The sequence below is a fragment of the Desmonostoc vinosum genome (assembly GCF_059505385.1).
Genome location: NZ_JCACKM010000043.1, coordinates 1 through 49,509, shown reverse-complemented (window position 1 = coordinate 49,509; position 49,509 = coordinate 1). Strand labels below are relative to the sequence as shown.

Annotated in this window: 39 protein-coding genes and 1 tRNA gene; 18 read left to right on the top strand and 22 right to left on the bottom strand. The window is 42.0% G+C overall.

Annotated elements, in window-relative coordinates; genetic code table 11:
• Positions 1-99: 99 nt before the first annotated feature.
• A complete protein-coding gene (locus AC5JMF_RS07540; RefSeq protein ID WP_495795085.1) occupies positions 100-3,285 on the bottom strand; it encodes an intein-containing RctB family protein in 3,186 nt (1,061 codons plus the stop codon).
• Between the two features lie 366 nt (positions 3,286-3,651).
• Between AC5JMF_RS07540 and AC5JMF_RS07535 the strand changes: the two genes are divergently transcribed.
• The 4 genes from AC5JMF_RS07535 to AC5JMF_RS07520 all read left to right on the top strand — a co-directional run bounded on the left by AC5JMF_RS07535 (position 3,652) and on the right by AC5JMF_RS07520 (position 5,791).
• A complete protein-coding gene (locus AC5JMF_RS07535) occupies positions 3,652-4,551 on the top strand; it encodes a class I SAM-dependent methyltransferase (protein ID WP_495795084.1) in 900 nt (299 codons plus the stop codon).
• Positions 4,548-5,276: an HAD family hydrolase gene (locus tag AC5JMF_RS07530; protein WP_495795083.1), complete on the top strand. Its 729-nt coding sequence runs from the start codon at positions 4,548-4,550 to the stop codon at positions 5,274-5,276. The genes AC5JMF_RS07535 and AC5JMF_RS07530 overlap by 4 nt, the downstream gene beginning before the upstream one ends.
• Positions 5,277-5,302: 26 nt before the next feature.
• Positions 5,303-5,375: transfer RNA gene (locus tag AC5JMF_RS07525), tRNA-Ala, on the top strand.
• 245 nt (positions 5,376-5,620) lie between these two features.
• Positions 5,621-5,791 (top strand): hypothetical protein, encoded by a 171-nt coding sequence (locus AC5JMF_RS07520; RefSeq protein ID WP_495795082.1) that lies wholly within the window; start codon positions 5,621-5,623, stop codon positions 5,789-5,791.
• A 253-nt stretch (positions 5,792-6,044) separates the two neighbouring features.
• Here the strand turns inward: AC5JMF_RS07520 and AC5JMF_RS07515 are convergent, their stop codons facing one another.
• The gene (locus AC5JMF_RS07515) at positions 6,045-6,314 is read right to left on the bottom strand and encodes a hypothetical protein (protein WP_495795081.1); all 270 of its coding nucleotides are present in this window, start codon (positions 6,312-6,314) and stop codon (positions 6,045-6,047) included.
• 1,267 nt (positions 6,315-7,581) lie between these two features.
• On the opposite strand from AC5JMF_RS07515, the gene AC5JMF_RS07510 reads away from it, so the two are divergent.
• Positions 7,582-7,761: a hypothetical protein gene (locus AC5JMF_RS07510; RefSeq protein WP_495795080.1), complete on the top strand. Its 180-nt coding sequence runs from the start codon at positions 7,582-7,584 to the stop codon at positions 7,759-7,761.
• Positions 7,762-8,165: 404 nt separating this feature from the next.
• Here the strand turns inward: AC5JMF_RS07510 and AC5JMF_RS07505 are convergent, their stop codons facing one another.
• The 6 genes from AC5JMF_RS07505 to AC5JMF_RS07480 form a co-directional block, all read right to left on the bottom strand.
• Complete coding sequence (locus AC5JMF_RS07505) at positions 8,166-8,861, bottom strand: class I SAM-dependent methyltransferase (RefSeq protein WP_495795079.1); 696 nt, start codon at positions 8,859-8,861, stop codon at positions 8,166-8,168.
• A 294-nt stretch (positions 8,862-9,155) separates the two neighbouring features.
• Positions 9,156-9,869 (bottom strand): hypothetical protein, encoded by a 714-nt coding sequence (locus AC5JMF_RS07500; RefSeq protein ID WP_495795078.1) that lies wholly within the window; start codon positions 9,867-9,869, stop codon positions 9,156-9,158.
• Positions 9,870-9,927: 58 nt separating this feature from the next.
• A complete protein-coding gene (locus AC5JMF_RS07495; protein WP_495795077.1) occupies positions 9,928-11,430 on the bottom strand; it encodes a nickel/cobalt transporter in 1,503 nt (500 codons plus the stop codon).
• A complete protein-coding gene (locus AC5JMF_RS07490) occupies positions 11,427-12,824 on the bottom strand; it encodes a tetratricopeptide repeat protein (protein ID WP_495795076.1) in 1,398 nt (465 codons plus the stop codon). The genes AC5JMF_RS07495 and AC5JMF_RS07490 overlap by 4 nt, the downstream gene beginning before the upstream one ends.
• Before the next feature lie 5 nt (positions 12,825-12,829).
• Entirely contained in the window at positions 12,830-14,104 is a 1,275-nt protein-coding gene (locus AC5JMF_RS07485; RefSeq protein ID WP_495795075.1) for a DUF4331 domain-containing protein, read from the bottom strand.
• 254 nt (positions 14,105-14,358) lie between these two features.
• Entirely contained in the window at positions 14,359-14,631 is a 273-nt protein-coding gene (locus AC5JMF_RS07480; protein ID WP_495795074.1) for a TRADD-N-associated membrane domain-containing protein, read from the bottom strand.
• A 162-nt stretch (positions 14,632-14,793) separates the two neighbouring features.
• On the opposite strand from AC5JMF_RS07480, the gene AC5JMF_RS07475 reads away from it, so the two are divergent.
• The 3 genes from AC5JMF_RS07475 (at position 14,794) to AC5JMF_RS07465 (ending at position 20,964) form a co-directional block, all read left to right on the top strand.
• The gene (locus tag AC5JMF_RS07475) at positions 14,794-17,121 is read left to right on the top strand and encodes an NACHT domain-containing protein (protein WP_495795073.1); all 2,328 of its coding nucleotides are present in this window, start codon (positions 14,794-14,796) and stop codon (positions 17,119-17,121) included.
• Between the two features lie 527 nt (positions 17,122-17,648).
• Positions 17,649-20,555: a beta-phosphoglucomutase gene (gene pgmB, locus AC5JMF_RS07470; protein ID WP_495795072.1), complete on the top strand. Its 2,907-nt coding sequence runs from the start codon at positions 17,649-17,651 to the stop codon at positions 20,553-20,555.
• A 229-nt stretch (positions 20,556-20,784) separates the two neighbouring features.
• Positions 20,785-20,964 carry a hypothetical protein gene (locus tag AC5JMF_RS07465; protein WP_495795071.1) on the top strand — a complete coding sequence of 60 codons (180 nt, stop codon included), beginning with the start codon at positions 20,785-20,787 and terminating at the stop codon, positions 20,962-20,964.
• 21 nt (positions 20,965-20,985) lie between these two features.
• Here AC5JMF_RS07465 and AC5JMF_RS07460 read toward each other — a convergent pair whose 3' ends face one another.
• Complete coding sequence (locus tag AC5JMF_RS07460) at positions 20,986-22,830, bottom strand: choice-of-anchor Q domain-containing protein (RefSeq protein ID WP_495795070.1); 1,845 nt, start codon at positions 22,828-22,830, stop codon at positions 20,986-20,988.
• A 501-nt stretch (positions 22,831-23,331) separates the two neighbouring features.
• Here AC5JMF_RS07460 and AC5JMF_RS07455 point away from each other — a divergent pair.
• Positions 23,332-25,830, top strand: a complete 2,499-nt coding sequence (locus AC5JMF_RS07455) for a heavy metal translocating P-type ATPase (RefSeq protein ID WP_495795069.1) — start codon at positions 23,332-23,334, stop codon at positions 25,828-25,830.
• Between the two features lie 220 nt (positions 25,831-26,050).
• Positions 26,051-26,554 (top strand): FHA domain-containing protein, encoded by a 504-nt coding sequence (locus AC5JMF_RS07450; RefSeq protein ID WP_495795068.1) that lies wholly within the window; start codon positions 26,051-26,053, stop codon positions 26,552-26,554.
• Between the two features lie 398 nt (positions 26,555-26,952).
• Here the strand turns inward: AC5JMF_RS07450 and AC5JMF_RS07445 are convergent, their stop codons facing one another.
• On the bottom strand, positions 26,953-27,300 hold the full coding sequence (locus AC5JMF_RS07445; RefSeq protein WP_495795067.1) for a hypothetical protein: 348 nt from the start codon (positions 27,298-27,300) through the stop codon (positions 26,953-26,955).
• A gap of 136 nt (positions 27,301-27,436) precedes the next feature.
• Between AC5JMF_RS07445 and thyD the strand changes: the two genes are divergently transcribed.
• Positions 27,437-28,357: a thylakoid membrane protein ThyD gene (gene thyD / locus AC5JMF_RS07440; RefSeq protein ID WP_495795066.1), complete on the top strand. Its 921-nt coding sequence runs from the start codon at positions 27,437-27,439 to the stop codon at positions 28,355-28,357.
• A 210-nt stretch (positions 28,358-28,567) separates the two neighbouring features.
• Here thyD and AC5JMF_RS07435 read toward each other — a convergent pair whose 3' ends face one another.
• From AC5JMF_RS07435 to AC5JMF_RS07425, 3 genes are all read right to left on the bottom strand, one after another.
• On the bottom strand, positions 28,568-28,810 hold the full coding sequence (locus tag AC5JMF_RS07435; RefSeq protein WP_495795065.1) for a DUF8620 family protein: 243 nt from the start codon (positions 28,808-28,810) through the stop codon (positions 28,568-28,570).
• Positions 28,811-28,930: 120 nt separating this feature from the next.
• Positions 28,931-29,353, bottom strand: a complete 423-nt coding sequence (locus AC5JMF_RS07430; RefSeq protein ID WP_495795064.1) for a tetratricopeptide repeat protein — start codon at positions 29,351-29,353, stop codon at positions 28,931-28,933.
• A gap of 89 nt (positions 29,354-29,442) precedes the next feature.
• Positions 29,443-29,799, bottom strand: coding sequence for an iron-sulfur cluster assembly accessory protein (locus AC5JMF_RS07425; RefSeq protein WP_495795063.1), 357 nt, complete (start codon positions 29,797-29,799; stop codon positions 29,443-29,445).
• Between the two features lie 328 nt (positions 29,800-30,127).
• On the opposite strand from AC5JMF_RS07425, the gene AC5JMF_RS07420 reads away from it, so the two are divergent.
• From AC5JMF_RS07420 to AC5JMF_RS07405, 4 genes are all read left to right on the top strand, one after another.
• Positions 30,128-31,771 (top strand): DUF6930 domain-containing protein, encoded by a 1,644-nt coding sequence (locus AC5JMF_RS07420; RefSeq protein ID WP_495795062.1) that lies wholly within the window; start codon positions 30,128-30,130, stop codon positions 31,769-31,771.
• A gap of 1,578 nt (positions 31,772-33,349) precedes the next feature.
• Positions 33,350-33,514 carry a ribbon-helix-helix protein, CopG family gene (locus tag AC5JMF_RS07415; protein ID WP_495795061.1) on the top strand — a complete coding sequence of 55 codons (165 nt, stop codon included), beginning with the start codon at positions 33,350-33,352 and terminating at the stop codon, positions 33,512-33,514.
• Between the two features lie 280 nt (positions 33,515-33,794).
• Positions 33,795-35,234, top strand: coding sequence for a 9,9'-di-cis-zeta-carotene desaturase (gene zds / locus AC5JMF_RS07410; RefSeq protein ID WP_495795060.1), 1,440 nt, complete (start codon positions 33,795-33,797; stop codon positions 35,232-35,234).
• Between the two features lie 36 nt (positions 35,235-35,270).
• Positions 35,271-35,717, top strand: coding sequence for an SRPBCC family protein (locus AC5JMF_RS07405; RefSeq protein WP_495795059.1), 447 nt, complete (start codon positions 35,271-35,273; stop codon positions 35,715-35,717).
• Positions 35,718-35,828: 111 nt separating this feature from the next.
• Here the strand turns inward: AC5JMF_RS07405 and AC5JMF_RS07400 are convergent, their stop codons facing one another.
• The 3 genes from AC5JMF_RS07400 to AC5JMF_RS07390 all read right to left on the bottom strand — a co-directional run bounded on the left by AC5JMF_RS07400 (position 35,829) and on the right by AC5JMF_RS07390 (position 38,447).
• Positions 35,829-36,068, bottom strand: a complete 240-nt coding sequence (locus AC5JMF_RS07400; RefSeq protein WP_495795058.1) for a 2Fe-2S iron-sulfur cluster-binding protein — start codon at positions 36,066-36,068, stop codon at positions 35,829-35,831.
• Between the two features lie 15 nt (positions 36,069-36,083).
• Positions 36,084-37,559 (bottom strand): cobyric acid synthase CobQ, encoded by a 1,476-nt coding sequence (gene cobQ / locus AC5JMF_RS07395; protein WP_495795057.1) that lies wholly within the window; start codon positions 37,557-37,559, stop codon positions 36,084-36,086.
• Between the two features lie 483 nt (positions 37,560-38,042).
• A complete protein-coding gene (locus tag AC5JMF_RS07390) occupies positions 38,043-38,447 on the bottom strand; it encodes an Npun_F0494 family protein (RefSeq protein ID WP_495795056.1) in 405 nt (134 codons plus the stop codon).
• A 126-nt stretch (positions 38,448-38,573) separates the two neighbouring features.
• Here AC5JMF_RS07390 and AC5JMF_RS07385 point away from each other — a divergent pair, with 126 nt between their 5' ends.
• A complete protein-coding gene (locus tag AC5JMF_RS07385; protein WP_495795055.1) occupies positions 38,574-39,011 on the top strand; it encodes a peroxiredoxin in 438 nt (145 codons plus the stop codon).
• A 158-nt stretch (positions 39,012-39,169) separates the two neighbouring features.
• Here the strand turns inward: AC5JMF_RS07385 and AC5JMF_RS07380 are convergent, their stop codons facing one another.
• The 3 genes from AC5JMF_RS07380 to AC5JMF_RS07370 form a co-directional block, all read right to left on the bottom strand.
• The gene (locus AC5JMF_RS07380; RefSeq protein ID WP_495795054.1) at positions 39,170-39,550 is read right to left on the bottom strand and encodes a hypothetical protein; all 381 of its coding nucleotides are present in this window, start codon (positions 39,548-39,550) and stop codon (positions 39,170-39,172) included.
• Between the two features lie 45 nt (positions 39,551-39,595).
• Positions 39,596-40,483: an ABC transporter permease gene (locus tag AC5JMF_RS07375; RefSeq protein WP_495795053.1), complete on the bottom strand. Its 888-nt coding sequence runs from the start codon at positions 40,481-40,483 to the stop codon at positions 39,596-39,598.
• Positions 40,484-40,615: 132 nt separating this feature from the next.
• Positions 40,616-41,635 carry an ABC transporter ATP-binding protein gene (locus AC5JMF_RS07370; RefSeq protein WP_495795052.1) on the bottom strand — a complete coding sequence of 340 codons (1,020 nt, stop codon included), beginning with the start codon at positions 41,633-41,635 and terminating at the stop codon, positions 40,616-40,618.
• A gap of 516 nt (positions 41,636-42,151) precedes the next feature.
• Between AC5JMF_RS07370 and psbU the strand changes: the two genes are divergently transcribed.
• Together psbU and nadB are read left to right on the top strand one after the other, a co-directional pair.
• Positions 42,152-42,580, top strand: coding sequence for a photosystem II complex extrinsic protein PsbU (gene psbU, locus AC5JMF_RS07365; RefSeq protein ID WP_495795051.1), 429 nt, complete (start codon positions 42,152-42,154; stop codon positions 42,578-42,580).
• Positions 42,581-42,860: 280 nt separating this feature from the next.
• The gene (gene nadB / locus AC5JMF_RS07360; protein ID WP_495795087.1) at positions 42,861-44,540 is read left to right on the top strand and encodes an L-aspartate oxidase; all 1,680 of its coding nucleotides are present in this window, start codon (positions 42,861-42,863) and stop codon (positions 44,538-44,540) included.
• A gap of 52 nt (positions 44,541-44,592) precedes the next feature.
• On the opposite strand, the gene AC5JMF_RS07355 is transcribed toward nadB, so the two are convergent.
• The 3 genes from AC5JMF_RS07355 to AC5JMF_RS07345 all read right to left on the bottom strand — a co-directional run bounded on the left by AC5JMF_RS07355 (position 44,593) and on the right by AC5JMF_RS07345 (position 49,448).
• Positions 44,593-44,829: a hypothetical protein gene (locus AC5JMF_RS07355; RefSeq protein WP_495795050.1), complete on the bottom strand. Its 237-nt coding sequence runs from the start codon at positions 44,827-44,829 to the stop codon at positions 44,593-44,595.
• A 747-nt stretch (positions 44,830-45,576) separates the two neighbouring features.
• Positions 45,577-47,793, bottom strand: a complete 2,217-nt coding sequence (locus AC5JMF_RS07350) for a CHASE2 domain-containing protein (RefSeq protein WP_495795049.1) — start codon at positions 47,791-47,793, stop codon at positions 45,577-45,579.
• 668 nt (positions 47,794-48,461) lie between these two features.
• The gene (locus AC5JMF_RS07345) at positions 48,462-49,448 is read right to left on the bottom strand and encodes a vitamin K epoxide reductase family protein (protein WP_495795086.1); all 987 of its coding nucleotides are present in this window, start codon (positions 49,446-49,448) and stop codon (positions 48,462-48,464) included.
• Positions 49,449-49,509 lie beyond the last annotated feature (61 nt).

The window sequence follows — 49,509 nt, the reverse complement described above, 5'->3', positions numbered from 1 at the left end:
CCTCATCTCCCTCATCTCCCTCATCTCCCTCATCTCCCTCATCTCCCTCATCCCCGGTTGGTGAGCGGAGTCGAACCACATCCCCCTCACCGAAGTCGCTTAACCTTTGACACAAACAACTTGCTTGAGCGTTGCTACAACTTCCACAAGGTCAGATTGGTTGTTCATCACCTCATCTATCGGTTTATAAGCACCTGGAATCTCATCTAGTACACCTTCATCTTTGCGACACTCTACGCCCTTTGTTTGGGCAATTAAATCATCAAGAGTGTAAGTGTTTTTTGCCTTATTTCTAGACAGTAGCCGACCAGCACCATGACTGCAATTATGCACTAGAATTGGCGTGTAATATTCAGTAAAGACAATGTAATTATGATTGTCTTCTACAGTAAAGTTATAAACTGGTAAATATTTTTCACCCGCATCAACTTTAATTACTCGATTCATAGCCAAGCTATCATCAATAAATTGCCCCTGAAATTTGGCAACGTTTACCATTTTTCCTGCTTTGGCTAAAGAAGTGAGATCATCACACTTTAATTTACCTCCAGTCAGAGATTGAGCCAAAAGTAATTTATCAGCATAGAGCCTTTGTGGTGGTTCATCTATGATCAGGCGCTGGCAAATTGTGCGTAACTTATTTAAAGTTTCATTATCCCGGAACTCTACTACATAGTTATTCCGATTGCGGTAAACTTTGTAAGCCACGCCTAAAGACAATAGCGCAGTAATCAAGATGGTAAACATTGGTTTTTTGCTAATACTAATAGATACAGTATTTCTGTTATGTGTGCCATCACCATCTAAATATCCCGCGAGAAAATAAAGTGCCAAATATGGATTAGCTAGCAGAATATTAGATAAATTTGGAATAAGTTCCTTGACTTTTTCCACGAAGGATAAGTCACTCACAGTTATTTCAACTAGTCCCCAGCCAGTGATTGCTTTTCCTCTCAAATTAGCATTTCTGGGTTTTTGGGTTCTGAGCGAAACTTCATGAGTGTATGAATGCAAAAGTTTCTCTAAATATTTGACAAACTCTTGCTTAGATGGTTCTGAAGATTGGTAGATACGTACATAAGCATTTAAGTATTTACCCTCGCGTGGTCTACTATTTATTTCCGGTGCATTTTTTCGCTGTTTGAGATGAATTGTACCGTCTGCTAAAATCACGCCAAGTAAATAGTAGAAGTTTATATCTTGTTCTTCCCATGTTAAGTTAGAGCGAATATTAACATGAGTAGGTACAATTGCGCCCCCGGCGGCTAAAGCTATGTTGTCAATTGGCTCATATGTGAGTTTTCCTTGCTCATAAGTAGCAAAAGGATGATCGGGAGTACAAGTAATTGTGTTGTCTAATCTGCGTCTAGTTTGAGAAAATGAATACGTTTGTACTAAAGCAAGGCGATCGCTTTGCTCTAAGATACTCTTGGCCTCAAATTTTTGCAGTTGTTGGTTGTAGGATATTAACTTAATCGGTTGCGATGAATTAAATACATCTTCAATATTCATCAACCCTAATTCTGTTAATACTTGAGTCCCCGCTGGAAAGCAAGAACAGAAGCTATGGGCATTACCTTTACCTTTAACAATGAAAGATTTTGCCCCCATTGAACCAGGGATAATTCCATAATCTTCAGTCTGTGCGCGTACTGCACCCTTACGAGTAACGTACACATCTTCATCAAAATGCACTTCTTTTTCGGCGTAATTGTGATGACAATTTACCTCTAAAAGGGGTTTGATTGCCTTGCCGCCAGCTAGATGTTTTTCAACAATGCGCTTGAAACGCGCCATCATCACATCGCGGTTGACACGCGCGTAGTCTTGCGCCCACTGCAAATCATTCCAGTATGCACGGAATTCTGGCGTCCCAGCCACAAAGTATGATAAATCAGGGTCAGGTAAGTGATTACCTGCCAGCTTGAGTAATTCTTTGGCTGTGTGAATATGGCATTGAGCTAAGTTATTGCCGATGTTGCGCGAACCAGAATGCAACATTAGCCAAACTTGGTTTTCTGTATCGAGGCACACTTCTAAAAAATGATTTCCACCACCGAGAGAACCCATTTGTCTCATTGCTTTGCCTTGCAAATCTTGCACTCCTGGATGCAAGTCTTTGAAGTCACGCCACCTTTGCCAATTAGTAACAGTTTTTTCTACATCTTTGTTTTCGCTGAACCCAGTAGGAATTGCTGCTTCAATATCCAAGCGGATTTTCTTGAGTTTGCCTTCCAATTTTTCAGCAGTAAATGGTGTTTTGATGGCACTCATCCCGCAATTATGAACAAACACCCCAGCTGTAAGCGCAAAGTTATGGTGTTCCGGTACTGTGAGACAGTAAACATCCTCGGTGTAATTTAGAGAAATTACTGCGGCAACTTTGTGATTGCATTGATGTTCTTTTGTAGGATGGTTATGGAGTCCGATAGGAGTTTTAACTTCCATTGCACAAATTTCGCAAGTATAGTTGCGATTAGCAATTTCCTGAGATTTTGCTCTCCCTTTTTCACTCGTGTTGTATTTAACTAGATATTGCTTACCCCGACGACCATTATCTGTAACTGCATTTTTAAAATGTTCTGGCTGCTGCTGCATATACTGGAGGATGTTTTTAGTTCCTCGCTCTGCATAGGTTCTCTGTCCCTCAAATTTGGTAATCTTGCCAAGCAACCCAGATTTGGCAATAATCCAGTGTGCTTTTTGCCATTTGCTAGAGTACGGCTGAGCAATCAGGGTATAGCCATCTTTGTCAGTTTGGGAGTAAAAGGGCATTAAGGAAGTTCCCGCTTGCAGTGACTGAGCTTCTCTATAAGTTCCATCCCGAAGCATAAATTGATGTTCGGGGGTACAGATAATTTCTTCTGCGTTATCTAAAATCACTTTTACAAGTGGGGCATTCCGTCTAGTTAACTTGGCTGTTGCCTTGGCTGCAACGATTCTTCCTGTTGGTGAACAAGCGTAGACTATAAACTCTTTGCCCCAATCCACTAGGTCTTGAATGCGGTAAGATTGACCATCTACCAGAGGAATTAAAGTATCTCCCACAAAGCAACCAATATCAACACCGACAGCAGCAGGTATAATTGCTTCTTTCGTAGCAATTACTGAACCAACTAAAGCACCTTTACCTAAATGTACATCTGGCATCAAAGCTACATGCTTAAACACAAATGGTAGCGATGCTACATTCTTCACCATCTTGATTTCTTCTGAACCCAAAGGGTGATTCGCCCAAGAAAGGACGGGGGCTGGCGTGGTAATTTCTAACTTTTCGTAGGGCATATTTTTACTTGTTTGAATTTTTTAGGCGAAATTTGAAATTAAAAGCCTAGTCAAGAAATTTCAATGTAGGGTGTGTTGTCGCGTAGCGCCGCACCGTCAACAATTTGAAGGCGTAATACACTCTACGAACTACGGATAATTTATATTTTTTCATATATGTACATTGAATTTTTCTCACTGACTTACTTAATTAAAAGCCTAGTTTTACTCTTTTATATAAGTTAAATTTGGCATGATAGTTTTTCAGCAATATATTTATACTACAACTATATTACACAATAATTCGATTGCCAACCTGCCCGCCATCGGTAGAAAATGACTCTGGTAGAATTTGTAAGGAAAATAACCTAAATTTTAACTACTTCTATGGCTGTGCAACAAGATACCATCTGGGAGCGCTTTTTATCTCCTGTATTCCGTCTTTTGATTGATGAGGATAAATGGCGACGTTACGCTGATAGTATTGACTGGGAGAGAGAAAGCGATCGCTTCCGACAAGCCGATGTAACATTTCCCCAGTACTACAGTAGCCAAAATTTTCACGGTATCAAGGATGGATATCTCAACTATCGAGCTGCGGTTTCCTACGATCCGATTACTGAATATGTTCTACCACCCAACGAAACTTTGGTGCGTCAGGCTTTAATTGATGCCGTCAAGGTACAACCACGACGTATCCTAGATTTAGGCTGCGGTACAGGTTCCACTACGTTGATGTTAAAGCAGGCTTTCCCCCAAGCAGAAGTTATTGGTTTAGATTTATCTCCATATATGCTGGTGAGGGCTGAAGATAAAGCCAAAACCGCAGGTTTAGAAATAGTCTGGCAACATGGCAATGCTGAAAAAACAAGTTTCAGTGACGCTTGTTTCGATTTAGTCACAGCTGCTTTGCTATTCCATGAAACACCAAATGTAGTATGCCGGGAAATTCTGCGAGAAAGCTTTCGGTTACTAGTAGCTGGCGGACAAGTACTAACTTTAGATGGTAATCAAAAAACCCTGCGTCAGTTAGATTGGCTCAATAATATTTTTGAAGAACCATATATTCGTGAGTATGCTGATGGCAATATAGATGCAAGTATGGGGTCAGCAGGATTTGAAGCAGTTAGAACCTATGATGTTTGGTGGATACATCAACTAAGTAGCGGTATTAAACCGACGCCAGTCAATAATGCACAGCAGTATACTCGCACATCAATAGACACCACAATAGATAATAATGATTGGGGGGAGCTTGGCTCTCCAGCGTTTGGCATAATGGCATGAGTTTAAAGGTAGTTTTGTTCGATTTTAATGGTGTCATCATTAACGATGAACCAATCCACCTACAACTAATAGATGAGATCCTGATTGCAGAAAACCTCCAACCCCAAAGAGTTGATGAACGTCAAGCTTCTTTGGGACGAAGCGATCGCGCTTGTTTTGCTGCATTACTAAATAATCGCGGTAGAGTAGTTAATGAAAACTATTTGACTCAGCTGCTGTACCGCAAAGCCCAAGCTTATGTACAAGAACTAGAGAAGATAGAAAAACTACCTTTGTATCCAGGTTTAGAAGACTTAATATTTCAAGTGCGATCGCATCATCTCAAGCTAGGGTTAGTCAGTGGTGCGATTCGCCAAGAAATAGAATTGGTACTCCATCGCGCCAAGCTGGCTGAATATTTTAAAATTATCGTTGCAGGTGATGACATTACCACCAGTAAACCAGACCCTGATGGTTATCTGCTGGCAGTCGAACGCCTGAATAAGGAATATCCAGAGTTAAATCTGCAACCACAACAATGCTTAGCAATTGAAGATACACCAGCTGGTATCCAAGCAGCAAAACAAGCGCAGATGCAGGTAGTTGGTGTAGCAAACACTTACCCATTTCATATGCTTCAGCGCCGCTGTAACTGGACAGTTGATTACTTAAGTGATTTAGAACTAGAACGAGTACAAGAAGTCTATTCACGAACTTTGCCACAGCCATCTGTAAGTGAATGTTAGAATACTCTATGGTGAGAGGGCGTTAAGGGGAATTAGCTCAGCTGGTAGAGTGCTGCGATCGCACCGCAGAGGTCAGGGGTTCAAATCCCCTATTCTCCATTCACCTCAAATCCATATACAGCAACCATCTCATTCATTTTTAACAGAGAAATTAGGCGATCGCGTTTTAAGAATGAAATCATGGCGTTCGTTTATACACTATTCTTGAGAAATCGGGACATCTTGCTTGAGTTTATCGTCTCCAAACTTTAATCGTCTGATCCCTTCCTCAACTTAACTTCTCCCACGCATCTGGGACTTTTGCAAGAGGTCTAATCTCTGCTCTGACTACAGAAGCATCCTTATTGAATTTGGCTCTTTTGGCTCTACTTTACTACTTCATTAGCCGCGACCTACACCAGCGCCAGCAGGCGCAAGAGAAACTACAACAGAGCGAACAGCGTTTTCGCGCTACATTCGAGCAGGCTGCTATGGGTATCACTCATGTTGCCCTAGATGGCAAGTGGTTAAGCTAATCAGCATTTAAGCTGCTACAATGAGCGTGTTTATAACGGTTATTTGCTAACTCTATTAATCCTCAGTCTCGCCCTTCTTTACTTCCGCAATACTAGACCTGAATCCTTACAACTGATAATCCGGACAGACTACCAGTTTTTAGCTCAAAATATGAAAAGCCCTCTCTTATGAGGGCATTTTCATTTTACCGGACTCCAAACCCACTCAAAGCTAATTTGAAAGTATGCTGTTTTCTATAAAATTCTGTGCATTCTACTTCGGCTGAAGTCGCCACGCATACTTACCACCACTGTTGAAGTCATTCACACATACATATAACTTTCCATCATCTTGTGTTACTGTTGAACCAAGAGTGAACTTTCCCTGTTTGTAGTGACACCCTTCAAAGGGTGCTTCTGCTTTTAGCTCTGTGTTTAGTTCTGTCGTTAACTCAGGAGATTTCGCCATAGTTGGAGATGTTAGTCCCCAACTCAATAACGTGATTCCACCCAGAAAAAATGGTAAAAAAGTGCGCTTCAGCATATTAAAAACCTCTAAGTCCTAATTTTTTGCTTTTTTGTTGCTTGTAATCTATTGGTACTTCAACTTGAAGAACCATATGATGTAGTTTGTCTCAACGGAGTACTCGTTTTCCAGTTCAAAAGGTGTTCAGTTTCTGCTTACTTCTACCGATGTCGATTAACAAGATATTTATCGTCGTTAACAAATTGTTTGTCGGGAATAGTAAATTCAGCGATTTGAAGGTGAGTAGTACCGGCTGACTGGATTTAACACAATCAATGACGCAACTTTTTGAGTTGTGGATTAACAAATTGTTTGTCGCAGTAGATGTAAAGGACTCAGTGCTGCTAGGATTACGGTGACGCTGTTTGCGCCCACTTGAGTGCGATAGCTCTTTGAGACTGCGATCGCATTTAACTAGGTATCTTTTCTAGAAAACTGTCAAAAGCAATCTTATCAATTAAACCATTCTCTACAAGTATTCGGCGTAAAGTGACCAAATGCACAGCATAGACATATGCCTTTTTTTCATACCCTGGCAAAATTACTCACGCTCCAGATGATGGATACTGAAAAACATGATGTGAGCCAGCAGTAGGCAAGTTAGTAAAACCTAGCTTTAGTGCTTTTGAACGCGCTCAATACATGTGATCGCTCCAAATCTATCAACCAAAATGGCATCACGTTTATGATACATCTCATTATAAGGACTGTTGGAGCGTAAGGCGATCGCTCTGAATTATCGATCTTTAGTCAACTGCGCGATCGCCTGATAAATTGCTGACGTTTCAATTCCGTTACCAGAATTCATTTAATTTAAAATCTATAATGCTTGTATGCTTTATGCAACAAAGTTCAATTGCTTTGTAGTCACTCTATGATTTAGGAATTGCTGATTTTGTGATGTAATTAACATCATAATAATCAATTCTTAAAATCAGATCAGAAAAAATTTCGAGAGATATAATTGAGGAAGAAATCATCAAGCAGCACGTTAATTACATTACATATAAATAAATATTATTCCTCAGTGATTAACCAAGAGGTTCGTCAAACCTTTATAAACACTATGTTTCAACTTTTAAAGAATTTATATAACTCTACGTCTCTATTACTTTTTCAGTACTTACACTATACAGCTAAGTGATTTCAACTACTTAATTTTTGGGTTTATTTGTATAGGCTCAAATAGTAATAATAATAGTTAATAGAAATTACTTAGTAAGTTTACTGATGTTGATGTAGTGCAGTATGTGCAACAGTGTAATTATCGTTTTTGGAAAAACGTATGCACAGCAAAAATTTCACTGTTAGTATCGCAGTGGCTGCATTGTTGATTTGCGTTGTTATTCCTGATTTACGGGGTAGCTACCATTTGGTTTTACCACCAGTTCTCAATACTTTGGTTGTGTTACAAAGTAGCGAGAAGGATGAGAAGAGTAAAAATAGCAGACGACACCAGGAATAAAAGGTGTCGTCTTAATCAGTCAAATTAGAGTTTGATTTTGGTTCCTGCATAGCAGGAGCCTTTTTTAATGTAATAGCAGGTTTGTCTGATCACAACCGTACAACACTTAAATTGTAACTAGGCATCACAAAACTTAAATTGGCGTAATAATACAGCGTTCAGCTGGACTAATTTGCAAAACTTTTGGACGAAAAAACAAAACGTATAGTGATATTAGTCGGAGAGACAATAGCATTAATTTATCTCAAGCGAATTTTAAGATAATCAGTAGTGTTTTGTGGCTACTACTTCTGTTTTGGTCAAGTAATTTCATTATGCTGCTGACTCTCTCCTGGCCAAGTATTTTGTAGTTTTGCAGCAAGGAACTTAGTTTATATGACAGTTGAGAGTGCGGAATGTAGGTTCTAAGAAAGGACTCTGACGGCAACACGCTCCTTGAGTGGAACACTTTGAGGAAACCAACGTTCACCCATTGATCCGTATTGAGCATCTTTAAGTAGCTCTTTAGTATCTTTAGTTCCATTGATTCCAAGCCATTGAAATTTTTTCTCTGAAGCTAAAGCAAATTCATAAAATGCCTTTAACTCATGTTGCTCAAATCCAGAATATCCGATCAGCTCATCAAAAACGATTATCGAGCCTTTTGTGAGTCTTGCACCGAAATAGTCGAAGACAGTTTTAGTTGATGAATAAAGATCGCAGTCAATATGTAATAAGGATATATACTTCTGGTTTTTAGCAGCGATAAACTGAGGAATAGTATCTTCAAAAATACCTATTATAAGAGTAGCATTGCTTTTAACCTGGGGTAATTTTAGTTGCTTAAAAGCTCCTTTAGGGAATTCAGGACGCCAATCGAATGGTAATCCTTCAAAACTGTCAAACCCGTAAACAGTTCCTTGTAACCGATACTCGCAGATTAGATTGAGAGTGTGTCCACTACCAACACCAAACTCTAACCAAAGACCATCTTGATTAACAAGTTTCTCCCTCAAAACATATTGGAGAGGTGAGATTGGCAACTGCATTCCTGACAGAATGCAACAGCTATCTTCCACAAATTTGTTGAAGTCCTGGTGAAAATTAATAATGTTCTCCATCGTTTCTGATTTTTTAGTAACTTACAGTGTATTGCAGATTTATGACTGCGGAGTGCAAAATGATTTAGTAAGGGAGAATTTCAAAGACTCAAATTCAGCCAAAAAAGTTTTTCAGCCTGTGACAAGCTAAATTCAAAGTAGCCTATTATGCACAAAGCAGTTATTAAGAAGATAAAGACAAAGCGTTTCATATTTTTCTCAAAATAATATTTTCTGACAAATTCAGGTTTTACTAATCTCCTTATGGAAATTTAACACTAACCTCTGAATGAATCACTCAGATTCATTCGGAGGTTAGTTGACAGATTTTAGCTTTTTTAGTTTGCGCTTTAGTATTAAGCTGCCACTGAAAATGGCAAAGACTACTGTACTGGCAATTGAAGAAGGTTCGGGGACAAGTGTAATATTGCCAGGGCCTGTGATGGTATTGGTAAAAGAACCAAAACTTGTATTGCTATTATCAAATCCAGTAGTGACTAAAAAGTATTGATTATTGGCAGTTAAGCTCAAGTCACTAAAACTAGATGTACCTTCATCTGGAAAAGGATCATTTCCGTTCAGTAAATTAACTAAAGGGGCAGTTGGGTTAAAGCTGTTTTGGTACAAGAATTGGATGCCCAGGAAAGCTTGAGAACCTACAATATTATAGGAGCCTGTAGTATCAACAAAAAAAGGCTGGCTGTAATAAGGGACGGCAGTACCATTAGTAGAAAGTGATGTCGGTGGGTTAGTGCCACCTTCAAACCCTTCAGTTTCAGGACGGTTAAAAGTTGGTGCGTTTGTTGTGTCACCCGAATATGAAATAGTGAATGCCCTAGAGGGCAGGGTAACACTAAGAGATAGAGCGATCGCAGCAGAAGCAATTGAGATTGAACGTCCTAGCGATTTTTGCCAAAAATTAAATGAACGCTCACTCAAACTCTTAAGCTTGGCTGTTTGTGAAAACTTGGTAGAGTGATGAGATAGATTGTTTTCTCTGACGATGGATTCATTAAAAGCTTGTAACATAATAGTTGTTCCGGGTTATTTTTACAAAACTGAGTACTTTTGTCTTTTGTACTTTTATCTAGTTCCAGGGATGCGCGAGTAAAGCCTGTGAAGTAATACCTAAGCCAATTATGGTGATACATAAGGCACTTGCCACAGGTAACATTTTTATCCTGGGAACTTGAAATGGTAAATTTTCAAACCGATCCTTGGCGTAAACTAGCATCAACCCAATTCCAGTTAGTACCGCTGCTAGACCTAAGCTAAAGGCAGATACCAACGCTAGCCCAAAACCTACTCGTCCCAACGCGATCGCACTTAGCAACACTACTAAGGCTGAAGGACAAGGTAACAAGCCGCCGGAAATTCCCAATGCTAGTAGGCTAGACCACTTCATGGAACTTATATCGCCGTGAGGCGGTAGATGCGAATGCTCATGGTGTACATGGTTGTGGTGATGGTGAAGCGGTAGCGAGTTATCGAGCGTCTGGTGATGATGCAAGTCATGGTGATGTGAATGAGAGACCTGAGTCCCTTGCAATCGACTGATAAATAAATTCAAACCAATTACAGTTACCAGTAAACCAGAGAGTACGCTTAACCAAGGGTACAATTGCTCTGTCAAGATAAACTGCGATGTGCCAAGAGTGACCAGTCCTAGAGCAAATATACCAGCAGTATGGGTAATCGTCATAATCAGACCCAGGAATAGGGCATGTTGGGCATTACTGCGGGAACCCACCAAATAAGCACCAACTATCGTTTTCCCATGACCGGGGGACAGGGCGTGTAAACCACCCCATAAAAAGGCGATCGCTAGAGCTATTAGAATAGTCAGGAAATTATGATTTTCCTGGGTAATTAGGCTAGTGAAGACATCATTGCTTCTTCCTGTCAAAGCATTATCTAAACGGCTGGATGATTTAACAGACCGTGGAGGCGCTTGTTCACTCGATGTTAAAGACGGATTGAGTTTCAAGGAAATTCGACGCTGATCAAGAGGACTGCTAAGTAACTCAGTAGGGTAATCTCTCAAGCGGTTGGTGATACTCAAAGAGGTGAAATCACCTTGAATAGGAACGCCATTTGCAGCTACAGTCATCTCACGCCAACCCAAGCGCTGTGGATAAAACCGATCTTCAAACTCGATTAACTGATTCGCGCCGACTAACTCCGTTGGCCCTTGAAAATTACAACTCAGCCGCAGTGTAGATAATCCTCCGACACCTGGAGGAAATTCGACTGTTGATTTGCTCAAAGACAGTGCTAAAGGCTGTTTATTAATAAACAGTTCCAGATGTGAATTGACTTCCTGGCATTTTTGGTCAGGGTATTGAACCGTTTCTACAGGTTCAGCTTTGCGATCGCGATTGATATCTAAGTGATTAATTTCCTGAAAAGCAGGAATCTCTGCCATGTCTAGAACATAATCAATTCCCACGCCATCCGGTGCTATCTGCACTTGTGCGTAGTGGTTGATGGTGAAATTGCCTAAAGGATGGGCATCCGCCCTCGGCATCCAAAATAAACAGACTGCGATAATTGCAGTACTCCAAGCCAAGTAATGCAGCAACTTTTTCATAAAGAACTCTCCATAACGTTAGGAGTGGGAACTAAGTGAGCTAAGACTTGACGAGCTTCATCAGCATACTTGTGATGAAATTGAGGATTGAGGCTAAGAGCTTGAGTTAGTCGCTTGATTGCTTCCTCACGCTTACCTAAGTGAAACGCAATCATGCCAGCATGAAATTGCAGCAAAGCATCCTCTGTTCCGAAGCGAGTTGCCCGTTGTGCTGCCCTTTGCGCTTCTTGCCATTGCCCATTAGCCGCAGCTGCCCAAGCCAACGTATCCTCTGCATAAACATCGTCTCGCACTGCTACTTCACCACGGGCAATCTGTAGAGCTTCTGTTAAATTAATTCCGTGTTCAATGTAGTAGACCGCTAAAGCGCGATCGTAGATTCCTTTAACCTTGCTCATATAAGCGACTACCCCGATTAAATCTTCAGTTTCAGCTGCGCCTTTTTGGTCTCCCAGAGCTAGTTGAGCATCAGTCTTATACGAGAGCGTTTCTACCAACGGCATCAGTTCTATACCCTGGTTTGCGATATTTAGAACATCCTGCCAGCGATGCTGTGCCGTATAGAGGCGGGCCAGTCCTGTAAATGCAGCTATATGCCGTGGGAAGAGGTCAAGTGCTTCCCGATATCGCTGCTCAGACAGGGCAAAATCGCCAGCAGCAAAAGCAAGATCCCCAGCCCGCACATGAAACCAAGCACGAGTTTCTGCGCTCGTCGTGTAGAAAGAGTCCATCTCCTGCATAGCCTCATCTAGCAGTTGTCGCGCTGAGGCTAGATTGCCAGTTAACTCTAAGTAACGGGCGACAACTGCGTTATGCCCAGAGTTCGATTCTTCCTGTGCAAGGTTCTGCAAGAGTTGATGAGTTGCTTCATAGTCACCCAACTCCATCTGAATCGATGCCCTCAGCGATACAATATTGGGATTATCAACAGATGAATTATTTAACACATCTAAAGCTTCCCGAAACTGATGCTGAGATAGTAAAGCTGATGCTAAGAGCATGGAAGAAACTTGATTATGACGCGGCTGTAGTGCCAGGGATTTGCGTGCCGCTTGTTCTGCTCGCAACACATCGTCTATGTCTCCAATTTCTCGAAAGCGCCGCAAATACTGATCGGCTAACAAACGTAAAAATATTGAGGAACTGGGAGATTGGGCCACTTTCTCCTCATAGACGCGGATAATATGCGATCGCTGTAAATAATCGGGGAAGACTAAATCTGACTGCTTAACTGGTAATATCTGCCTAGAATTAACACTCAGCAGTTGTACAGCAGAGGAATATGTGCCTAACTTCCCATTGGTGTAGCCTAAACTTAGCGCCTGTGTATCACAGGGTCTAAATAAAACCAGTAGGCTAGTCAGCACTAACACCCATAGTATTCGTAGATGCATAAACCTTACAAAGGATTGCCTAAATAAGGGAAGGTCGGAAGAAAGTTGGCATTATTAGGCCCAACATTATCGCTAGTCAGCCCCGGAATTTTACCTGTGGAAATGCCTGTAACTGCATCACCAAAGACAACAGATGCTGTGACATCGATTACGTCATCTTTTGGTCTTCTACCACCAAAATTTTTGCCTAATTGAGTACCAAAATAACTACCGCTAGGTTTAGAAAGGTCAGCTTGAATCACATCAGGAATCGCCACTGAGATTACTGCATTGGCTATGCCTTCAGGTCTGCCGATCGCTTTTACAAAGGCTTGAATGAATTGGGATTGATGAAGAGCGTCTTTTGTTGGTGTTTGAAGATTACTATTATTATGAGCTTTAAAGTCCATAAAAAGTTCATTCAGGGCTGGAACTGCTAACCGCTCAATCTGAGCAAAATTCCTGTTTCTGAGTCTAGGAGTTTTAACACTAGTTGTCATCCAAGCACCAATCTTGCCATTACCAAGTAGTTTCCTGGGTAGCTCAACAATAATTGAGTGAACATTGAATGGGGCTAGGGTGTCTTGTGCTTCTTTGGGTGGTCTAAAGGAAAGAACTTGGAAGGGAGGACTGGGATTAGGCTGAAAATTATAATTACGATCCGGGATAATTTTGAAGAACTGTTCCAAATCGAAAAAGAACGGGTCTTTGCGTGTGCCAACAAAGAACTTCATGCCGTTATATGCGGAGAATGTTTGATTGAGTTGCCCTGTCCAACTGACTGGCAGCAAAGCTGACTTTGTTCCTACTTTGATTGGACGAGCCGGGCCGCGGACTGTCACAGTTTGCTGATCACCTGTGCCATTTACATTGAATTGGAGTACGACATCTTCAATACTGTCGCCAGTGTTATCAATCTTGAACTGATAAAGAACATTTGGATCGAATGGTCTTTTTTCACCAGAAACGATCAGAGGGTCGAAATCCATGACTAAGACAACATTTTTGGGGTCTGTGGGACTCTCAAACACAAACAAATCTGTGAGATCCGCAGCAGTTAGCTTAGTTGCCAGAAAAGTTGTGTCTTGGTGATCTGAAGCCAAAGCTTTAGGGGTTGCATAAATTAAGACTATGAGCAAAATAGCGACAAATGCCACTATAGAACGAAAAAAACGACTAGCTCCAGTTCCAGATAGCGATCGCTTCAGCGGGAAAAATAACATATTTTGAACTGCTTTATCTATGAGTGACCTGCTTTGGGTTGGGATTAAACAGGTGATACTCAGAGCATTTCTTTTCATAGTTGCCCTCCTTGAGGTGTTTAACCTCTAGTGTTGGTGTGAAAATAGCAAGTTGATTTGTATTTCAAAAAAACTGCGGCTATTACCAAAGCGCTTTACAGCTTATTTGCTCCCACTGCTCACTTTCCAGACCAAAACCTGCTCATTTCTTGCTCACTTTTCTAAATTTCCAGATTTAGGCAGACTTGGACTTAATGAGCGATCGCTTGGTAGACTGTGGATTCTAGCTCAAGGAAGGCGGATACCTCAAAGCCTTATTTAACTTGTAATATCCTGTCAAGCCTATCGTTAGCTTCCTTGGCAAGTTGAGCGCATCGCACACTAGCAGCCATTCCTCCGGCAGCGGTAACCGCACCTTCGTGGACTTTTTCTGTAAGCAGAAGCCCAGCGCCGACTAAGCCAATAACGGTGGACAAAGCAGTAGCAATAAGTGCAAGGTTAAAACTGAGGCGTGCTTGGCGAAGACGTTCTTGGGCAATGTTCATTTCTACTGAGTTGGAGTCGAGAAATTTAGGTGTCCGTTGCATAGTAGTTTCGGGTAACTAAATTTGTTACTTCTAGCATCACGCTAAATTCCGCAACTTTTGACTGCATAGAGGTTTATCTAAAATTATCTTGCGATTGCTTTAAGCTTGGCTTGTGATTGTGCAAATAATATAATCTATAGTTAAATGCTAGGCTAGATAGATATGAGCAAAAAGCGACTAACTATCAAAGCAACTTCTGAAGGTTTATTACTAGCCCAGAAAGCTTTAAAAAGATTGGGTGGCAAACAATTAAAGCTTGAAATGCAATTAAAAGGTTTAGTTGGTCGCAGCACTATCCAAAAATTTTTTCAAGGTCAGGAAATTCAAGTTGATAAATTTCAAGAAATTTGTAAAGCACTGACACTAGAGTCTAAGTGGGAAGCGATCGCGGGTTTGGGAGATTTACCTGAGTCGCTTGATGTGCCAAATAATCAACCACATCAGCTAGCTGATGTAGAGCAGGACAAAAATATTGATATCGATGCTTTAGTGCAAGAGGTACGCGAAAAGATAAAACTTTATCTTGAACAACGCTGCGGTACGATAAGAGTGCTAGATATGACCCAGCCGATTGGCTTAGATTGCATTTATACTAATGTCAATATTTTGAAGGAAATCACTCGCAGCGTGCGGCGGAAAATTGTTGAATTAGTTCAATATTTTAGCACAGAATCAGGTAATTTTGACCGCCTTGGGTTTAGTAAAATAGCTAAAGAACAAGAATCAGGACTCAAAATAGTACAAGAAAATAGCAAGCTAATAGTGTTGGGTAAACCAGGGGCAGGAAAAACCACATTTTTGAAGTATTTAGCTATTCACTGCATTTCTGGGAAGTTTCTAGCCAATAAAATTCCTATTTTTATTACACTGAAGGAGTTGGCTGAAACTCCAAACCAGTCAGATATAAAGGATGTAATTATTCAGCAGTTAAAAGATCACTTCATAACGAATACTCAAATTGATGAACTGTTAAGTTCTGGCAGCTTTTTGATTTTACTTGATGGATTGGATGAAGTTAGGGAAAAAGATAGTAACCGAGTCATCAGCCTGATTAAAAATTTTGCTAATGCACATTCTCCGAATCGGTTTGTCATCACCTGTCGAATTGCTGCACAAGAATATACCTTTGAGCAGTTTACTGAAGTTGAAGTTGCTGACTTTAGGCAAGACCAGATTACTGAATTTATCAATAAATGGTTTAAAGCGAAAAACGATTTGGTAAAAGGCGAGCGACTGATCAAGAAGTTAGAAGAAGAAAAGCCAATTCAGGAATTAGCAAATAACCCTCTGTTATTAACACTGTTATGTTTGGTGTTTGAAGAATCAGGTAAATTTGCATCAAATCGCTCAGAGCTTTATCAAGAAAGCGTAGATATATTACTTAAGAAATGGGATATAAAGCGAAATATTGAACGTGACCAAATATATAAAAACTTATCTTCGGATAAAAAGAAAAGTTTACTCAGCCAAATTGCTTTAGAAACCTTTGAACAAGGTTGCTATTTCTTCAAGCAAAAAGAGGTTGAAAAATACATTACTCAGTATATCGAAAACTTATTAGAGGCAAGCACCAATTATGAAGAATTGCAACTAGAAAGCGAAGTAGTACTTAAGTCAATCGAAGTTCAGCATGGTTTGTTAATAGAAAGAGCAAAAGAAATTTACTCGTTTTCACACCTGGCACTTCACGAGTATTTTACAGCAAGAAAGTTTGTCATAAGTGACGATCCAAACATATTGCAATCCTTAGCTAACCACATTACCGAAATTAGCTGGCGGGAAGTCTTTTTACTAACGGTGGGAATGTTGGATAGTGCAGATAAATTATTGCAGTTAATGAAACAGAAAATTGATGCGCTTCTATCAAAAGATGAAAAGTTACAGGACTATCTTAGTTGGGTTGATTCAAAATCCAGTTCTGTAAAAGCGCCCTATAAACCTGCTGCCGTGCGAGCATTTTACTTCACCCTCAACGAAGACCCGGCTCTCGCCCTGGCTCTCCCCCTCGACTTCGCTCTTGCCCGATCCCTCAAAATCCCCCTAGATCTCAATCTCGACCTCCCCCTCAACCAAGCCTTCAACCTTCCCCTCAACCAAGACCTCGCCCTCGACCTCGCCCTTGACTTCGCCCTCGCTCTCGCCCTCGACCCTAAACTCCTCCCTGCCCTCAACCTCCCCCTTAATCTCGCCCTTGACCAAGCCCACAATCCTGAGTTAAAGCGATCGCTCCAACAACTTAAAGACCAACTTCCTAATCAGGAAAACGCTCAAGCTTGGGTTGATCAACTCACAACCTTAATGATGAAGTATCGCAACATTGGTCATAACTGGAAATTCCACCCCTCCCAAACAAAATTGCTGGAGCAATACTACTACGCAAATCAGCTACTGGTTGATTGCCTAAATAGTGATGGTTACATAAGTCTCAAAGTCCGGCAGGATATTGAGAACACATTACTGTTGCCAGCCAATAAATTGAAAGCAACTTAGGCGACGGTCACGAACAACATCAACAAAATTTTCCAGAAAATCAGCGCACTACAAACGCTGCACTACAGAGCCTTGAGTCTATTTTGTTGCAATTGACCACAAGCAATCAAAGGGGTTTACGATCCCTCAGTAACGGCAATTGCTATATTTTATTAGCTATATTTAAATAAATGTAAAGATTAGTATACTTTTTTGTATTTATGAGTTCTACCTTTAGATATTGATGAAACCTACTATAGAGGGATGAAATAGGGAACGTTCCTGTTACCTGCAACGTCAATGTTCGCTGTTCAAACTGTAGCCAAGTCTCAACAAAGAACGAAAGCGCGAATTTTCTAACAGCGATTTTCAAATGAAGGCAGCAAACTCAATTTAAAAGAGTCAAAAAAAGTGATTTTGAGTCTTGAGTAGCAGTTTGCTGAAGTTTGAAAACCAAAGCACGCTACTAGCTCCTTCTAACTCTTGATTCCTGCAAATAATATTTCATCCTACCCACAGCCAGCCCCAAACTATAGGTTTTATTGCTCATGTTCAGCCTGTCAGTTCACAACTCTCAACAAAACCAGCAACTATCTGACGCTACTGACTGGAACGTTATTGAAACGGAGTTTGACCCCACGCAGCTACACCATAAAGAAACTGTCTTTACCCTTAGCAACGGTTTCTTAGGAACGCGGGGTACTTTTGAAGAAGGGTATCCCCAAGATTTTCCCGCCACACTCATTCATGGTGTTTATGACGATGTCACAATTGCTTACACTGAACTCGTCAACTGTCCTAGCTGGCTGCCATTGGTGATACAAGTGGCTGGGGAACGCTTTAGTATGGATACTGGCGAGATTCTCAACTACGAGCGGCGGCTTGATTTGCGTTTGGGTATAGTTAGCCGTGATGTGCGCTGGCGTTCTCCTGGAGGTCATACCCTCAATTTCCACTTTGAGCGTTTTGCTAGCTTAGCAGATCAACATGTTTTAGCAATCCGCTGTCAAATTACATCTTTAGATTATGAAGGTGATGTTACCGTCGAAGTTGGGTTAGAAGCCGAACCTCATACCCAAGGTGTACAGCATTGGCAAATCCTCAATCAAGGCGGTGCAAACAACACTATTTGGTTACACAGTCAAACTCTCCACTCAGCAATTCAACTTGGCATGGCAGCAAAGTTAGTGGTAGAGGATGATGATGCCTCTGTGGAAGTTGATCATACTTCTGGTTTTCCCAGCTTAGCTACTAGCTTTGAGTTATGCCCAGGAAAAACAGTGACTGTAGAAAAAATCGTCACACTGTTTACATCGCGGCAAACAGAAACTCCTAGCGCCGCCGCACTACAAAGGCTGGTAGACGAACCCCGCTATACCACTTTGCTAGCAGCGCACATCGCCGCATGGGAACAAGAATGGCAAGACAGTGACATTATTATAGAAGGCGATCGCCAAGCTCAGCTGAGTATCCGCTACAATCTCTTTCAATTACTGGCTGCTGCACCGCGTCACGACGAGCTAGTCAGCATCCCTCCCAAAACTCTCTCTGGTTTTGCTTATCGCGGCCATGTCTTTTGGGATACCGAAATTTTTATTCTGCCCTTCCTCACCCTCACTCAACCAGCCCTAGCACGTAACTTACTCACCTACCGCTACCACACCTTACCAGGAGCGCGGCGCAAAGCTCAAGAAGCGGGTTATCAAGGAGCGATGTACGCTTGGGAAAGTGCTTCTACAGGTGATGAAGTCACACCCAGGTGGGTACCAACTCCCAACGGTGAATTAGTGCGGATTTGGTGCGGTGACATTGAAGTGCATATTACTGCTGATGTCGCCTATGCCGTCTGGCACTACTGGCAAACCACCGATGACGATCAGTGGATGCGGGACTATGGCGCAGAAATTATCTTAGATACGGCTATTTTTTGGGAAAGTCGGGTTGAGTGGAACCAAGCACGTCACTGCTACGATATCCTCGATGTCATCGGCCCTGATGAAAATCACGATCGCGTCAATAATAATGCCTTCACCAATCTGATGGTGCAATGGCATTTACAATCAGCCTTGACACTGTGGGACTGGCTCAAACAAGCTTATCCCGAAGTTTCAGCACAATTGGTGCAAAAACTCAACATTACCGTAGAACGTCTGCACCGTTGGCTGGAAATCCAAGAGCGTTTATTTATCAATCAAGACGCGCAAACAGGCTTAATTGAACAATTTGAAGGCTTTTATCAGCTAGAACATGTCAATCTTGCCGATTACGAACCGCGCAGCAAATCTCTCCAAGGACTACTAGGAATCGAAGCCACCAGCCAAAAACAAATACTCAAGCAGCCAGATGTCTTGATGCTGCTTTACCTAATGCGCGATCGCTACGATTACAAAACCCTAGCCACCAACTGGGACTATTATAATCAACGTACTGATCACAGCTATGGCTCCTCACTCGGCCCAGCAATTCACGCCATTTTAGCTTGCGATCTCAATCAAGCACCCCAAGCCTATACACACTTTATACGGGCAGCATTGGTAGACTTGGAAGACGTAAGACGCAACGCTGCCGAAGGAATTCATGCTGCGAGTGCTGGCGGTGTGTGGCAAGCTGTAGTTTTCGGGTTTGGTGGTGTGCGAATGACACAATTTGGCCCAGTTGCCTGTGCCAATCTTCCCCCAAACTGGACGCGTTTAAAATTCCGCTTGCATTGGCGTAATGAGTGGTACGATTTTGACCTACAAGCCGAAAACAACACAACAAAAACACACCCCAAAATTAGTGGTGTCATCTTCGACCTAGATGGAGTATTAACCGATACATCAGAGTTTCATTATTTGGGTTGGCAGCGATTAGCAGATGAAGAAGGTATACCCTTTAGCCGCGAAGCCAACGAAGCGATGCGGGGATTACCTAGACGCGAATCACTATTACAAATTTTAGGCGATCGTCCCGCTACAGAAGCGCAAATTCAAGAAATGATGGAGCGGAAAAACCGTTACTACGTTGAACTAATGCAAACAATCACCAGTGCTGACTTACTACCAGGAGTCGCTAACTTATTACAAGAACTGCGAGCCGCCGGGATTAAAATAGCCTTAGGCTCATCTAGTAAAAACGCTCCCACAGTAATTGAACGCTTAGGCATTGCCGATCAACTAGACGCCATAGCCGACGGGAACAGCGTCTCTCAAGCCAAACCAGCCCCAGATGTCTTCTTATTTGCTGCCCAACAACTAGGCTTATCACCATCACAGTGCGTAGTCGTAGAAGACGCCACAGCGGGCATAGAAGCAGCCCACACTGCCGGCATGTGGAGTGTTGGACTTGGCCCCACAGAGCGAGTTGGTAAAGCAAATGTTGTCTTACCAAGTTTAGCTGGAGTACACTGGCAACATTTGCATCAGCAAATAGTCACCAGCGAAAAGCGATCGACACTTGTAGAAGCAGTGGCTTAAAAATCGACAACACAATCCTCAGATACCCAAACTTATAGAAAATTTGGGTATCTAAACTCTCATTACTCTCTGCGTCTCTGCGCGGCAGTCGCTACAACGGGGGGAACCCCGACGCGAGTTGTTCATGGGGGAAACCCCCAAGATCACACTCGCTCCGCAACGCGCTGCCTTGCCTCTGCGTGAGAAAATCACCCCCTAATATTGCTCAAATATTCTTAATTTTATTGACATGTTATTACTTAAAAACAAACAGTTGATTTGGCTTATCCTCTTCTTACTAGGAATAGCCTATTTTAGTGCCATGTCTCAAATAGAAATCAACTATTTCTTAAAAAGCTTCATAGCGATCATGCCAATGCAACTAGGAGCAATCATTTATATTACCTATCGCCGCTGGAGCCGTCGGTAAAAGAATTAGAGGATATTTGAATTAAAATGCAAAATTGTTAGCATTGTTCAACTCTGTGGCAGACACTTTGTTAAGTTCAACAAATTTTACAGCCCGGCCACTACCAGAAGAACCATCTGTGTCAATCAAGACAATAGTATTGTTTCCCTGAGTTTTAAAGCGCAAATAGCCATCAGCGATCGCATTTGTATAGTTAATATTATCTAAACCCAGACTAGCGAATAATTGTCGCAGTACAATCTTGTCAGTACCTGGGTCAAAGTCAGTAATAGTATCGCCAGCATCTCGAACACGGGTATAAACAAAAGCGTCTTTACCATCCCCACCAGTGAGAGTATCTGCTCCCTGAAAGCCAGTGATTATGTCATCACCCGCAGTACCCTTAATTCTGTTGCGCCCTGCGGTGCCATTAATCACATTAACTACCGCTTCAAACGCACCAACGTCTACTCTGCCCCCAGAAATGCGAGCAAAGCCAGAACCCCGCCCATCAAAAGGAACTCTTTCTCTAATATTGCGATCGCCATCTAGATCTGTAACATCAGCAGGTACATCTGCGTTTCTACCTGCATTAATCGCAACGCTACCAGTCAGCAAAGCATGGGTTTTGACAGTACCACCATTGTCTCGCAACGTGATATCTAGCACTTCGGTTAAGTCCACCTGGAGCTGTTCATCAGCATCAAAGCCTGTAGAACCACTAAGATCGCCGATGAGATTATAGCCATTGCTGATAAAGTTACCCAGCACATCGGGGACACTAACGATAGTTGGGTCGTCGGTATCAAGGACAAAGTTGCCAGCAATAATGCTATTGTTTATTGTTGCAGTGCCAGAGCTAGAGTTGACGCCACCAACGCCTCTAAAACCTCTACTAGAGTTGCGGATAATGGTACTGTTATTGATTGTTAAAGTCCCATCGTTGCTAATGCCGCTCTCTTGATTACCACTGATGGTGCTGTTATTAATTGTCGCAAAATCCTGGTTATCTACAGCCTCGTTTTGATTATTACTAAAAGTGGTATTGCTAACTGTTAGAGTACCAAAATTCTTAATCCCAGAGCCATTATTACTGAAAGTGGTGTTGCTGACTATTAAAGTACCAAAATTCGAGATAGAGGTGTTGAAATTATCACTAAATACACTATCTTTGACTGTTAAAACGCCACTATTTGTAATAATGCTATCTGTTCCAAAGGAACTGTTATTAGAAATAGTGCTGTTGCTAATTGTGAGAATGCCGCTACTAATAATGCCGACTTCAAAGTTGCGATTGGAGTTATTAGAGATGGTGCTGTTGTTGATGTTGACGATACCGCCAGAACTCCTAATGCTAACTGATTCCCCCAATGCGCCAATGTCATCAATAGTACTATTTTCTAGCGTTACAGTTCCATTGATGTTGGTGATCACATTAACAAACTCTGCTGAGTTTCCCTGGATGATAGTGTTGCTGAGCTTTAAAGTCCCAGTATTGTTAACAATGTTATAGAAGGAATTATTCAGGAAATTGTTGTTTTTTAACGTTAGGCTGCCATTGTTATTAATGAATCTAGAGCCACTGCTATCAGTAACATCTAGTCCAACAATTCCCATATTTACACCACTACTAATCTCAAATGTATTTGTATCAAAAAAATCAGTAGCTTTTCTAAAAGTCAAGAAGTCTGCACCTGTGGCATCAATACTCAGATCATCCGTGATGTTCAAACTGCTACTACTAGTGATAGTATCAGCGATGCCATCTGTGAATACACCATTAAAGTTGATGATGTCCTTTCCTGCTATGGCATTAGCATCTAGTATTGCTTGCCGCAAAGAACCAAAACCACTGTCGTTAACGTTAGTGACGCCAAATGTAGCCATGAATTTAACTCCTAATACTGCTAGAAAGTAAAATCAGTCAAATAGTGACGGTGGTTGAAGTAAGCAACACATAGCTTGGTTGAGTTTTTAGCCAAGTGCAATATATTCATGAATGATCAAAACTCAAGCTTCGGGGAATTACATTCTGACCCTACGAAGAATCTCGGAAATATACTGGACAACCAGAATTTTTGTATCACTTATTCCGTATAAATGCTAGCTGATCGTCAAAATTTTACGAATACTTAATTAAAGCTGGTGTTTTATAAAGTTCAGTATTACTGATGTATGTACTGCTACTTTTGGCAACCTGTCTTAGGTATGAATTATATATAGCAGTAGAGATGTACCATGGCGCGTCTCTACCGCGTTTTGTAAATTCTAGAAATTAATAAAGTTAACATAGTTTACATTTGGTCATAGTTCGAGATTTAGCCTACGCTCAAATTAGAGACGCTTTTAGCGGGCGTTGAATTTCCGTAGCAAATCCAAAAACTTGCCATGCAACTTGTCCCGAAAACTAACCTTGCTCCAGAACTTACCCCCATACCAGAAAAAATTATTCTGGATGTTGGGGGTATGAAGTGTGCTGGGTGTGTAAAAGCAGTAGAGCAACAGCTAACTCAACATCCAGGAGTCAAGAGTGCCTGTGTAAACTTGGCGACAGAGGTAGCCGTCGTTGAGTTAGAAGTTGATATCGTCAATCCAGAAGCGTTGGCTCAACGATTAACAGATGTTGGTTTTCCGACTCAGCTTCGCAAAGTTGGCAGCAAAGTAGCAGGTGATACATCTGTTTTGCCAGACCCAGCGGAACGCCAACGTCGAGAAATGCTCTCCTCTTACAGGCAATTGGCGATCGCAGCTGTTCTCTTGATCCTATCTGGTATTGGGCATTTTGGTAATATTGGTAGCGCAGTACTGCCAGCGTTAAATAATATCTGGTTTCACTGTGGGCTAGCAACAGTCGCCCTACTAATTCCCGGTCGTCCAATTTTAGTAGATGGTTGGCTTGGTTGGCGGCGCAATGCACCCAACATGAATACCCTAGTAGGGTTAGGAACAGTCACAGCCTACACAGCAAGCTTAGTGGCGCTACTATTTCCCCAAATGGGCTGGGAGTGCTTTTTTGACGAACCAGTGATGATGCTCAGCTTTATCCTCTTAGGAAGAACATTAGAAAGACAAGCCAGAGGTCGCGCTGCCACTGCATTTAGACAATTATTAGCACTCCAGCCACAAATAGCACGATTGATACCCAACCCAGAGCAAACAGGAATCGGGTCAGATACTGTAGAAATACCTGCCGAACAGGTGCGTGTGGGTGAATGGTTGCAGGTACTGCCAGGAGATAAAATTCCCGTTGATGGAGAGGTTCGTGTGGGACAAACAACGGTGAACGAGTCCATGCTCACCGGAGAAGCAGTACCAACCATCAAGCAACCAGGCGACACAGTTACAGGAGGCACACTCAACCAGTCAGGAGCGATCGCCATCCAAGCAACGCGTACTGGCAGTGATACCACCCTAGCGCAAATTGTTGCCCTAGTTGAAGCCGCCCAAACCCGCAAAGCCCCAGTCCAAAAATTAGCTGACACAGTAGCCGGTTACTTTACCTACGGAGTGTTAACAGCTTCTGTGTTGACATTTATCTTCTGGTACTTTTTCGGTGTCCACATTTGGCCTAACATTACCATGTCTACTGGCATGGAAATGATCAGCCATACTACTCACCACTCCCCATTACCTCTAATCCCCACTCCCCACTCCCCACTCCTAAAGAGCTTAAAACTCGCGATCGCAGTCATGGTGGTAGCTTGTCCCTGCGCTTTAGGACTTGCTACACCAACAGCCATTCTCGTCGGCACTGGCATGGGTGCAGAAAGGGGTTTACTCATCAAAGGTGGCGATGTTCTAGAAAAAGTTCACCAGTTAGACACAGTAGTATTTGACAAAACTGGTACCCTAACAACAGGTCATCCCACAGTTACAGATTGCTTACTGATTGGGGACTGGGAACTGGGGAATAAGAATTCCCAATCCCTAGTTTCTAATCCCCAGTCTTTAATCCAACTAGCAGCAGCAGTAGAAAGCGGCACTTACCATCCCCTAGCAAAAGCAATTCGACAGGAAGCACAACGGCAACAATTACCTATCCCCAATGCCCTAGACTTTCACACAGAACCAGGACTAGGTGTATCTGCTGTATTAGAAGGTATAAATGTATTGCTAGGTAATTCTGATTGGTTGAGTTGGCATGGAATTGCAATTAGTGAAACCGCACAACAACAAGCACAGGGATTAGCAACAGCAGGAAAAACAGTCGTTTATGTAGCAGTGGGTGGAGTTTTAGCCGGTATCATTGCCGTTAGTGATCCTCTCAGACCAGACGCCAAAACCACAGTAGATCAGTTACATCAAATGGGTTTGCGGGTGATACTGCTCAGCGGCGACAGATTAGAAGCAGCCAATGCGATCGCCAAACAACTAGGTTTAGACAGCGCCGATGTCATGGCTGGTATCCCCCCCGCGAAAAAAGCCGCCGCCATCAAATCCCTCCAAACCCACTCCCCATTACCCCTAATCCCCACTCCCTCCGGGAGCGGGGGCCCCGAGTTCCCCACTCCCCATTCAAGAGTTGCCATGGTAGGCGATGGCATCAATGATGCTCCAGCTTTATCTCAAGCAGATGTGGGAATTGCTTTACACTCCGGTACAGATGTCGCCATGGAAACAGCCGAAATCGTCCTCATGCGCGATCGCCTAGCCGATGTGGTCGAATCAATTCACCTCAGTCGAGCCACCTTCAATAAAATCCGTCAGAATTTATTCTGGGCTTTTGCATATAATACAGTTGGTATCCCTCTTGCAGCGGGTACTTTATTGCCAAGTTTGGGTTTTGTTCTTAGCCCATCAGGCGCTGCCGCATTAATGGCTTTTAGCTCTGTGAGCGTTGTCACCAACTCAGTGTTATTACGACGGTTGGCTCATCGAAACACTTAGAATCTCCCTTAGAGATAAATATTCCAAGCGCAAACCTTGGTTATTCTCACCTCAGTTTAAACTGAATTGCTTGTTAGATGTTATACATCGTATTAAGCTTGTTGAAACTTCTCTAGAGCTTCCATGGCCACTGGAGTAGAGTAGTCATGCTCTACTTTTTCAGATGATGTGCAGTTTCAATATTTGTTTGAATCAATACCACAGACTATAGTGCGCGAGAATGGCAGGAAACGATATTAAACAAATCTTGATTAATCAAAGTTCAACCGATTTTAGCAACGATTTGTCAATGGCAGCAGAATCTAGTGAAAGCCATCTACTCATTATTCAAGACGACCAAGGTCGCAAAGAATTTTCTCTCGAACACGCGGTTTATTCTATCGGTAGAGATCGTGAGTGCAACATCCGCTTAATATCGCAGTTTGTCTCGCGCCGCCATGCTACGTTAGTGAGACTGCAACACGAGCATAATAGTCAGAGCTACTATTACCGCATTGTCGATGGCGATGCCAAAGGAAAACCCAGTTCCAACGGTTTAATGATTAATGGGCGTAAGATGCCACACCACAATCTGAAAAATGAAGACGAGATTGTTTTTGGCCCTTCAGTACGTGCTATTTACTACCTGTTAAAAAATAGTCAACGTTCCGGGCAAACGGACGCCAGTGAGTATGACATCACACTCATAAATCCCGGCATGACAGAGGACATGGAGGATATCTAGAGTGGGAAACCCGCCATTGGTGTCAACTTAACGTAGAACCGATGTCCCGCAAGAAACTGAAGTTCCTTGCTGATAGTAAAAGTCATCTAAAGATGACTGAAATATCCCCCAAGATTTTGAGTTTACTTCAGTAGACTTGAGCTATTAGCCAAGAAATTTATTTCTTGGCGGGTGAGGAAGCCAACACCGATGCTATTTCTAGCTTAACTTGACACTAATGGAAACCCGCCCCTCCCAAGACCACACTCGCTCCGCAACACAGTGACTCCACTCCTTTACTCACTGATCGTAACGCACTGCCTCCCCTACTCCCGGTCACTGAGCGAAGTCGAAGTGCTGCCCCCTACCTTAAAAGCGATGGGATATTTTTATTTAGAAGTCCCGTTAACTGAAATTTCTCAACCTGCAAGACTTTCAATCAAATGCCAGTGGCGGCTATGTTCAATTGCTTGCTTGATGAAGTCAAACAATTGTCGGCAGTGATTATCCAATTGCAATGGTAGTTCCTGGTTTTTCGCTACAATACTCATGCGAGTCTCAGTTTCAGTAGCCGTTGATTTATCAATCAGTACTTCTACTGTGACTAACTTATTAAATATAACAGTACCAGGAACCTCACGAGCCATAATGTAATCGGTCGAACAATACTGGATATCCAACCCACAATCTTGCAGCAGTTCTACTAGTAAGGGCTGGAGATGGTCAATAGAAATAGAAACAATAAACGAACACGTATAGCGAGCCATAATAGCCCCAAACCTTGCAACACTCCGTCCATCCTATAATATCGACGCATCTAAACGGTAAGTTCCTCTTTTTAAAAAATATGACACTTGCCTAAGTCCCAAAAATTTTAAAATAAGGATTTGGTGGAGGTAGGAAATGAAAATAGCAATCACTGGAGCAACTGGATTTGTGGGTAGTCGTTTGGTACAGCGGCTTCACGAGGAAGGTCATCAAATACTGGTATTAACTAGAAACACTAGCTTTGCCCAAAAGGTTTTCCCATCTGAAGCTTTTCGTCATTTAGAAATAGTTGCCTATACACCTACTGCATCTGGTTCTTGGCAAAATGCGCTCGCGGGTTGTGATGGCGTAGTGAATCTAGCAGGAGAACCCATTGCTGAAGCTCGTTGGACGCCAGAACGCAAACAGACAATTCTTAATAGTCGAAAATTAGGTACACAAAAAATAGTAGAAGCAATAGCTAATGCTAACCCCAAACCAAGTGTATTAGTTAACGCCTCAGCAATCGGTTACTACGGTACTAGCGAGACTGCAACCTTTGATGAAACCAGCTCTTCTGGCAGTGATTTTCTAGCTCAAGTCTGCCAAGCTTGGGAAGCAGAAGCAAAAAAGGTAACAGAAATTGGTGTGCGATTAGTAATTTTGCGTTTGGGTATTGTTCTAGGTAACGGCGGTGCTTTAGGTAAAATGATTACACCATTCAAACTTTTTGCAGGCGGGCCTATTGGTAGTGGTAAGCAATGGTTCTCATGGATTCATCTAGACGATATAGTTAACCTGATTCTGCAAGCTTTAACAAAACCAGAATGGCAGGGCGTATACAATGCTACTGCTCCTCATCCTGTTCGGATGACAGATTTGTGCAATACTCTTGGGCAAGTACTAAATCGTCCTTCTTGGTTGCCTGTTCCAGCTTTTGCACTGGAAGCCTTACTAGGAGATGGGGCAATAGTAGTTTTAGAAGGTCAACAAGCTATACCCAAGCGCACCGTAGCAACAAACTTTGAGTATCGATATCCCAAGTTGCAATCAGCCTTAACACAAATTCTTCAATAAGGGACTTCCAGATAAAAAATATCCAATATGTAGGGTGTGTCAGTTTGAGAAATCCTGAATTTACCAAGAATTTATTCGGACTGACACACCCTTTCAAATCCACGCCAGTTGTCTCAAGTCGGGAAACCCGCCCACAACATTGGCTCCCCAATTTTATTATGGGGATTTCCTGTTGCCTGTTGCTCGTTCACCGTTCCCTTTTAAAAATGACTAATTAGCCAGAAATTTTCGAGAAACCCAACTAATAATACCGCTGAGAATAGCACCGCCCATGAGGATACCAATCGCTGGGTTAAAAACTGGTTGCCAGAGTCTATGCCACAAATCTAGACCCAAGTTGACACCAGCAGCATTACCAATAACTGCGATCGCAAACCATCCAAAGCCTAATAAAACTAAAAAAACATCCGCAACTAAAATTAGGTTTAGCCAGTTTAATAATTTGTCTTTCATAGAGGGACTAGTGAACTAGGGACTAGGGACTAGGGATTGGAGACTAGGGATTAGGGAATAGAGGGTTGAATAACAAGAATACCGAACTACTTCTAGCCCCTAACTCCTAACCTCTAGCCCCTAATCTTCAAACAACCAACCTTTGACTTTTGCCAAACTTTGCCAGTTTGGTTTTCTGCTTAAACCGTCTGCGATACTATTTTTTATCTCTTCTTGCCATTCTGGATTGACAAAAATTAACTGTTTGACAAAATCGACATGTTGTCGTAAGCCTTTTTGACCTGTTTCCAGCATTGCCACGGCAAGATTAACCCTCGCTTGTGGATCTTGGGGATTTAACTTGACTGCTTTTTGTGCAGCTTTGTAAGCCAAGTTGTGTTGCTCATCGAGTAGATACAACCATGCCAAACAAATCCAGGCTGCACTAGTTTTAGGAGCGCGATCGCATACCTCTTTAAACACAGGGATTAAGGAATCCACTGCTTCTCCAGCTTTATAACGTTCTAAACCTGTATCAAATAAAGATTCAATTGTTTGAGTCATAATGAATTAGTCAATAGTCATTAGTCATTGATCATTAGCCCTTAGTCATGAGACTATTACAAATAACAAAGGACAATTGACAAATGACATTAAACCCCAAATGACTTCCCACAACCACAGGTTTGGTTGGCATTAGGGTTGGTAAATTGGAAGCCACCGCCAATCATGGCATTACTATAATCAAGCATTAAGCCATAGAGATATAATAAACTCTTGCGATCGCAAACAATTTTAAAGCCATCATAATCAAACACTTCATCTTGAGGAGTGATCTTGCTGGCGTCCTCAAAGTCCATCATGTAAGACATTCCAGAGCAGCCACCTTGGCGTACTCCTACCCGTAAACACAAGTCCTTGCCTTGCTTGTCTTGGAGAGACTTCACTTGGTCTAATGCTGCTTCACTCAACTGGATTCCGCGTTGTTGGGATTGAGTTGCTTGTGTCATCTGCTTTTTCAACTCCTGAAATGGTTTAACTAGTAACCGAAACAGGCTTTTTACTGCCTGTGGGTTGCTTTTGGTATTTTTGTATCCATTCTAGCGATATTGATGTCGCTGGATGCCAAATTGTAAACACTCCGTCAAAAGCGACCAAAGATTTTTATTCTAGAATTGAGGGACTTGGTGTGTTTGTAGATTCGGTATTTTTGGAGTTCAAGCCTTGTAGCGGCCTTTCTCAGCAATTACGTTTCAGGTTATAGCCAGAAAATTGGATTCGACGCTAGCCATCCCCAAAAGTTTACTCCTAAATTGCTTCCTTTGATTGATTTACTCTATGACAAGTTTTAATCGCTCTACCAGTCGTCGTTTGAAGAAATTAACTCAAATTCCTTCTGTATGGGAGGGCGATCGCCGTGCGTTGTCATCATCGCCAACCCAGCCAAGAGACTCCGAGAGCGGCGGTGAATGCATTCTTTGGGTGGATGGCTCGCAAGGTATTGTGCGAGGTATGGACGTTGTAGCACCCGACAGTGGGCCAGAAGCAATTGTTCGCACACTGATGCGTGCTATGGAGCATCCTCACAGTCCAGGCAAACCCGCCAGACCACAAAAAATTGTGGTGCGCGATCGCGAAATCCAATTTTATCTACGTGGAGTCTTACAAGATTTGGATATTGCGATCGACTATGCACCAGAATTACCTCTAATTGATGAGCTATTTCGCGGATTTGCCGATCTTCTCGACAGCCAAACCCCCGATTTACCTCCACAATATGCCCAAATTCTCCAAGATAAAGCTTTTGCAGTTTGGCAAGCAGCTCCTTGGGAATTTTTGGAAGAACAGCAAATACTGTCGATAGAAATTAATAAGTGGGATGTTGCGACACTCTACGCCTCAATCATGGGAATGCTGGGGATGGAGTATGGAATCTTGTTATATCGCTCTGAAGATTCGCTCAAGCAGTTTCGCGCCGCAGTTTTAAGGGATGACGAATCAACTCAGCATCTCGAAGAAGCCTTTCTCAAGCAAGATTGCTTGTTTTTGACCTTTGAGCGAGTTGACGACATCGACGAAGATGATGACGAAGCCGACGATTTAGCAGATTTGCCGTTATCAGAAATTGACCCTACCTTCGGCAATATCCATCCCTTGGAAGGACTGCGATCGGTTTTATATGACGAAGAAGCACTCGTAGTATTAGTTGCTCTAGAAAGCTTAAACCGCTTTATTCGCGACCACCGTCGCCAGCTCCATGGAGACGAATTACCTACCCTCAGCCGTCGCTATCGCATTTCTCTACCACACTCAGAAGAACCAACAAAATCAGTTTCTGTCAATGTCTCTACCATGCCAGAGCTAGCAGCAGAATTGGAGGAAATGGCCGGTTTTGGCATTGAGGAGCAGGAAATAGCAGACTCTAGCTATCCAAGATTCCGCTCATTGCGAGATGACTTAATACCAGAAGACTCTTTCCTCAGCTTAGGTGTCGTTTCATGGGAAATGTTGGAATACCTACGCAAGGGAGTTAAATATCATAAAGCTGGTGAAATTAAAGAAGTCGGTGACGGGTTGCCAGTAATTTTAATTCAGACTTCTCGACCCAAAGCCAAGACTGTAATTGAAAATATCGAGGTAGCTGGTGGACTCAAAGCAATTTGCTTTAATCCAGGTGCTGACCCTTTTGATGGTAATCGTTACGACCTGGGTTTACTACAAACTCAAAATGATGAGTTATTTCTATTTGGAGAATTTTTAGATAACGATCCAATTCACGTTGAAGCCCGCAAAAAATGGAATCAGCGGTGTAAAAACACTAAAGGCTATTGTGGCTTAATCATCGCCAAAGGATTGACCGGTGCTTCCCGTGGTAATCCTCAGTTACGAGATATGATGGCTTTGTTTGAAGGGCGATCGCTTTTACCCAAAGATTTAGGTATCGGCACTCTCCAACTCATGCCCCAACTGCAATTTGAATAGTTGTAGTTTGAAAAATTCAACTTTCTTCCCCACCCCTGTACTTCTTACACCCTTTTGAAGTAGGGAACTCTATTCCAATCCCACTATTTGGGCGTCGATTCCTGTTCAGAGTTCCCTTTGAATTAATATTTGAGAAAAAGTAGAATTTGAACAATAGCTACTGCTTTGCAATCCGCATTACTTGGCACTGTTCAAAGCATAGAAATTTGTACTTAGAAACTTACCGATATTAATCCCAACAGGCGATCGCTAATTTAGATGTTGTCTTCATCTAAATTTTATGAACTATCTATGTTCTAAATATTTTCCACTAATTCATTAATGTCTTTTTTAGTATAAATTAACACAGTAACTAATGAGACATTTTACTGAGTTTGATAGGATAAACTTTAATCATCATATTTTAATAATTGTTCATTGATTTCATGGATATTGTAATTCCAGATTTTGTTAAATCTGAAGACTATTAATCAAAAATTTAAGCTAACATCTCTGACTTTGTAATTTTTTTATAAATACATAATCAACCACTATTTAATGTCTAAATAAAGATTACTTAAAGTATATTAATCATAGCTATAATGAACCTAAGACTGATTTTTTGTGTTTCTCAATGTTTTTGAACTAATTACTTAAAAACTATTTAGATGAAATACAAAATTATGAATACATTAAACAATGCAAGGATTAAAAAATCAGATCATTGAACAAGTCAAAGTTATTTAACGGTTAACACACCTGAATACAAAATTAGCGTATAAATATGAAACGAAAATAATAAAACTCATAATAAAAGGTAAAAATATCACAAAAGCCTAAGTAGATTAATTTGCAAATAGTTGCAGAATATTAATTTCACAATCCTTAGTGAATTTTATATTTTCATTTATTTTAGGCAAACAAATGCCATTAAAAACAGTTATTTTAGCAATAAAAAATTAAATATTTACTTGCAAAATAATTAATGACTAGCTTTTTGATTATGGTAATTCGTATATATGGAGGTTAATTGATAGGGAAACGTACAAGCCTCGACTCTATTCCCAACTCATTGGCTTAGGAGTTTTGGTTTATAAACTACCCAAATACCTATACCAATTATTTTGCTACTTTCAATTAATTGCTTTTTATCTACATATATCATTACAATTCGCCTATATTCGGCGGTTGAGAATGGTAGCGTTTTCAAGCTCTACCTCAGAGATCTTAGCAAATGATGTCTTCAAAAATTTTTAGAACCCCTGAGCATAAGAGAGCGTCAAAAGTATTTAGTGAAGCATAATTTTGAAAATCTTAATTGAATCAATAATTATGTATCTCAAATCTACTCAGAAAATTTAATTATCAGGCTTTACTCCTCTTGTTGCTAGAGTTATTATCTTCAAGAGAAAGTTTTTCATGTCAGATTTGCAAACATAAATTATGGTTTTTACATCTTACTAGGAAATCATGAACACTTTGCCAAAACGAACAATTTTCATATTAATGCCATTACTTGTTGTTTGAAACAAACTCTGATATTTCGCCGCTTTCGTATTTAGTTAGATTTTTCAATGTTGTTAACGTATAGCAGATAGCATGATAATGACAAATAAAAAATGGGCCGTAAAACGCATAACTGTGAATCTAGCAGCACAAGAAGCAGAAAAGCTAGAAAAATATTGTCAACAGACAGGTAGACCTGCAACCGATATCATTCGTGAGTTGATTAGAAGTCTGTCTGTCTCCGATGACAGTAAATAAGCGAGTAGAAAGAAAAACAACATGCATTGATAACTGATACTAATTTTGGATTTTGCACAAAGTTGAGTCAGTCGCGTAAGCGGATTTGAGTCGGCATTCATTAAACAGACAGACGCGAGAAATATCGCGTCTAGTCAGTTGTAGGAGGCAAACTCAACGATTACAGGAGTTTAAATAAAAAGGCTACTATGCTTTGATCTGTTGTCAGAGTTAGTACAAGCGGCACATTCCGACACCAAGACAGTTACAATCTGTAAAGAAACTGAAAAGGAACAACGGAATGCGCGTTGCAATCGTAGGTGCGGGACTGGCGGGGCTAGCAACCGCTGTAGACTTAGCTGATGCTGGCTGTGAAGTGCAGATTTTTGAGTCTCGGCCGTTTATTGGTGGCAAAGTTGGTAGCTGGACTGATGGAGATGGCAACCATATTGAAATGGGATTGCACGTCTTTTTTGGCTGTTACTATCAATTGTTTGAGTTGATGAAAAAGGTGGGGGCGGCGGAAAACTTACGCTTGAAAGAACACACTCACACTTTCATTAATAAAGGAGGAAACACTGGCGCTTTGGATTTTCGCTTCATCACGGGTGCGCCTTTTAATGGGTTGAAGGCATTTTTTACGACTTCTCAACTATCATTGCAAGACAAGTTGCAAAATGCGATCGCTTTGGGTACTAGTCCAATAGTTCGCGGTTTGATAGACTTTGAAGGAGCAATGAGAACCATCCGCAACTTAGATAAAATCAGCTTTGCCGACTGGTTTCGCAGTCATGGCGGCAGTGAAGGTAGCATTAAACGCATGTGGAACCCCATCGCCTATGCTTTGGGGTTTATTGATTGCTACAACATTTCTGCTCGTTGCATGTTAACAATATTCCAATTTTTTGCAGCGAAAACCGAAGCTTCTGTATTGCGAATGCTGGAAGGTTCGCCTCATGAATATTTACATAAACCTATCCTAGAATATTTAGAAGTTAGAGGCACTAAAGTTTATACACGTCGGCAAGTGCGAGAAATTCAGTTTGCTGAATTAGGCGAACAGACTAGCGTCACTGGCATAGTAGTTGCCGAAGGCGACACAACAGAAATTGTTACAGCCGATGCTTATGTCTTTGCTTGTGATGTACCAGGAATTCAACGCATATTACCCCAACAGTGGCGTAAGTGGTCAGAATTTGACAACATTTACAAGCTAGATGCAGTACCAGTAGCAACGGTGCAGCTCAGGTTTGATGGTTGGGTGACAGAACTGTACGATGGTGAGCAACGTCAACAACTCAATCAGGCGGTAGGGATAGATAATTTGCTATACACAGCGGATGCTGACTTTTCTTGTTTTGCTGATTTAGCTTTGACCAGCCCTGCCGATTATTATCGTTCAGGACAGGGGTCATTGTTGCAGTTAGTGCTGACACCGGGAGATCCTTTTATTAAACAAAGTAATGAAGCGATCGCTCAACATGTGCTTGAGCAAGTACACGAACTGTTTCCCTCATCGCGAGAGCTAAACATGACTTGGTATAGTGTGGTGAAACTTGCTCAATCTCTCTACCGAGAAGCACCAGGGATGGATGTGTATCGTCCCAACCAAAAGACACCTGTAGATAACTTCTTCTTAGCAGGGAGTTATACGCAGCAAGACTACATCGACAGTATGGAAGGAGCAACAATTTCTGGACGACGCGCTGCAAAAGCGATTTTGGAGAGTGTGAAGAAGTAACTAACCGCCGAGACGTAGAGAACGCGGAGGAAAAAAATGTCAGATTGGTTAGAGCATAGTGTGCAGGTGGAGGTAGAGGCTCCTATAGATTTAGTGTGGAGTTTGTGGTCTGATTTGGAACAAATGCCCCGGTGGATGAAGTGGATTGAGTCGGTAAAGATTTCGCCCGATGATCCGGAGATATCTCTTTGGAAACTTAATACTGGTGGTTTGGAATTTAATTGGAAATCTCGCATTCTCAAAGTTATTCCTAACCAAATTATTCAATGGCAATCGATTGATGGTTTGCCCAATCAAGGGGCAATTCGTTTTTACGATCGCCATGGTAGCAGTATTGTGAAGCTAACTATTTCTTATGCTATTCCTGGTTTTCTGGGCAAGATTATGGATAATTTATTTTTGGGACGAGTAGTGGAATCCACGCTTCAAAGTAATTTAGAAAGATTTAAAGAATATGCTCTTCAAGCTAAATCTCAGTCATGAAAATTATGTAAAATTACTCATTTTTTAACTAGTTCCGTGGGTTTAAGTCCCCCGGTTTTATAAAGAGAAAAGCTGCGATCGCTGTTCTTAAAAAGTTCTATAAATGACAAACTACCAAGTGGGGTCGCTAAACAAATTAATCGTTAATTCTTTACGCCCTGCAGGTATTGCTGTGATGCAAGCGCGGATAATATCGCCATCTTCTAGTTCTACAGAGCAAGCGTGACACGAACCCATAAGACAGCCAGTAGGAATTAACACGCCAGCTCGGTCTGCAACATCCAAGAGGGCTTCTCCTACTTCGGCGTCTACTGTAATATCATCAGGTAAAAAATGGATGCGAATACTCATGAAATACTAGCCTAGCTAGGACAAAAACGGAGTTAAGTCTAAATGGCTTTCAATTTCAGTGGCTAGGGAGTCCAAAATATGCTCTCGCTGTTCCCGGTAGTTAGCAACACCTGTAGGCAAGGATTTTAATCCTCGTTGTTGTCGCAAGCGATTTAACCAGGCGCGTCGCCAAGGGCCGTTGTCAAAAATCCCATGGAGATAAGTACCCCAGACTGACTGACAACTATCTACTAACCCTAGGTTAACATCGTCAAATAAAGGTTGGAAAGCCTGAGTATCTCCTTGTTGTTCTATGCGCGATCGCCCTTGATGAATTTCAAAGCCGTTGACTGGTAAACCCATCTGTGGATAATTCGAGCTGACTTGACGTTGACGAGCGATTTTTTGCCCTGTAATTACTGTTCTAATTGGTAATAAATTTAACCCTTGAAATCTTCCCGCTTGTCCCTCTATGCCTTCTGGGTCGGCGATGATTTGACCCAGCATTTGGTAGCCGCCACAGATGCCCAAAATTGTGCCACCAGAAGCGGCATAATGTTGAATTGCTTCTGCCATACCGCTTCTTTGCAGCAGCAGCAAGTCAGCAATTGTAGTTTTCGTACCTGGTATAATCACGGCATCAGGATGTCCTAAATCTTGCTTAGGACTCAGGTATCTCACGGAAACCGTAGATTCCGATTCTAGCGGGTCAAAATCAGTAAAGTTGGCAATCCTGGGTAGGCGGATGACAGCGAGGTTCAGGTCTGTTGGGGCTTTATCCGTTTTGCGTTCTAGTAAACTGAGAGAATCCTCTGCGGGAAAAGCTTGTTCGAGGTAAGGAATAACACCAATAACTGGGATACCTGTACGTTCCTCTAACCATTTTATCCCTGGTTCTAAGAGCGATCGCTGCCCTCGAAATTTGTTAATTACTACACCCTTAATTAAAGCGCGTTCATCTGGTTCTAGTAACTCTAAGGTTCCTACTACATGGGCAAAAGCACCACCCCGGTCAATATCAACTACCAGAATAGTTGGCGCATTCAAATATTTTGCTACCCGCATATTCGTTAAATCGCGGTGCTTGAGGTTAATTTCCGCTGGACTACCAGCACCCTCACACACCAGCAAATCAAATTCTGTTCCTAAATGTTGTAGCGACTCTTCTATGGTGCGCCAACCTAGTTCAAAATATTGCTCGTAGTAATCGGCAGCATTGACTTTACCTACAGGTCTGCCTTTAATAATTACTTGGGAGGTCATATCTCCTTGAGGTTTGAGTAAAATCGGGTTCATTTCTACCCAAGGAACGACTCCCGCGGCCCAAGCTTGTACTGCTTGAGCATAGCCAATTTCTCCTCCACTGGCGGTGACATAAGCATTCAAAGCCATATTTTGACCTTTAAAGGGAGCCACTCGCCAACCACGCCGCGATAGAATGCGACAAATGGCTGTGGTTATCAGTGATTTCCCCGCGTGGGATGTTGTTCCCACTACCATAATTGATTTCATAGTCACTATCAGTTTTTCCAGAGAGAGTGGAATTTCACGAGTGAAAGGTTATCCCATTTTTGGATTGGGAATACTTCTGGCTAGGCTGTTTTATATCATGTGCGCTTAAACACTTATACTGTCGCGTAGGCTGGGAATGGGTAAAATCAATTACCAATCACCAGCAGCGAAGCATAATATCTTAAATTAAGCAATTAGCCGGACTTAATATTATTGATTGGAAACAACACAACTTACCCCAATTTAGTATTGTTTGGCAATCGGCTCATTGAACAAGAGAATGGGAAATTGGGAATTGGGAATTGGTTATTTCTTCCCCTGCCCCCCTGCTTTCTTACTCCCTCATCTCCCTCATCCCTCTCTCTACCCGCACCTGATACATTTCAGTTAGCTAATTATGGTAAAGACTTCATGAATCTGCTTGATGTTTCCGTGTATATTGTTCCCTTTTAATCACTAATCCTAACTTGTTGGTTTTCGATTCTAAAAGGGTAGTCTGAACCAACGAATTATCGAATTGTATAAGCGATCGCTCCACGTAGGAGTAGACCAATTTTTGCCTTGGTATTTTTCTATTAACTGGCGTCCCAAGGGAGTGAGGCGAAAACTATCTGTAATCCCTTGACCATCGACTTCTCGCCGCAGTATACCTACTTGGATTAACCAACTTAAGGCGTTTTCACAAGCCAATTCGGATAAAGGGCGTTGAGTGTAGCCTTGCTTGAAACCATTTTCTAAGGCGATCGCACTCAATGGCACACTTTGGTGACGCATAAGTTCAAATAAACTGAGATTGAAGGACGAACACACTAAGGCTCTTTGCGCTCTTGCTACTGTGCTTTGAGGATAAACAATAGTTTTAGGATTTTGAGAATCAACGGCAGGCATTGTTTATTTGGATAAATTTGGCTTTTGAATCAGATACTGACGGATTTGTTAGAGAATTTACTTAAACATTGTAAATTATTGTAAAATTTCAAGTGCATCAACAATCTGAAATAGGAAAGGTTAATTATGCCTCTAGCAGTTGGTACGGATGCGCCTGCATTTACCACTAAAGATACTAACGGCAATACCGTCTCATTATCTGACTTTGCCGGGAAGACGGTTGTTTTGTATTTTTATCCCAAAGATGACACTCCTGGCTGCACTAAACAAGCTTGTAGCTTTCGGGATGCCAAGCCTGAATATCAAGGTAAAGATGTTGTAGTGCTGGGAGTCAGTGCGGATGATGAAGCCTCTCATCAAGCATTCACAACAAAATATAATTTGAATTTTCCTCTATTAGCTGACACTGACCAAACCCTAATCAAGGCTTATAATGTCGATGGCGGTGGTTATGCCAAGCGTGTCACCTACGTAATTGACCCTCACGGCAAAATCATTCATGTTGACGCCAGTGTTAATACAGCTACACATGCTAATGACGTTTTAGCCGCGCTTGGATTATGAAGAGTGCTGAAGCGCGGTAGCGGGGCGATAAGCCGCGTGCTGAGTGTAAACACAGTTGCTTGGTGGCTTTGAGAAATCAACACTGTCCTCACCTATCTCACTACGACCGTACTATTAATGCAAGAGCCACAAAGATTTTTCTTTGTGGCTTGGTTTATTTATTTACTCTGCTCAGGTTGAGCAACTGGTGGAAATACAATCTCCCCATTAGTTGGGATAAACTGACCATTGTTTGGCTTAGCTTGCTGTTGTACTTCTAGTTGGTATTTTTTAACTGCATCATCTAAGCCTTGTAAAGGTTGACGAGCATCCCAACTAGAACCGTTTAACTGAGCGCAATTCATCAGGCTCAACACATTAAGATTACCATTTTGAGCAGCTCCGGCACAGGGATTGGTTTCTACAGACTCAAAACCTGAAGGTCTATCCGGTTGGTTGAGTTGAGCTAAACTGGGTTGTTGCCCAACCAAGGAAGCAACACCAATTCCTGCCAAGGTGGCAATGAAGAGGTGGTTAAGTTGAAAAGACAGCATTTTCATCAATTTCTGATCCTAAAATGACGCCAATTAAATAATGCTTCTATCTTAAGCAAGAGTTCGCCGCAGTTGGGGTTGAATGCTCAGTAAAGCAACAAGGGCAAAGCCTAACAACACGAGTAAGGCTCCACCGAAGGTAACATCACCCCAAGGAGCTTGCATTACTACATTACCCAATCCCCAATCACTATGGATATAGAGATAGCGAATTGGTTCAATGGCATAGCTAAGGGGATTGAGAGTGGCAATAACCTGTAACCACTTCGGCATAAAAGATAAAGGTGCTAAAGCAGTACTAGCAAATAAAAGTGGCAAGGTTGAGACAAAAATTACCGCAATTAGTTCAATATGTCCAGGTAAGGTAAAAGCCAAGCCAAGAGAGATGGCTGTGACGCCTAAAGCTAAGAGGAAGACGATGAGGGCGATCGCACCTAAACCAGCCACGTCAGGTAATCCAGCTCCTAAAGCCGCCGCCGCTGCTACAATTACTGCTGATTGCAGTAAACTTTGGCTAATAATAAAGATTGCCGAAGCGAAGACAATCGAAAATCGTGATGCTAAAGGAGCAACTAGCAAACGGTTCAAAAAACCAAACTCGCGGTCAAACATCACAGGTAAACCAGCATTTAATGCTCCAGCAAATGCTGTAAACACAATTACTCCAGCAGCTAAAAACTGCCCGTAATTTGTCGTGCTACCAAAGATGCCTTTGGGGGCATTTTGGAACAAAGCACCAAATAACACCAACCACATCACAGGCTGAATAATTCCTGCGAATAAGGTTGAAGGACGGCGTTGCAATTGAATAAACAAGCGACGAGTCAAAGCTAGCGTCTCTTGCACTAATTCACCGAAAAAGTTGGGAGTAGCATTAGCATCGGCTTGTGGTGATGCTAGTGGCTGCCAATTGATATCAGGTTTGGGGGTAACACTCATGATTGGGGATTGGGGATTGGGGATTGGGGATTGGGGATTGGGGATTGGGGATTGGGGATTGTTATTCTCCGCGTCCCCGCGTCCCCGCGTCCCCGCGTCTCCCTCATCTCCCTCATCTCCAACCCCCAGTCCCTATCTCATATTCTGCTTTTTCTCCGCTTTAGGATCGCGGGTGGCGACTGCTGCCAGTTCTGCATCCATGAGGGTGCGTCCGGTGGCGGCGAGGTAAACGTCGTCTAGGCTGGGGCGAGATTGAGCTATGCCAAAAATAGGTAATTCGGCAGCATTTAAGGTTTGCTGTATGCTGATGAGAATGTCGTTTTGAGGTGTAACTACCAAGTTGAGAGAATTACCTTGAGCGCTGTTGATAATCGCTTCTTGGACAAACGGTAAAGCTTGCAACAAGTTTTTGGCTTTTTCGGCTTCTTCAATTGGGGAAAACTCGCGGATTCGTAAGGTAATGCGATCGCCCCCTACTTGATCTTTTAATTCTGAAGGTGTGCCAGTTGCAATCACCAAACCACGATCAATGATGGTAACGCGATCGGCTAAAACGTCAATCTCTTCTAAATAATGGCTGGTAATTACTACCGTTGTCCCAGATGCCCGCAACTTGCGTAAAAAATCCCATACCACAAAGCGGCTTTCTATGTCAAGTCCTACCGTTGGCTCATCCAACACCAAGACATCAGGTGCATGAAGTAACCCGGCCGCTAAATCAAGGCGTTTACGTAAACCACCAGAGTAGGTTCCTGTTTTTTTATTGGCGTATTCTTGCAAGCCAAGTAAATCTAATACTGTATCAATACGCTGTTTTGCTACTGCGCTTGGCAAGTGATAAAGTGCTGCTTGCAATTGCAGCAGTTCTCGTCCAGTTAACACTTTGTCTGGGGCAACTTCCTGAGCCACGTAGCCTAGCTTTTGTCTTGCCAATTTAGGATGATCTAAAACAGAAATACCGGATACTTGGATTTTGCCAGCATCGGGTGTGGTAAGTGTACACAAGGCACGCAGAGTAGTGGTTTTGCCAGCACCATTAGGGCCGAGTAAACCAAAGATTTCTCCTGGTTCTACTTGAAAGGAAATATCTTTGACGGCAATCACTGTGCCGTAGTGCTTTTGCAGATTTTCAATTAAAACGGCGGGAGCCATGACAGCTAATCCCTAACGATACAAATCTCAACAAAGTCTATCTCTATTGTAAGAGTTAGAAGTGTAGAAGAAATATCGGATTTTCCTTCACCGTGTCTAAAGTAATGATTAATTAATAAATATTAAATCTTTTTAAGAGATTTTTGAGATTGGCGATCGCAAATCCGCAAGAATCACCTCTTAAGATGCAGACAGAGCAAGCCTAGAAAAACTTTGTCCAACAGAGAATTTGTCAGGTAGACACACAATAGACAATCTGTAACAGCCGAGTAGACACTTTAACCACTGGCAATATATTTTTGGTAAAAGTACAGTCAAACCCAGTAATGGCAAATATTGTGGACATTAATACGCTGTATATTAGTTTCTGATGACTGCTGTGTGTTGAGTAAGCTATTGGCTTTTGTCCTTTGTCCTTTGTCCTTAGCATTCTCACTAATGACCAATGACTAATGACTACTACGCTAGGTAGCTTAAAGCTTTTATTTCTGTTTGATGGAAAGAGGTAGAAAAATCGTGAAAGGATTGGTGCGTTTATTAACAGTGTTTAGTTTGTTGCTTGGCTGCTGGGGATGGCTGGGAACAACTCAGACAGCTCAAGCTGCTGGGTTCCACAGTTTTGCGTTTCCACAAGTTCCAGTTCTGGCAATTGAGCGGCAGAACCGGGCAGACGCCAAGCTAGCAACGGAATTTGGTAAAAAAATTGATTTGAACAATACCAACGTGCGTGCTTTTCAACAATATCCAGGGTTGTATCCTACTCTTGCTAAGCAAATCATTAAAAACGCCCCTTACAAAAGCGTAGAAGATGTGCTGAATATTGAAGGATTGAGCGATCGCCAAAAGCAAACCCTCCAAGCCAATTTCGATCACTTCACCGTGACAGACCTAGAGCCTGCTTTCAACGAGGGAGATGATCGTTTTAATAACGGCATTTACAGATAACTGCACATTGCGGTTATCTGTAAAAATCAGGGAGTAGGGAGTGGGGAATAAGGAATGGGTAGGAGACAGAGGCAAAAGGACAAGGTGCGCTTTGCAAGGGAGAGACTTATGAGTAACTCCCCCCTGCTCCCTGCTCCCTGCTCCCTCATCCCCCGGTCACTGAGCGTACCCTTCTCCTTTGGAGACGCTAACGCGAACGGGAAGCTAGCTACACGTAGCGTCTTTGACAAAAGAAGTCGAAGTGCATCCCCCTCGTCCCCCTCATCCCCCTCAATTCACCTTGCCTGATATAGACATTCCTAGCCAATTTGATATTTTAGTAGTCGGTGCTGGTGCTGCTGGACTATACACAGCGTTGTGCTTGCCAGAATCTCTACGCGTCGGCTTGATTACCAAAGAAACAGTTGCTTTATCTGCCAGTGATTGGGCCCAAGGCGGTATTGCGGCAGCAGTTGCCCCAGAAGATTCTCCATCGTTACATATTGAAGACACAATCAAAGCAGGCGCAGGTTTATGCGATCGCCCTGCTGTAGAATTTCTCGCTCAACAAGCCCCCAGATGTATTCAATCTCTGGTAAATCTGGGAGTCGCCTTTGACCGTCATGGTCAAGCTTTGGCATTGACTTTAGAGGCTGCCCATTCTCGGCATCGAGTTCTTCACGCCGCCGATACTACAGGTAGAGAAGTCACCACCACCCTCACAGCCCAAGTTTTACGCCGCCAGAATATTCAAGTTATCCAACAAGCCTTGGCTTTGAGTTTGTGGGTAGAATCCCAAAGCGATCGCTGTCAAGGAATTAGTTTGTTTTATCAAGGTCGGGTGACATGGGTAAAAGCTGGTGCTGTGGTGCTAGCAACCGGTGGCGGTGGTCAGGTATTTGCCCAAACCACTAACCCAGCAGTAAGTACAGGCGATGGAGTCGCGATCGCCGCCCGTGCTGGGGCAATACTTCGGGATTTAGAATTTGTCCAATTTCATCCCACTGCCCTCACCAAACCTGGTGCCGATCGCTTTCTCATCAGTGAGGCTGTACGTGGCGAGGGGGCACACCTGATAGATGATCAAGGACGGCGTTTTGCTTTCGATTATCATCCAGCGGGAGAACTTGCACCTAGAGATATAGTCAGTAGAGCGATTTTCAGCCATTTACAACGTACTGCCATCGATCCGGCCACTGCCCATGTGTGGTTGGATATGCGCCCCATTCCAGCTGACAAGATTCGTCACCGCTTTCCCAACATCATTAAAGTTTGTCAGCATTGGGGCATTGATGTCTTCAACGAACCAATTCCCGTTGCTCCTGCTGCCCATTACTGGATGGGCGGTATTCTCACGGATATGATGAATCGGACAAATATTGCTGGTTTATACGCAGTCGGTGAAACCGCTAGTACTGGGGTACACGGAGCAAATCGTTTAGCAAGTAATTCTCTGCTAGAATGCATTGTTTTTGGGGCGCAAATGGCGGATGTCAAGGATGAAGTGATGGTAGTAAGGGAAGATTTGTCAGAATTAGTTCCTTTATCCTTTGCCCTTGGTGAAAATGAGTGGCACACTCAACAATTACAGCTAGAAGAACTCAGAGAGAAATTACCGCGTTTGGTGTGGCAGAGTGCAGGTATTTGTCGAGAACAATCAGGTTTAGCAGCTGCGATCGCCACTGTAGAATCTTGGCAGCAAGATTTTACTGCTTTACCTTTGAGTCAATTTTTGCTGGCTCTGCGCCCAAACCAAGCAGCTAATTTCGATCTATCAGATGTCGATAGGCAATTGCGACTTTGGGCAGAAACACGCAACTTATTAGATGTGGCTAATTTAATTCTTAAAAGCGCTGCTTTTAGAATTGAAAGCCGGGGCGGACACTATCGTCTAGACTATCCTCAACCAAACCCTGATTGGCAAGTCCACACACTCATACAAAGAGATTACTGGTGGAAGTCACCAATCTTAGACGATTAGGAAATCTTCAACAAAGATTGTACCTATCCGTATTTTTACTAACACTTAAATATTAGCGAGTGCCGCTGCCGTGCTGACTGTCGGGGCCACCATAATTTGGTGGAATATATATGTCTTTTGCATCGTGAGAATTAACTCTGCCAGCATTAATCCCATTACTACCGACAGCACTATAGTTATTGGCAGTTAAAGTGATGGAAGTACCTGTGCAATCACCAATTTTCGGTACTAAAATATACGCACCGACAAAAAAGACCATAAAGCTTGCAATTTTCCAGTTAGTTTTCATGATTCTGGGTAGACCCACTAGATTTTATTTTTTGATGTCCACTTTGGTTTTAATCAGTGTATTTACTTAACTTTATGTAAGAATATTCTAAATCTGATGGAATTATTGCTGATAATTAGCAAGGGCAAGAGTAGTAGCTCGTAAATCAGCATTTATCTATCACTATAAAAAGCTTTAATACTTAAGAAATATTTCTATAACACTATTTTTACATCAGTCTAAAGTTAGAAATATTAGATAACTATCAAAAACAAATTATCTAAGTCATAGTTTATTAACATATTCTTAAATATACATACGTGTAAATACTAAGCTTACTCTTCAGTGAACGGAAAAAACTTTTATACTACCTAAAGTAATACTTAGTTAAAATTACAGATTAAAAAAAGATTTAAACTTATGATAGCAAAGTTTTCATTTTGTAAATATCTTAGAAGATCTTATTGATCAAAATACGTAAAACCCACATAAGCATAAATGCTTTTTAAAATTAAAAATAATTTTCAAGAGTAATGAAACTTATTAAGTAAATTTTGATTGCTAACTACTTTATTACTTCTTTGATGAGCTTCAGCAATCAGGAAAAAGTTATAGCAGTCGGCTTTGATTTTTGAACTCACTTGCGTAGGCTGGGAGTGGGGAGATGTGGTTCGACTTCGCTCGATTGCCGCGTAGCCGAAGCTCACCAACCAGGAGCAGAGGAAGAAAATAATTATTCCCCATTCCCAAACAGTTAACCTCTAAATATCAAGCAAATTCATAGCGGTTTTTACCTAAGCGTTTTGCACGGTACATTGCGATATCCGCTTGTTTAATTAGGGTTTCACCATCTTGGCTGTTGTATGGGTAAACACTAATGCCAATACTGGCAGAGACTCTAGTCGTACATCCATCGATTACGATTGGCTTGGCAATATTGTCTACAATTTTTTCGGCGACTTTTGCAGCTACTTGTACATTAGGAATTGCTCGTAAAATTACGGTGAATTCATCCCCACCCAAACGTGAAACCGTATCGCTAGTGCGTAAGGAATTACTCAGGCGCTGAGCAATAATTACTAGCAAGCGATCGCCCATCTCGTGTCCCAAGGTGTCATTTATTTGCTTAAAGCCGTCAAGATCAATAAACAGAAGTGCCAGCAATACATTATTTTCTCGTGCCCAATGTATAGACTCGTAAAGTTGTTCAGCAAAAAATTTCCGATTGGATAGACCCGTGAGGGGGTCATGATACGCTAAATAACGCAAGTGCCCTTCTTTGAGTTTTAGTTCATTGTTAGAGCGAAATAACTCAGCAGCAGTGCGCTTCAGTTGTTCTTCCATCAACTTGCGGCGTGTCATATCTCGAATTACCCCAACTAAAAATAAATTTCCAGCCGCGTCTTTGTGAAGCGATCGCTTAGTAGCTATTTGATGCGTCTGACCATGAGCATCTGTGAATTCTTCCTCATGTTCTTGAGGTTGCTGAGTTTGGAATACAATTTCATCTTGTTGTCGAAATATATCAGCTTCGTGTTGAGGAAAAAAGTCATAATCTGACTTTTCAATTAATACTTGATTTGAATAACCAATAAACTGACAATATGCATCATTTAAAACAATCCATTGATGTCGTTCATTTTTCACAAAAATTGGGTCAGGAATAGTATTAATCACTTGATATAAAAACTCTTTCGAGCGTTTCCACTCTTCCTGCATATGGGCAATATGACTAGTTATCCATATAGCTGAACTACCAAAAGTCAAAAGTGGAGGAATAATTGGTATCCACCAACCATATAAAAAAGCTAAATAAACACTAATTGCCAGTACAAAACAAGAAACTATGATACTGAGCAGGCTCTTAGTTGGATGTCGAATTCGCCATGTTGTTGCAGCTCCCACATAAGACCAGATAAAAATCCATAAATATTCTCCTGGCTCAGACCAAACTTTAATTAGAGGTCGTCCTTCGATCGCAGCGGAGATTAACTCGTTGATAAAATAAGCTTGCAGTTCGATACCAGCTATGGGAGTTGCTGTTCCCATTAGATGGCTGGAATAGGGAATGAAAACAAAATCTTGAAGACTAGGTGCAGTAGAACCAATCAGGATAATGCGATCGCTAATCCAACTTTTAGGAACTTTGTCTGCAAGTACATCCTCAATAGATATCTGGCGATAACTACAGAATTCTCCAGATAAACTTTGACACTTAGGTTTAGGAAAGTTAGACAAAATTTGATAGCCTTTAGCATCTGCTTGTACATAGGCACCATGATTCGCCTCAAAACGAGTAAATACTGCTTTACCTAACTGCAAATATCTGGGATTGCTTGCTGCTTTTTTAGGAGTAATTCCTTCTGATTTTAAATATAATAACGCCAGCTTCAGAGCAAAGCTTTCGTGTGCTTGGTTCTTAACATGCCAATACAACAAACTGCGACGAATTTTTCCGTCAGGATCATACAGTACGTTATTAAAACCCACCTGTTCCTGCCTCAGTCCCAGCGGAGGTAGGACACCAGCGTTCTTATTATCTGTTGCGAGTCCATTATTTTTTAGCAGTTCAATGCCAATCAAGTTTGGCATCGACTTATAAGCATCACGCAGTTCCTTATTCCCAGGCTCTACTGGCAAATTTCGGTAGATATCTAAACCAATAGCACGAGGTTTGGCGACTTTTAATTTTTGCAATAACTGGGCAATCTTTTTATCAGGAATTGGCCATGAACCCACCTTGTTTAAATATGACTCATCAATCACTACAATGGTAATCCGTTCTTCTGGAGGCTCATTTGGACGTAGGCGAAAAAATTGATCCAAAGCTGCCAACTCCAAAGATTGTAACAATCCAATAGCACGCAAAATTAGAACACAGACTGCCACGCTGGAGGCAGCAATCAATTCTCTTTGTCCTCGACTAAGCGATTGTTTTAGTCCAAAATTTAACCGCACAAAACGCTTGCCTAGCTGCTTATTCATTCCCATTACCTAGTAGGGAGAACTATTCTTTACTTTCTATAGCCATAAACTAAATGGTGAATATAGCTCATCTAAGAGCTAAATAGAGTTTATCGAAGTTTTTTTTCAATTCATTGAGTTTCTTAAAAAGAATTATGGTTATTGTTTGATGTATCATTGCTCACTGGATTTAATTTACCTGACCAAATGGTAACTGACGTTATTGTGCTATTTAACACAAGTTCAATATAAATATTGTTTAGCTTAAGTTTGACAAATTTGTGCATAGTACTGTGTCAAATTTTGAATTGAGCGATAAAAATTCTCCGCGTCCCCACCTCACTGTGTCCCCTGTTCGCGTAGCGTTTCCTTTCCGATAGGAGACGTTTGCCTAACGGAGGCAACCCCGCACGCAATTTCTGTTTGTGTCAGTCTCAACCCGTCTTGGGTTGGCACAGTAATAGTGAGGGGTTAAGAACTTAGTCCAAGGCAGCACCCGCAAGGTACTGCAAAGAAAGGCTCTGAATTGTGTGAAGTTTTCTTTGTTGTAGCAACTGGCGTTAAAGTGTCCATCGTGCAAGGCCGCAAGGCGGAAACTAGATATCAAAAACAAAAAAGCCAACCAGAAGCAGACTGTGCTGTACTCTTCCAGTTGACTATTGAATTTTGAAAATCAAAAGACAATTATTTTACTTGAAATATTTGAAGTTACGGGGGCCTGTATAACCAGAAGCGGTGGCTAGTTCTTCTAGACTTTGCACTCCGCTATAACTTTTAGCGTTAATTACCCATGTAGGAAATCCTTGAATTTTTGCAGCTTTACAAAGTTCTGGTTGAGCTTTCAATCCATTGGGGGCGCACTCTACTTTCACACTATCGTTGATTGTCTGATAAGCTTCTTTGCCAAAAAGTAATTTTTGTTCGTGACAGTGAGGACACCAGTAAGCAACATATTCCTTAGCGCCTATCTTAGCAAGGTGATTCGCTAGGGCTGTTTCTGCTTCTGTGGAAGTAGTAGTGATCTCCCAACCGAATGCTGGGTTAGGCTCTACTGTGGGAACAAAGCTAATTTGTACGGGTTTGCCAGAGGTGGATTCACCTGTATTTAGTGATTGATTGACACCTGCATAAACGCCTAAAGTGCCGATGAACGTTACCATCCCTACAATAATGGCAGTGAAGAAGATTTGCCCGATATCCTCCCAAGCACGACCGATAATTGTTAGTACCAAAAGGCTCAGAGAAAATAAAGCTGAGGCAATACAGTAAAGACAAGTGGCTTTGATTTGAAATGATAGCAGATACATCAAGTAGCTGCTAAAAACAGACATGGCGATCGCTCCCATCAACAGTAACCACCAAGTTTGGTTTTCCAGTTGTTTACGGCTGTTGCTTTCCCCTGATTTCAACACTAAGGGAGCTACAGCAAATATCAACATACTGGTATAAGCCAAAAACCCAAACAACGCTAGTGGCTGACCGAAAACTGTTGCCCAAGGACTGGAAAGTACATCATTACAGCCTTTAGCACCAGCCTGTGCTACACAAGCGGCACTGCCTCCTGTTAACTTTTCTATGGTGAGATAACCTGTTGTCAGGGCACCACATCCAGCGATCGCGGCAATCAATGGACGTGACCATTTTTGAATCCAAGGGGTAGAACGGCGGCGAATCATAGGCACAGGAATGGGGACTGGGGACTGGGGACTGGGGACTGGGGACTGGGGACTGGGGACT

Bases quoted from the DNA above. Each gene is read 5' to 3' on its own strand.
- AC5JMF_RS07540 (WP_495795085.1), bottom strand. From the start codon at position 3,285: ATGCCCTACGAAAAGTTAGAAATTACCACGCCAGCCCCCGTCCTTTCT.
- AC5JMF_RS07535 (WP_495795084.1), top strand. From the start codon at position 3,652: ATGGCTGTGCAACAAGATACCATCTGGGAGCGCTTTTTATCTCCTGTA.
- AC5JMF_RS07530 (WP_495795083.1), top strand. From the start codon at position 4,548: ATGAGTTTAAAGGTAGTTTTGTTCGATTTTAATGGTGTCATCATTAAC.
- AC5JMF_RS07515 (WP_495795081.1), bottom strand. From the start codon at position 6,314: ATGCTGAAGCGCACTTTTTTACCATTTTTTCTGGGTGGAATCACGTTA.
- AC5JMF_RS07510 (WP_495795080.1), top strand. From the start codon at position 7,582: ATGCACAGCAAAAATTTCACTGTTAGTATCGCAGTGGCTGCATTGTTG.
- AC5JMF_RS07505 (WP_495795079.1), bottom strand. From the start codon at position 8,861: ATGGAGAACATTATTAATTTTCACCAGGACTTCAACAAATTTGTGGAA.
- AC5JMF_RS07500 (WP_495795078.1), bottom strand. From the start codon at position 9,869: ATGTTACAAGCTTTTAATGAATCCATCGTCAGAGAAAACAATCTATCT.
- AC5JMF_RS07495 (WP_495795077.1), bottom strand. From the start codon at position 11,430: ATGAAAAAGTTGCTGCATTACTTGGCTTGGAGTACTGCAATTATCGCA.
- AC5JMF_RS07490 (WP_495795076.1), bottom strand. From the start codon at position 12,824: ATGCATCTACGAATACTATGGGTGTTAGTGCTGACTAGCCTACTGGTT.
- AC5JMF_RS07485 (WP_495795075.1), bottom strand. From the start codon at position 14,104: ATGAAAAGAAATGCTCTGAGTATCACCTGTTTAATCCCAACCCAAAGC.
- AC5JMF_RS07480 (WP_495795074.1), bottom strand. From the start codon at position 14,631: ATGCAACGGACACCTAAATTTCTCGACTCCAACTCAGTAGAAATGAAC.
- AC5JMF_RS07475 (WP_495795073.1), top strand. From the start codon at position 14,794: ATGAGCAAAAAGCGACTAACTATCAAAGCAACTTCTGAAGGTTTATTA.
- pgmB (WP_495795072.1), top strand. From the start codon at position 17,649: ATGTTCAGCCTGTCAGTTCACAACTCTCAACAAAACCAGCAACTATCT.
- AC5JMF_RS07465 (WP_495795071.1), top strand. From the start codon at position 20,785: ATGTTATTACTTAAAAACAAACAGTTGATTTGGCTTATCCTCTTCTTA.
- AC5JMF_RS07460 (WP_495795070.1), bottom strand. From the start codon at position 22,830: ATGGCTACATTTGGCGTCACTAACGTTAACGACAGTGGTTTTGGTTCT.
- AC5JMF_RS07455 (WP_495795069.1), top strand. From the start codon at position 23,332: ATGCAACTTGTCCCGAAAACTAACCTTGCTCCAGAACTTACCCCCATA.
- AC5JMF_RS07450 (WP_495795068.1), top strand. From the start codon at position 26,051: ATGGCAGGAAACGATATTAAACAAATCTTGATTAATCAAAGTTCAACC.
- AC5JMF_RS07445 (WP_495795067.1), bottom strand. From the start codon at position 27,300: ATGGCTCGCTATACGTGTTCGTTTATTGTTTCTATTTCTATTGACCAT.
- thyD (WP_495795066.1), top strand. From the start codon at position 27,437: ATGAAAATAGCAATCACTGGAGCAACTGGATTTGTGGGTAGTCGTTTG.
- AC5JMF_RS07435 (WP_495795065.1), bottom strand. From the start codon at position 28,810: ATGAAAGACAAATTATTAAACTGGCTAAACCTAATTTTAGTTGCGGAT.
- AC5JMF_RS07430 (WP_495795064.1), bottom strand. From the start codon at position 29,353: ATGACTCAAACAATTGAATCTTTATTTGATACAGGTTTAGAACGTTAT.
- AC5JMF_RS07425 (WP_495795063.1), bottom strand. From the start codon at position 29,799: ATGACACAAGCAACTCAATCCCAACAACGCGGAATCCAGTTGAGTGAA.
- AC5JMF_RS07420 (WP_495795062.1), top strand. From the start codon at position 30,128: ATGACAAGTTTTAATCGCTCTACCAGTCGTCGTTTGAAGAAATTAACT.
- AC5JMF_RS07415 (WP_495795061.1), top strand. From the start codon at position 33,350: ATGATAATGACAAATAAAAAATGGGCCGTAAAACGCATAACTGTGAAT.
- zds (WP_495795060.1), top strand. From the start codon at position 33,795: ATGCGCGTTGCAATCGTAGGTGCGGGACTGGCGGGGCTAGCAACCGCT.
- AC5JMF_RS07405 (WP_495795059.1), top strand. From the start codon at position 35,271: ATGTCAGATTGGTTAGAGCATAGTGTGCAGGTGGAGGTAGAGGCTCCT.
- AC5JMF_RS07400 (WP_495795058.1), bottom strand. From the start codon at position 36,068: ATGAGTATTCGCATCCATTTTTTACCTGATGATATTACAGTAGACGCC.
- cobQ (WP_495795057.1), bottom strand. From the start codon at position 37,559: ATGAAATCAATTATGGTAGTGGGAACAACATCCCACGCGGGGAAATCA.
- AC5JMF_RS07390 (WP_495795056.1), bottom strand. From the start codon at position 38,447: ATGCCTGCCGTTGATTCTCAAAATCCTAAAACTATTGTTTATCCTCAA.
- AC5JMF_RS07385 (WP_495795055.1), top strand. From the start codon at position 38,574: ATGCCTCTAGCAGTTGGTACGGATGCGCCTGCATTTACCACTAAAGAT.
- AC5JMF_RS07380 (WP_495795054.1), bottom strand. From the start codon at position 39,550: ATGAAAATGCTGTCTTTTCAACTTAACCACCTCTTCATTGCCACCTTG.
- AC5JMF_RS07375 (WP_495795053.1), bottom strand. From the start codon at position 40,483: ATGAGTGTTACCCCCAAACCTGATATCAATTGGCAGCCACTAGCATCA.
- AC5JMF_RS07370 (WP_495795052.1), bottom strand. From the start codon at position 41,635: ATGGCTCCCGCCGTTTTAATTGAAAATCTGCAAAAGCACTACGGCACA.
- AC5JMF_RS07355 (WP_495795050.1), bottom strand. From the start codon at position 44,829: ATGAAAACTAACTGGAAAATTGCAAGCTTTATGGTCTTTTTTGTCGGT.
- AC5JMF_RS07350 (WP_495795049.1), bottom strand. From the start codon at position 47,793: ATGAATAAGCAGCTAGGCAAGCGTTTTGTGCGGTTAAATTTTGGACTA.
- AC5JMF_RS07345 (WP_495795086.1), bottom strand. From the start codon at position 49,448: ATGATTCGCCGCCGTTCTACCCCTTGGATTCAAAAATGGTCACGTCCA.